The following is a 43814-nucleotide window of genomic DNA, read 5'->3' on the forward strand; positions in this document are numbered from 1 at the left end:
GGCGAGCGGACCAGCAGAGCCGTATCAGACGTCTGTCCGAAGCGTCTCCGGCCCGAACCGTGAGATCCGTGGACGGTCCGGCAGGATGACCGGACCTGGTCACTTCGGGGAGGGAATCCATGGACTCGACGGATGACGTCATCAATCTGATCCACCTGGCCGACAGGCCCGGCACCAGCGGACACAGTGTCTCCGTGCGCATCCTGGGCCGTTATCAACCGGGAATTCCGAGCGGTCACGACTTCCTCGAGTGCGAGATCGTCGTCACGACGGAATCCGTCGACGGCAACTTCTCGGTGACTCTTCTCCCGGAGGACCTGGAGGACTGGGAGGACGCCCTGGCGACCCTGGAGTCCGGCCGGTTCGCCATGTGGCTCACATCCGGGCGGACTCCTTCGATGAAGTTCAAGCCCGACGAGAGCGGCGGGCTCTGGGTGTCCGTGCACGACGGGCCGTCGTCAGGAGTCACGGTCACCGTCCCGTTGTTCGCGCCACCACCGAAGTGGGTCATCGAGCAGCGCGACCTGCTCGCCCGGGCCCGCGAGGCGTACCCCCGCGAGGTCGTCGAGACATCAACCGGCGCCTACGAGTGGCGGCGTGCTCGCGAAGTCTGACGGCCCGACCGGGCAACCGACGGCCCAGCCCCGCCGAAAAGCCCCCGTCCTGCCAGGAAACAGCAGGCCGGGGGCATGATCACAGAACCTACTTCTTCTTGCCCTGGTTCTTGACCGCCTCGATCGCCGCTGCCGCCGCCTCCGGGTCGAGGTAGCGGCCGCCCGGGGTGAGGGGCTTGAAGTCGGTGTCGAGGTCGTAGTGGAGGGGGATGCCCGTCGGGATGTTGAGGCCCGCGATGTCGGCGTCCGAGATGCCGTCGAGGTGCTTGACCAGCGCGCGCAGGCTGTTGCCGTGGGCGGCGACCAGGACCGTGCGGCCGGTCAGGAGGTCGGGGACGATGCCGTCGAACCAGTACGGGAGCATGCGGACGACGACGTCCTTCAGGCACTCCGTCTGCGGGCGCAGCTCCGGCGGCAGCGTCGCGTAGCGCGCGTCGTCGAACTGGGAGTACTCGGCGTCGCGGGCCAGCGGCGGCGGCGGGGTGTCGTACGAGCGGCGCCACAGCATGAACTGCTCCTCGCCGAACTCCGCGAGGGTCTGCGCCTTGTCCTTGCCCTGGAGGGCGCCGTAGTGGCGCTCGTTCAGGCGCCAGCTGCGGTGCACCGGGATCCAGTGGCGGTCGGCCGCCTCCAGGGCGAGCTGCGCGGTGCGGATGGCCCGCTTCTGGAGCGAGGTGTGGACCACGTCGGGGAGGAGGTCGGCGTCCTTCAGGAGTTCACCGCCGCGGACTGCCTCCTTCTCGCCCTTCTCGTTGAGGTTGACGTCCACCCAGCCGGTGAACAGGTTCTTCGCGTTCCACTCGCTCTCGCCGTGGCGGAGGAGGATCAGCTTGTACGGTGCGTCGGCCATGGGTCAGAGCGTAATCCACGTGTTCGGGGCGCAGAGCCGCCGCCCGGAGGCCGTCCCAGACCTCGGACAGTTGACTGCTTTTGTTAATTGAGTGGCTCAGCTGAGCGGGCCAAAAGTAAGGTCTGATCATCTCTTGCAGTACTTACGCCCTGTCGTACTCGCGCCTGCCCTGGGGGAGCCATGCCGTCCGTCGCCGTGCGACGCGCCGTCCGGGAGACCGTCGCCGGTCTGCCCCGTGAGTTCTGGTGGCTGTGGACCAGCACCCTCGTGAACCGGCTGGGCGCCTTCGTCGCCACGTTCATGGCCCTCTACCTGACCCTGGACCGGGGCTACAGCGCCTCGTACGCCGGGCTGGTCGCCTCCCTGCACGGGCTGGGCGGGGTCGTCTCCGCGCTGGCCGGCGGGGTGATGGCCGACCGGCTGGGGCGGCGGCCGACCCTGCTGGTCGCCCAGGGCTCCACCGCGGCGGCCGTCGCCCTGCTCGGGTTCGTGCGGGACCCGGTCGCCATCGCCGCCGTCGCCTTCCTCGTCGGCATGGCCTCCAACGCCTCCCGGCCGGCCGTGCAGGCGATGATGGCCGACATCGTGCGGCCCGAGGACCGGGTCCGGGCCTTCTCGTTGAACTACTGGGCCATCAACCTCGGTTTCGCCGTGTCGTCCATGGGCGCCGGGTTCATCGCCGAGGTCAGCTACCGTGCCGGGTTCCTGATCGAGGCGGGGATGACCGCCGTCTGCGCCGTCGTCGTCTTCGCCAAGCTGCCCGAGTCCCGGCCCGAGCGCGTCACGAAGGGTGACGGCGGCAAGGACGGCGCGGTCGGCCTCGGGACCGTGGTGCGGGACGGGCGGTACATGGCCGTCGTCGGGCTGTCCTTCCTCGTCGCCCTGGTCTTCCAGCAGGGGTCGGTCGGACTGCCGGTGGCCATGGGCGCGGCCGGGTTCTCGCCGGCCGACTACGGCATGGCCATCGCCGTCAACGGGGTGCTGATCGTCGTCCTCCAGATTCCCGTCACCCGGGTCATCGAGCACCGCGACCCGCGGTCGCTGCTGGTCGTGTCGTCACTGCTCGCGGGGTACGGGTTCGGACTGACCGCGTTCGCCGGGTCGGTCGGCGTCTTCGCGCTCACCGTGTGCGTGTGGACGCTCGCCGAGATCGTCAACGCGCCCACCCAGACGGGACTGGTGGTGCGGCTGTCGCCGGTCCACGGCCGGGGGCGCTACCAGGGGATGTACACGATGTCCTGGTCCGCGGCCGCGCTCGTCGCGCCGCTGCTGTCGGGTGTCGTCATCGACCGGTTCGGGGCGCGGTGGCTGTGGGGGGTGTGCGCGGTCGTGGGGACGGCGGCGGCCTTCGGGTACGGCGCCCTCATGCGGCGGCTGCCCGCCGAGCACACCCCGGCCGGGCACACCCCCGGCGAGCGGCACACCCCGGCCGCACGCACCCCCGGCGAGCGGCACACCCCGGTCGCGCGGGACGCCCGTACCGGGGCGGACACCGGCGCCGCGGACACCCACGCGGCAGGCACCCACGCAGCAGGCATCCACGCGGCGGACACCCACGCACCAGGCACCCACGCGGCAGGCACCAGCGAGGTCGGGGCCGAGGCGCGCGCCTGACCGGCACCGCCCGTCCTCGACCCGCCCGTCCTCGACCCGGCCGGAGGGACGCGGCCCGGCTCCGCCCTGCCCGGCCGGTCAGTTCGTGCAGCCGGTGACCACGACGGGGCTGCCCGTGCAGTTGGTCGGGATGTTGCGGGTGATGCTGGAGGAGACGACCGTGAACTGCTTGGTCGTGTAGACGCCGCCGGGCGCCACCGTGGAGGCGTTGTCGCGGACGTGGGTGTGGTCGAGGGTGACCGTTCCCGCGTCGTTGTAGATGCCGCCGGCCTTGGAGCCGCCGTCGCCGTTCGCGCTGTTGCGGAGGATCTCGCTGCCCTTCAGGACGAGTACGGCGGTGGTGGTGGCGTTGCTGATGCCGCCGCCGACACCCGCCCTGCCGCCGACGACGTTGCCGCTGACCTCGGTCTTCTCCAGCCTGAGGTCGGACAGGTTCTGGATGCCGCCGCCCGAGGTGCCGGAGGTCGTGTTGTTGGCGATCTTGCTGTCGCCGAACTCCAGCCTGCCGGGCCCGCCGTTGACGACACCGCCACCGGCGGTGTCCGACGTGTTGCGCCTGACGAGGCTCGCGTGCACGTAGGCGGTGCCGGCGACCCTGGCGAGGGCACCGCCGACGTTGCGGGCGTGGTTGCGGCTGAGCTCGGAGTCGTCCATGGTCAGCGTTCCCCCGCTGTACAGTCCCGCTCCGTTGAGCGCGTTGTTGAACGCGATCCAGCCGCGCCGTACGACGGCCGTGGCGCCCGCCGACACCGCCACACCGCCACCGCCGCCCAGCGCGGTGTTGTCGGTCACGTCCACGCCGACCAGCGTGAGCTTGCCACCCGGGTCGACCAGGATGCCCCCGCCGTCGCCGGTGGTGTTCCCGCCTCGGACGGCGAGGTTCTCCAGGCGGAGAATTCCGTCGTCCTTGACATGGAAGATCCGGAACGCGGCGGTCCCGCTCCCGTCGCGGACGATCGTCGCGCCGTTGCCGAGGATGGTGAGTTTCTCGTCGATCGGCGGCAGACCGTCACCGCTGCTGAAGGGGGAGGTCAGGTGGTAGGTGCAGGCGGACGAGAGGGAGAGCGTCTCCCCCGGTGACGCCGCGACGATGGCGGTGATCAGCGCCGTCGAACTGCAGGGCACCCGGGTCCCGTCGTCCTGGCCCGCGGCGGACGCCGGTCCGGCCGTCACACTCGCGACGACCGCCGCCACCGCCGCCATGCTGCTGAATCCGATGAGTCGCATGACATGTCAGATACGTCGTCCACAGAACAACAGGACAAGTGCGATGATCAGATCACTCGGTCACGCGCCGTATTTCCTCCGGTCGGCCCAATCGGAAGATCCGACCGGTCCTCACGGATGCATCCGCGCCCCCTTCAGCACCTTGTCCACCCCGTTCCGCGGCCCGTACACCGCGAGCCCCACCAGGTCCAGCTCCGCCGTCGGGACCGCCCGGACCGCCGCGCGGTTGTCGCGGTCGTTGCCGGTGGTGAAGAGGTCGGCGGTGAACACGGCCCGGGGCAGGGCCCGGCCCAGCGCTCGCTGGTGGGCCGCCCGCACCGTCTCCTTGGCGCCCTCGAAGACCAGCACCGGCTGCCGGAACATGGGCAGGTACGCCACCCCGTCACCGTCCTCGTACGGCTCCCCGACCACCTCGGGAACCGCCGCTCCCAGGCCGCTGACCAGGAACGCGGTGACATTCAGGCGCTGCCAGGGCTCCAGGTCGTCCCGCAGCAGCACGGCGATCTTGGTGTCGAAGCGGACGTCGGAAGGGGCGGGCGCGATGGGTTCAGTGCTCATGCCCTGAGACTGCCGATCGCGCTGCGGCCTCGTCTTGTACGTTGTTTGCATGGCCGCCCGGCAGCACCTCACGGAGGAAGTCACCGCCTGGCGTCCCCGTGTCCCGGGCGTCACCGAGGTCTTCCACGCGCACTTCACCGAGTACGCGTACCCGATGCACGTCCACGACGCCTGGACGCTGCTCATCGTCGACGACGGCGCCGTACGGTACGACCTGGAACGGCACGAGCACGGCACCCCGCACGACACGGTCTCGCTGCTCCCCCCGCACGTGCCGCACAACGGCTCCCCCGCCACCGCGGCCGGCTTCCGCAAGCGCGTGGTGTACCTGGACGACACCCTCCTCGGGGACGAGCTGATCGGCGCGGCCGTCGACGGACCCGACCTGCGCGACCCGCTGCTGCGCCGGCGCGTCGGCCGGCTGCACGCCGTCCTCGCCCGGCCCGGTGACGAACTGGAGGCCGAGAGCCGGCTCACCCTCATCGGCGACCGGCTGCGCGGCCTGCTCCGCCCCCGGCTCACGGCGCCGCCCCGGCCCCCCGATCCGGCGCTCGCCGGTGCGCTGCGCGAACTGCTCGACGAGCGGATCGGCGAGGGACTCGCCCTGGCGGAGGCCGCACGGCTGCTGCACGCCCACCCGGCCCACCTGGTGCGGGCGTTCAGCGGCGCGTACGGCATCGCCCCGCACCAGTACCTGATGTCCCGCCGGGTCGGCCGGGCGCGCCGCCTGCTGCTCGACGGCGTCCCGCCCGGCGACACGGCCGCCGCCACCGGCTTCTACGACCAGGCTCATCTCACCCGGCACTTCAGGAAACTGGTGGGGGTGACCCCGGGGCGCTACCGGGACAGCGCGCGCTGAGCCTCGTACAGGTTCCGCGGCCGTACCGCGTCCCAGGTGCCGTACAGCTCCAGGCGGGAGTGCAGGTCACCGGTGAAGTCCGGTACGTCGATCTGGTCGAAGTCGGTGACGGTGTTGAGGCCGACCGTCGCCGACCAGGGGGCGAGGCCGTCGAGGCGCATCAGGCCCGCACGGCCGTTGGTCACGCGCACGTTCCAGTGGGTGAAGCGGGCGCCGAAGAGCGGACCGGCGTTGGCGTCGCCGCCGTGGCGGCCGTCGTTGTCCACCGTGATGTCGGTGCGGACGTTGGCGAAGGGCAGGCCCCGGTGGGAGTCGAAGGTGCCCATCCGCATCTCGCCGCGCGACCACACGTTGTAGGAGGACAGGCCCTCGACGTTGATGCCGTGGAGCTGGGTGTCGGAGGGGGCCGGGACCGTGCGCTGTTCGACGGTGAAGTCCTCGATCAGGTTGTCGTGCGAGCCCTCTCGGCAGAAGTAGGGGTGGTGCTCGCCCCGGCCGCCGACGCGGGTGCGGCGCAGGGTGCAGGCGGAGGCGGCGACCAGACCGAAGCCGTTGTCGACGTTGCGGACCGTGACGTCGTCCACCCAGCAGTCGTAGGCGCACTGCAGGACCACCCCGTTGTAGCCCTTGTCGAGGAGGTGCGGGGACTGCGGGGTCTCCATCACGTCCAGGGTGAGCCCCTCGACGCCGGAGCCGGTCAACTCCCGTACGTGGGTGGTGAGCTGGGGGTTCCACTCCGGCCTGAGGTCCAGCGGGAGCGGGCGTTCCAGGGTCACCCGGTGCCCGCGTACGGCGGTGACGCGGACGGGCCATTCGTAGGGGACGTAGGAGAGCAGTTTGGTCTTGTCCTCCCAGTAGTACGCGGCCGGGCCGTCGCCGTCGCCCGCCATGTGCCGCAGGAGGGTGTGGTCGGTGTCGTCGGCGACGCGCAGCAGGACCAGGCGGCCGGGGCGCAGCCGCGACGGGTCGGCGACGGTGACCGTCCGGTCGCCCCGGCGGGCGGGGGCGACCGGGGTCAACTGCTCCCACTCGTCCCGCCTGTTGCCGGTCCACCCCTCGAACGGCCAGTCCTGGGCCCTGATCGCGGCGGTCAGGGAGTCCCAGCGGGCCTTGGGCGCGAGCCAGATCAGGCCGCCCGCCCAGGACCACGCCGACTTCGTGCCGCCGTAGCGGGAACCGTACGGGCCGATCAGTTCGGTGAGGTTCTTCGTCGCGTACAGCGTCGTACGACCGCTGCCGGCGCCGCGCAGCACCACGTCGTCGTAGCCGAGATGGATCAGGCCGTCGATGCGGAAGGTCCCGGGCGGGATGGTGACCGTGCCACCGCCGGCCCTGGCGGCAGCGGCGATGGCACGGTTGATCGCGGGGGCGCAGTCGGTGACGCCGTCGGCGACCGCGCCGTACGCGCGGACGTCGGCCACCACGGGAAGGCGGCGGATGCGTGCCGCTCCGGCCAGGCCGACGTAGGGGATCTGCGGGTGGGTGAAGGGGGTGCGGGTGAACTCCCGCCAGAGGGAGGGGACTTCGCGCCTCCGTGGGTCCGGGGTGCCCGGCGCCTCCGCCGCGTGGGCGGGGGTGCCCGTGACGGCGGTCGCGGCGACCGCCGTGGCGCCGGCGAGGAGGCTCCGTCTCGTCATGCCGTGGTGCGCGGTGCTCATTCCGTACGTCCTTCCCATGGCGGCTCTGCCCAGTGGCCCGTGACGGCTCTTCACGGGTTTTCATGGTTGTGAACGATGTTCATATGTGCGTCTGCCGCGAGCATGTCACGACACCCAGCCCTCTCGAAAGAGGCCTGCAGGGTCAAACAGGTCTGGACCTGAAGTCAGTCAGCGGGGCGTTCGATCAGGTGCGTGAACGCGTCGAGGTTCCGCGTCGACTCGCCCCGGGACACCCGCCACGCGTACTCCTTGCGGATCGCGGCGGCGAAGCCCAGCTCCAGAAGCGTGTTGAAGGCGCCGTCCGACGCCTCCAGGACCTGACCGAGCAGGCGGTCGATCTCATCGGGGGTGACGGAGGCGAGCGGCAGCCGGGCGGTGACGTAGACGTCGCCGAGGCGGTCGACCGCGTAACTCACGCCGTACAGCTTGAGGTTGCGTTCCAGGAGCCAGCGGTGGACGGCCGGTTCGTTCTCGTCGGGGTGCCGGATGACGAACGCGTTCAGGGAGAGGGAGTGGCGGCCCGCCAGCAGGGAGACGGTCGTCTTCAGCTTGCGCGTGCCGGGCAGCTGCACGACGTAGTTGCCGGGGCCGGGGCTCTCCCACTCCAGTTCGGCGTCCTTCAGAACGCCCTCGATGACCCGCGCGGCCTCTTCCACGTCACCCACATCACCCATGGGCCGAGCGTACGCGACGGCGGTGGGACTGGGTCGCGGCCATGTAGACGTCGGCCGTGGCGGCGGCCGCGCCGTCCCAGCCGAAGGACTGGGCATGCCGGGCGGCGGCGTCGCCGAAACGGTTCGCCAGGGACGCGTCGTCGGCGAAACGGGACAGCACGCGCGCGTAGTGGACGGGATCGTGGCCGCGCACCAGGAAGCCGGTCTCGCCGTCCCGCACGGCCACCGGCAGACCGCCGACCGCGGCACCCAGGACGGGGGTGCCGGCCGCCTGCGCCTCTATCGCCACCAGGCCGAACGACTCGCTGTAGGACGGCATGACGAGGACGGAGGCCGCCCGGAACCAGTCCGCGAGCTGCTCCTGCCCCACCGGCGGGCGGAACCGGACGACGTCCGCGATACCGAGCCGCGCGGCCAGCTTCTGCAGGCCCTCCGGCTTGGCGAGACCGCTGCCGCTGGGGCCGCCGACGATCGGTACGACCATCCGCGAGCGCAGCTCGGGCCGCTCGTCCAGGAGCACGGCCACGGCCCTCAGCAGCACGTCGGGGGCCTTCAGGGGCTGGATCCGGCCCGCGAAGAGCGGGATCAGCGCGTCCTGCGGGAGATCCAGGCGGGCCCGGGCGGCCGCGCGGCCGTCCGCGGGGCAGAACCGTTCGAGGTTCACGCCGGGGTGGACGACGGCGACCCTGGCGGGGTCGGCGTGGTAGTGCCGGACGAGTTCGTCGGCCTCTTCGGAGGTGTTGGCGATCAGGCGTTCGGCCGCGGACACGATCTGGGTCTCGCCGATCACCCGGGCCGCCGGCTCGGGGGTGTCGCCCTCGGCCAGGCAGGCGTTCTTGACCTTGGCCATGGTGTGCATCGCGTGCACCAGGGGAACGCCCCAGCGCTGGGCGGCGAGCCAGCCGACCTGGCCGGAGAGCCAGTAGTGCGAGTGGACGAGGTCGTAGTAGCCGGGGCGGTGGCCGGCCCAGGCCTGCATCACGCCGTGCGTGAAGGCGCACAGCTGGGCCGGGAGGTCCTCCTTGGCGAGCCCCTCGTAGGGACCGGCGTCGACGTGCCGGACGAGGACTCCGGGGGCGAGTTCCACGGTCGGCGGGAGGCCGCCGGAGGTGGCCCGGGTGAAGATCTCGACCTCGATGTTGATCGCGGCCAGGCGCTGCGCGAGCTCGACGATGTAGACGTTCATGCCGCCGGCGTCGCCGGTGCCCGGCTGGTGGAGCGGTGAGGTGTGCACGGAGAGCATGGCGACGCGGCGCGGGCGGCGGCTGCGGAGCAGCCGGCCGGCGGCCGACGGGGAGCGGCGCCCGAGCCTGCTGACGTACTGGCTCACGTGGCGGTCCTCCTTGTTGCGGGCATGCCGGTGGGAGGGTGTGGGGCTCCCTCACGGGGTCCAACACGGAGGCCTGGATTCCCATTCCTGGGAATGTGGTTTTTACCGGGGAATTACCTGTGATCGCTCAACCGTTCGAGGACGGCGTGCGTGGGCCCGCGGCCGGCCGGGTGCGGGGTACCGCGCGGGGGCCCGTCACGCAGCCCCGCACCCTCGCCGCGGCACCCCGCAACCTCGCCGCAGCGCCCCGCACTCCGCCGGGGCACCCCACCCTCCCGGCGGGGCGCTCTACCCTCGTACGCATGAATGCCCGCGCCACCTCCCTCCCCCGCTCCCGGCTCCGCCCGAGCGCGGGGAACGCCGTGGTGGGAACGGTCACGCGCGGGACCACGAACCCCAATCGCCTGCGCCGCATGGACCGGTGGATCGCCGTCACGCACGGCGCCGCGCTGCGTCGGGCCGCCGACCCCGTCGCCGTCGACCTCGGATACGGCGCCGCCCCCTGGACCGCCGTCGAACTGCTCGGCCGGCTGCGTACCGCCGCGCCGCGCACCCGGGTCGTCGGGATCGAGATCGACCCCGACCGGGTCGCCGCCGCGAAGCCGTACGAGCGGGACGGGCTGGTCTTCCGGCACGGCGGGTTCGAGATCCCGCTCCCCGGACGGCCGTTGCTGGTCCGGGCGGCCAACGTGCTGCGCCAGTACGACGAGCGCGAGGTCGCCGCCGTCTGGGCACGGCTGTGCGGGCGGCTCGCCCCGGACGGGCTGCTGGTCGAGGGGACCTGCGACGAGATCGGACGGCGCCACGTCTGGGTCGCGCTCGGACCGGAGGGGCCGCGGACGGTGACCTTCGCGACCCGGCTCGGCTCCCTGGAACGGCCCTCGGACCTCGCCGAGCGGCTGCCGAAGGCGCTGATCCACCGCAACGTGCCGGGCGAGCCCGTGCACGCGTTCCTGCGGGACTTCGACCGCGCCTGGGCGGCCGCCGCGCCCTACGCGTCGTACGGCGCCCGGCAGCGGTGGATGCGCGCGGTGCGGGATCTGGCGGGCGACTGGCCGGTGACGGACTCGGCGGCGCGCTGGCGGCAGGGGGAAGTGACGGTGGCGTGGGGGGCCTTGGCGCCCGCTCACTGACCCCCTGCGCCCCGGGAACGATCTCGGTGAGGTGTTCGTCACAAAGGCGGGGAGATCGTCATGCTCGGCCGGAATCCGGGGAGGAACCCACCGGTCGTGACCTCTGTCGGTTTGCGCCGTGACATGGCACGATCCTCCACGCATGCAGGCTACTGACGGATAATCAGTTTTGGAGGGTCGGTCATGGGACCGGACAGGCGCGGCCTCCGGGCGGGCGGGCGACACGGGATCCTGGCAGTGGCCGTGACCGTGGTCTGCGCGGTGACCGTACTGACGGCGCCCGGGGTGGCGTTCGCGACACCGGCCCCGCCCCCCTCGCCGAGCAGTTCCCCGAGCGTGCCGTCCAGCGCCTCCGTGACCCTCCCGGCCGACCGCGACCTGGAGGCCGTACGGGAGAAGCTCGACGACCTCTACCACGACGCGGCCGTCGCCACCGACGCCTACAACGCCGCCGAGGAGGCCGCCGACAAGCAGTCCGCCGAGATCGTCGACCTGGCCCGGAAGATCGTCAAGAGGCAGCACGAGCTCGACGGACTGAAGGCGCGGGCGGGTCGGGCGGCGGCGGCCCAGTACCGCACCGGCGGCATGCCCGACTCCGCCAAGCTGCTGCTCAGCGACAACCCCTCGCAGTTCCTGGACGGGGCCGGCCGGGTGCTCCAGGGCGAGCGGGCCGCCAAGGGCCTGATCGCGGAACTGTCCCGGACCCAGCAGGACTTGAAGCAGTACGCGGCGGACGCGGCCGACCGGTGGAACGAGCTGGAGGCGGGGCGCAAGGCGAAGGCCGCCGCGAAGAAGAAGATCCAGCAGCGCATCGCCGCCGCCGAGAAACTCCAGTCGAGCCTGGAGAAGAAGCAGAAGGAGCGGCTCGCCGAACTGGAGCGGGAGGCCGCCTACAAGGCGCAGACGGCCTGGCTGGACACCGGGATACTCGACGAGATCCACACCAAGGCGTCCGCGGCGGGCCGCAAGGCGGTCGCGTTCGCCACCGCCCAGATCGGCAAGCCGTACGTGTGGGGCGCCGAGGGCCCGGACTCGTACGACTGCTCGGGACTGACCTCGCAGGCCTGGGCGAGCGCCGGGCACCCGATCCCGCGCACCTCCCAGGAGCAGTGGAAGCAGCTCAAGCACGTCGACCTCAAGGACATGCGCCCCGGCGACCTGATCATCTACTTCGACGACGCCACCCACGTCGCGATGTACGTCGGCGACGGCGCGATCATCCAGGCACCGCGCCCGGGACGGAACATCTCGGTCGGCGGCGCCGGGACGATGCCGATCCTCGGAGTGGTACGCCCGGACGCCTGAGCCCCGCCGGGCACTTCAGGCGTGATGTCCCTTTCGTGAGCTGCGCCATGTGACCCAGTGCACGCCAACATCCTTTGAAACCCGGGCACCACGTGACCTTCGTCATCCCCGTCGCGCGGCCTTCTTGTCCAACTGCGTTACGGCACGCGGCATATGCCAAAGGCCTGAGACAGAGCGACGCGGCTCACACCATTCCGTTGCGGCGGCCAGTACCGCTATGGTCCCCGTCGGGTGGGTCGAGGTCCCTCGCCCCGCCATGCCCTCGGGGGGAGGGAAGGAACCCAACACGATGCCCGTACCCGTACCGCGGCAGAGAGCGATCCCGGCCGTGGAGAGTGGTCAGGCGCCGGTCGCCGTGCCCGCACAGGGCGGCGGCCCCCTCAAGGAAGAGGCCAACCGCACGGAAGCCACCGCGCCGAACAGCGGCGGCACCACTCTCACCCTGCTGCTGATCGAGGACGACCCGACCGGCTCGCCGGTCCTGCCCGAGTTGCGGGACGCGTCCGGCACCTCGATCAGGGTCCGTACCGCCCGCAACCTCACCGAGGCCGAGCGGCTGCTGACCGACGACGTCCACTGCATCCTGCTCGACCTGGCGCTGCCGGCGCCGGGCCGCGCGAGCGTCGCCGCCGGCGGCGGGGACGCCGACGAGCTCGCCGTGCTCCGGCACGTGCTCCAGCTCGCGCCCCGCCATGCCGTCCTCGCCCTCACCGCCTCCGGCGACGCCGAGCGCGGCACCGAGGCCGTGCGCGTCGGCGCGCAGGACTACCTCTTCCGGGACGAACTGGACGGCCGGCTGCTGAGCCGCGCCATCCGGTACGCCGTGGAGCGCAAGCGGTCCCTCGCCGTCGAGCGCAAGCTCGCGGAGGGACGGATGCGCGCGCAGGAGAACCGCCGCCTGGAGCGGGGCCTGCTGCCCACGCCGCTCCTGGACGGCTCCTCGCTGCGCTTCGCCGCCCGCTACCGCCCCGGCCGCTCACGCGCCCTGCTCGGCGGGGACTTCTACGACACCGTGCGCACCCCCGACGGGACCGTGCACGCGATGATCGGCGACGTCTGCGGACACGGACCGGACGAGGCCGCGCTCGGCGTCGAGCTGCGGATCGCCTGGCGGGCGCTGACCCTGGCCGGGCTGTGCGGCGACGAGCTGCTGGGCACGCTGCAGGAGGTGCTGGAGCACGAACGCTCCGACGAGGAGATCTTCGCGACCCTCTGCACGGTCGACATAGCGCCGGACGGGCGCCGGGCCGGGCTGTGCCTGGCCGGACACCCGGCACCGCTGGTCGCCCGGCCGGGCCGCCCCGCGGAACTGCTGCCCTACGACAACAACGGACCGGCGCTGGGGCTGCTCAAGGGCGCCCGGTGGCCGCGGATGCAGGTGGAGCTGGGCGCCGAGTGGAGCCTGATGCTCTACACCGACGGCCTGATCGAGGGCCGCGTCGGTACGGGCGGGGAGCGGCTCGGTCAGGAGGGGATGGTCGAGATGGTGCGCCGCCAGCTGGCCGAGGGGCTCAGCGGGGAGGCACTGCTGCGCGCGGCGGTCAACGAGGTCCGCCGGCTCAACGGCGGCGAACTGACGGACGACGTGGCCGTCGTACTGCTGGACCGCGAGGCGTAGGCCCGACCGGGCCGGTAGGCACCGGACCGGTCCGGGAGGCACCGGACCGGGGAGCGTGGGGCTCGGGGGACGGCCCCGGCCCGCGCGGCACCGTCGGTACCGTGCTTGCGGCAGCCGGTCGCGGTCGCGCGGTCCCCGCGCCCTCGCGGGGTGCCGTCAGCGGCCGCCGTTGTACGGGCCGTACGGGCCGTCGCTGCTGCTGCCGCCACCTCGGCGGCGGCCGAAGCCCCCGCCGGAGACCTGCCTGAGGGCCGGGCGGACGTCGACGAAGAAGACGATCGTGGCGACCAGCCCCGCCAGCTGGAGGAAGAGCATGGGCACCAGCAGGTTCACCGCGACCGCGATGCCGAGGATGATCAGCCAGAAGCCCTTGTTCTGCTTGTCCGCGGCCCGGTACGCGTCGTCCCGGAAGAGCGCGGCCATCACCAGCGCCACCACGGCGAGGACCAGCATGGCGAGGTAGAGCAGCCCCAGGAAACTCGAGAAGCCCTGCATCAGCACAACGTCCACCACCCGTTTCGGCTTGTTCCTACGCGGTCACCGTACCCGCTGGGCCGATCCCGCTACACCGACAACGGGCCGGACACCCGAGGAGTGCCCGGCCCGCGCGTCCTGTCGCGCCGCCGTTACTTGGCGGGCGGGGTGGGCTTCTTGGCCGGGGTGGCCTTGCGGGGCGCCGGGGCCTTCTTGGCGTTGGCGACCGGGGCCTTCTTCACCGCGACCGGCTTGGCCTCGGCGGCCTTCGGCTGCTCCGCCTTCTTCTCGTCGGCCTTGACCTCGACCGGCTCGGGCTTGCCCTCGACGGCGATGGCCAGGTCCTCGATCTCGTCGGCGGCCTCGCCGCGCCAGGTCTTCACGGCCTGCTCGCCGTGCTCGGCGACCTTCTCGTAGGTCTCGCGGGCCTTGACGGCGTACTCGGCGGCCACGCCGACCTGGCGCAGCGCGAAGTCCTGGGCGGACTCGCCGAGCTTCTTGAGGTCGCCGTCGAGGGAGACGATGAAGTCGTTGACCCTGGCCTGGAGGCTGGCCTGCGCCTCCTTGGCCTTGACACCGGCCTCCTTGGCACGGCTGGCGGCCTTCTCCTGCACGGCCTTCGGGTCGGTGTTGCGGACGGCCTCGATACGGGCCGGGGCCTCGGCGCGCAGCTGCTCGACCAGGCCCGGGACCTTCCTGGCCTGCTTCAGGGCGAGATCCGCGGTGCCGGCGGCGAAGTAGAACGGGGTCGGGTCGCTGAGGGTCTTGCGCAGATCGTCGGTGATGGCCATGGTGATGGTCCTCCCGGATTCAGGTTCGGCTGAGGGTTTTGTGATCCGTGGCGTGGCGGTCGGCGCGCTTGGCCGGCTCATCCGGCCGTCCGCCCCGGATCGGTCTCACTGCCGGCGTCGCTGCCGGTACCGCTTTCGGCGTCACTGTCGATGTCACCGCCGGGCCCGCCGCCGTCGGTCCGCACACCGCCGGCCTCGCTGCCGGCGGCACTCGCGTTCTCCTCGCCCGACCCGAAGCCGTTCTCCTTGCGGAACGACTCGTAGATCTGCAGCAGCACCTGCTTCTGCCGCTCGTCGAGGGTGGGGTCGGCGAGGATGACCGCGCGGGTCTCCACCTCGTTCAGATCCCGCTCGGCGTCGAGGATGCCAGCGCGGACGTACAGCGTCTCGGCGGAGATCCGCAGGGCCTTCGCGACCTGCTGGAGCACCTCCGCGCTCGGCTTGCGCAGCCCGCGCTCGATCTGGCTCAGGTACGGATTCGACACCCCGGCGGCGTCGGCGAGCTGCCTGAGCGACAGCTGCGCGTTGCGCCGCTGTTCGCGCAGATACTCACCGAGATTGCCGACGTTGAGCGATGCCATGCCTCCACCCTGCCTCATCCTCGCTAACAATTGCAAGCACCCGCTTGCAAAAGTGTGCCTGGCGTGTCGCGGCGACCACCGCGTCACGGCGGTTCCGGCTCCCACGGCGGACGGCTTCCCCGGTGCGATCGCGTCCAGCTCCCCTCGCGCCGTGAGCCGATGTCCCTCCCCCCTCCTGAGTAGGAGAGCTCATGTGGTGCCGGGGCCACCGCTGGCAGGCTCCTCGGCATGACAGGTGGCAGGGGGATTCCGACGGCACTTCATCTCTTCCTGGTGTGGGCGACGACGACCGCCACGGTGCCGGTGCTCGGGTTCGCGCTGGTGCTGACCGGCTGGGGCCACGGCATCGAGGCGGCCGTGCTGCTGCTCGCCCTGAGCGTGCCGCTGCTGGTGGGCCTGCTCGCCGTGGTGGGCGCCTCGGCCCGGGACCTGGTGCCGCTGTGCGGCTCGGCCGGCGGGCGGCTCGGCTGGGCCGCCGTGGTCTTCGTCCTCGGCACCCTGGGCGACGCGGCCGGCCTGGCCGCCTACAGCGGGCACGTGGACCTGGGCGGCGCCGGGACCCGGGTCGTGCTGACGGGCGTGCCGTACGCCGTCGCCGCCGCGATCCTCGTGCCGAGCCGGTGGGTGCGGCTGGGGGCGGTGGCCGCGCTGGCCGTCGGCGTCGGCTACGGAGCCTTCGTCGGCCCGGCGCAGGCGGACCACCACCGGCGGACGGCGGAGATCGCGCGCTACCGGGAGCATCCGGAACTGCTGTACCTGGGCGCGCCACCGCCCGGTATGCGGGTGGCCGGCGCCCAGGTCGGTCCCGCCTACTTCAGCGTGTCGTACCGCGCCGTCCGGGAGGGGTACGACGTGTCGTACGTGGGGCTCGGCGTGCGCCCGGCGTCCACCCCGGTCCCGCGGTGCCCCGAACCGGCGCAGCGGACGGTGACCTGCACGGTGGACGCGCACGGCGAGCGGCGCACGGTCGAGCGCATCCCGGGCGGGGTGCGCGCCGTCACCCTCGCCCGCCGTCACGGCACCACCGAGGTCGAGGTCAGCAGCCAGACCCTCGGCGAGGCCGGGCTGCGGCGCGTCCTGGACACCCTGCATCCGCTGTCGGACGCGGAACTGGAGGAGCTGATGCGGGACAGCGCCATCACCCAGGGCTACTGAGCCGAACCGGCCGCCGCCCCTCCCCCGAGCACGCTCCGGCAGGATTCCCAGGCCGGTGGGCTCAGCAGCGGGCGGAAGCGGGTGAACAGGGCGAGGAGACCGGCGCCCCACCGGTCGCGGAAGGACGGGTCCACGGCCGCGAGGTCGAGTTCGTTGGCGGCCGTCAGCTCGGCGAAGTCCCGGCGCGGCCCGGCGCCGGGGACGACGGCGCGGCCGGTGAACCGGTCGTGGAACGGGGCGTCGGTGTCCTGGAGCGCCGGATACGTGGCCTTCCGGTCACAGGACCCGTAGAGGTACGCCAGCGCCTCGGCCTCCGTGCCGATCACCGCGGCGAGTTCGGCACGGCGGCTCAGGGGCAGCAGGGCGGTGGGAAAGCCGTCCGTCCCGTAGAACGCGTGGCACAGGCCCGCGAGCCGGAGCGCCGGGCGGGCGCCCCACGCGGCCAGCCGCTGCTCGACGCGGCGGAGGTGCGCGAGGAGTGTCCCGCCGGGATGGTCGATCCCGGCGGCACCGAGGTCGCGCAGGAGCTGGAGGGCGGCCCGGGTCACGTCGGCGTCGGCGTACGCGTACGCGTCGGTGTCCGCGTCGGTAGTGGCGGGGCCGGGGGCGCCGGCGGTGGCATCGGTGGCGGTGGCATCGGCGGTGGCGGGGGTTTCGGTCACGGCCGGGATCCTTCCCGCGCACGAGGCCCTCAGCCGCGGGCTTCCAGCCACAGGACCCGCAGCAGGCCCTCAACCGCGGGCTTCCAGCCACAGGCCCTCCGCAGCGGGCCCTCAGCCGTTCGCCGTCAGCCAGGACTCCAGGGTGGTGAAGTCGGCCGTGGTCAGGCCGAACTCGTGGCTGACGCGGTGGAGCAGGGCCGGGCCGCGGTGGTGGGTGGCGACCCAGGCGCGGTCGGCCTCGGTGATCTCGTCGTCGATCCAGAGGAACGGCCGCTGGGCCGCCCACTCCACGAGCGGCCGCGTCTTCCAGTGCAGCAGGGCCGACGGCTCGTCCTCGTCCGGCCACTCCACGACCGGCAGCGGCGGCAGCCCGAGCCACGGTGCGACGCAGGTGTTCGCGTCGTCCATCCAGGTGGTGGCCCACACGAGCTGGCAGCCGAGCGCGGCCAGGCGCGGGCCGAGCGCCGGGTCGATCCGGGTGACCAGCGGGTTCGAGGGGACGAGGGCGGTCTCGTAGGTCGGGTAGCTGTGCCCCTGCGGGGCTCCGAAGGGGATGAGGGTGCCGTCGACGTCGAGGAAGAGAAGCATCGGGGACAGGATCCCTCAAAACGGCAACGGCCTCGCGTGCACCACGTCGAGCCTCGTGACCGCCCGGGTCAGCACCACGTACAGCCGGTGCAGGCCGCGTTCCTCGCCCTCCGCCACCGCCGCCGGTTCCACCGCCACCACGTGGTCGTACTCCAGGCCCTTGACCAGGCTCGCCGGGACCACCGCCACCCTGGCGCCGAGCTGGTCCGCGTCGGCCGCCTCGATGCCCGCGGCGGTGAGCGCGGCCCGTACCTCGGCCACCTGCGCGTCCGCCGCGAGGACGCCCACCGATCCCTCCCGGGCCAGGGCCTCCCGTACGGCGGCGACCGTGGCCGCCCGCACGTCCCCCGCCGGGCGGATGGTCAGCTCCCCGTCCGCGCGGTGGGAGCGGGCCGGGGGCACGTCCGTGCCCAGGCGTCCGAGCAGCCGGTTCGTCAGGTCCACGACCGCGGCGGGGACCCGGAAGCCGGTGGTGAGCGGGACGACCGTCGCGTCCGGCTTGCCGAGGTGACGCAGGACGACGTCCCAACTCCGCGCCGCCCAGGGCGTGGTGGCCTGGGCCAGGTCACCGAGGACGGTCAGCGAGCCGAAGGCGGCGCGGCGGGCGATCGCCCGGCACTCCATGGGGGACAGGTCCTGGGCCTCGTCGACGACGATGTGGCCGTACCCCTCGGGGTGTTCGGCCAGCCCGGCGAGTTCGTCGAGGAGGACCAGGTCGGCGGGTGACCAGCGGGCGGACTTGTACGAGCGGGGCGGACGCGGCCAGGTCAGGGTCCGCTGTTCGGCGGGGTCGAGGATCCCCTCGGCCGCCCGGGCCAGTACGGCGGCGTCCGTGAGGAGTTCGGCGAGCACCTGCTCCGGGCGCACCTTCGGCCAGACGGCGTCGAGGCAGGCGCCCATCACCCGCGACCGTTCCAGGCGGCGCGTCCAGGCGGCCGGCTGCGGTCCGGCCCGCAGTTCGGCCTGGAGCTGTACGGCCCGCATGGCCCGTCCGCGCACCCGCTCCCGCCCGACGGCGTACGGCGGTTCCTCACGCCGCACCTCCGCGACGATCCCGGTCAGCGTGGCGGCGGACACCCGCCAGGTGTAGGTGCCGTCGGAGAGTGACAGGGGCTGGACGGCCTCGGTGGACACGTGGGCGTACAGGGCGCGGCGCAGGACCTCGGCCATCCGGGGGTCGTGCTTGAGCGCGGCGGCGGGCGCGGAGTCGGTGCCGGTGGCCGGGTGGCGGGCGATCTCCTCGTGCAGCGTGGTCTGGCGTACGCCGGTCTCGCCGAGGGCCGGCAGCACCTCCGAGATGTAGGAGAGGAAGGTGCGGTTGGGGCCGAGGATCAGCAGGCCGGAGCGGCGGATGCGCTGGGGGTGGGTGTACAGGAGGTAGGCGGCGCGGTGCAGGCCGACGGCGGTCTTGCCGGTGCCCGGGGCGCCCTGGACGCAGACGGAGGCGGTGAGGTCGGCGCGGACCAGGTCGTCCTGGTCGGGCTGGATGGTGGCGGCGATGTCCCGCATGGGGCCGACGCGGGGCCGTTCGATCTCCCGGGCGAGGAGGGTGCCGGGGCCGGACTCGCCCGCGGTGAGCCGTTCGTCCTCCCAGCCGGTGAGGTCGGCGGAGTCGCCGCGGCTGCCCGGGGCCCAGCCGAACCGGCGTCGTACCGCGACTCCCTGCGGTTCGTCGGGGCCGGCTTGGTAGAAGGCCCGGGAGACGGGTGCCCGCCAGTCGACGACCAGGGGCGGCGCGGTCGGTTCCGCGCTGATCCGCAGCCGGCCGATGCGGTAGCTCTGTCCGGTGTGCTCGCCGGAGTCGAAGTCCAGCTTGCCGAAGAACAGCGGGCCGCGGGGCAGCTCGCGCATCTCCTTGGCCCGGCTGCGCAGCCGGTAGCCGAGGACCTCGGCGTCGGCGCCGGAGGCGGAGACGTCCTCGCCGGTGACGACGTGTTCGGCGGCGCCTTCGACCATGCGGGCGAGGGCGGCCCGGCAGGTGTCGTGGTAGGCGCGTTCGAGGTCGAGTTCCGGGTGGGCGCCTCGCCGCTGGGCACGTTCCTGCTGCATGGGGACAGCGTAGACGAGAAAACACAACCCGGTTAAATTTTTAACCCGGGGGTCCCGACTGGTCCGCCAGCGCCCGCTCCAGCCGGTCGAAGGCCCGCTCCGCCGCCCGCACGGCCTCCTCCCGCACCTCCTCGACCCGCTCCCCGGCCGCGATCCGCCGCCAGTTGTCCTGCGCGAGGATCCTCTGTACGGCGATGATCTGGCCGGCCGCCAGCCGGGCGTCGAGGGTCCCGCCGAGCGCCTCGGCGAGCGCGGCCTCGGACCGCTCCAGGTAAGTGTGCTGGCGGGCGACCAGGGTGGCGGTGCTGTTGAGGAGCGTGTGGAAGGCGAGGACCTGGGGGTGGTCGTTGAGCCCGGTGATCGGGTCGTTGCGCCGCAGGCCGTCGAGGAAGTGGGCCCGCAGCGCGCCGACCGGGGACTCCGCCCCGGCGACCAGCCGCGCGGCCTCCGTCTCGTGGTCGGCGATCCGGTGCAGGACCAGGTCCTCCTTGACCGGGAAGTACCGGAACAGCGTCGGCTTGGAGATGCCGGCCGCGGCCGCCACCTCGGCGACCGGCACCGCGTCGAACCCCTTCGCCAGGAACAGCCGCACGGCGATGTCCGACACGTCCTCGTACATCCGCCGCTTCTTGCGCTCACGCAGGCCCGTCTCACCCATGGGGCGAGCCTAGAGGCTGCCGCCGGGGACCGTGAGCGGACAGCCTGACCTGGCCTGATACCCGATCCGATCATGGGGCGAAGGCAGGGTGCGCCTCACTTGGCGAGCGTCTCCCACAGGGAGTCGAACCACACCTGGTGGCTGGCGACCATCACGGAGTCCGGGGAGCCCGGGTCCTCGTTCCTGACGACGTGCGTGATCGACGCCCCGACACCCTCGACGTCCACCAGCGCGACGACCTCCCCCTCCACGTCGACGTTCTGCTCGATCACCTTGTAGGGCGCCAGCATCAGCTGTGTCCCGTTGACCAGGTACACCTTGTGCGCCGGCGGAAGCGGCACATGACGGACCTCGACCTCCACGGACCGGACCCAGGCGTTGGCCTTCAGATCCCGCAGCTTCTGAGTGATCGCGCGCACGTGCGTACGGGTCTCGTTCACCCGCCGCCGGGTGATGGCGTCCCTGCGGTCCGCGTCGACGGCCCTCGGGTACGGCAGGTCGAGATCCTCGGAAGGCAGGAGCATGCGCAGCCTGATCCGCTGAACCTCCGAGCCCTTGTCACGCCGGATCCTGTCGTACTGCCTCGTGATCGGCGCGACCAGCGACTCCGACGTGAGACTGAAGACGTCGAGCAGCACCTCCGTCTGCTTGAAGACCTCGTCCATCAGGGAGTCGGGAGCCACGGCAGGACCCTGGGGGGAGGCGATACTCGGCCTCCTGAGCACCGTCGTGCCGCTGCCCTGCTGGCCTTCGACCCAGTGTTCCGCGGCGAGCATGTTCAGCGCCTGCTGGACCGTGGAGCGTGACACGCCGATCGCGTCGGCCAGGGCGCGTTGCGACGGCAGCTGATCACCCACCTCGTACCGGCCGGCGTAGAGGCGTTGCATCACCCAGTCACGCACCTTGCGCTGGGCCGGACCAAGGCCGTCAGTCTCCTGCTCACTCACACAGCGACCCTACCCCGTTTGGATTAGAACCGATCCTTCCGGACCAACAGACCAATCCTGTCGGCAAATTGGTTAGTCGATCAATCCAATCGGGCAACCATATGCCAGTGAGCCAATCCAATTGGCAGCAACGCCGAAGGTCCCGCGGCACGTTGAGGAGGGGGAACGATGTCCGCTTCCACGACCAGGCGCCCCTCAGCGCCCGAGCACCGTCAGCACCTCCGCCATGGAGGACACCAGGCATTCCGGGTCGGCACCGGCGGTGAGCAGGGCCTCCCTCTTGCGCGGGTTGCGGACGTAGCCGACGAACCGCACACCCGAGCTCGACGCCGCCTCGAGATCCGACGGGGCGTCGCCGATCATCAGCGCCTCGGACGGATCGGCGTCCAGTCCGGCCAACGCCCTTTCGAGGCAGTCGGGATGCGGCTTCAGCCTGCTCAAGTCGGAGGTCCGACCGTGGACATGAATGCCGAAGCAGGTCTCCAGTCCCCGGAGTCCCAGATACTTCCGGGTGGCCGCCGGGGAGTTGTTGGTCGTCACCGCGAGGCCGACGCCCTTCGCCGCCCAGGCGCGGACGACCCCGTCCGCGTACGGGGTGGGCTCCGCGGAACAGGCCGCCAACAGCTCCTCCTGGGTGAGCCGTTCCTCCAGTTCGACAACGAGTTCACCACTCGGATGCCGTCGGTCCACAGCCCGCAGCACGTCCCACGGATCCGTCGCCCGCTGCTCCGCGTCCGTCAGCAGGCCGTCCGCCCCCTGCTTCTCGAGCCAGCGGACGAGTTCACGGCTGACGTGGTCCGCCGCGTGTCCCGCGAACAGGCGGCAGATCGGGCCGTCGAAGTCGAGGAGCACGTACCGAGCACGCGTGATCAGCCCGACGAGATTGTTCGAGTGCGAAGTCATCACTCCAGTCTGCGCCAAGTGGAGTGCCCGTCGGTCATCTCAGACCAGTTGGCCCGGAAATGCAGGGCCGTTGACCGGGTGAAGAAGAAGGTACGCAAGGTGACACAAGGAGCGTCGCCGTGTCCATGAACCGCGTGACCGCACTGCTGGCAGCCGTGGCCCTCGCCTCGTTCGACCAGGTCACCGCTTGGAGGTACGGCGTCGTCGGCGTCCTCGCGCTGCTCCTGCTCGCGATCGGCATCAAGGCCGACAAGCCGACGTGCAGCGCCCTGGGTGCCCTGATCCTCGCTCTTCTCATCACCAGGCCCGCCTCGTGACGACCGGCTCCGATCAACGAACGCAACCTTCCAAGGGGGACGGACACATGCGTGAACTACCGCTCGCCGCCATCCTGCTCGCCGCTCTCGCCATCGGGTTCGAGCAGGTGGTCCAGTCGAGGTTCGGCGCGATGGGCATCATCGCCTTCGTCCTGCTCACCGTGGGCGTGAAGGCGAGGAGTGTCACGGTCGGCGGCCTGGGAGCCGTCGTACTCGTGATGCTGCTCGCCCCGTCGAACTGACCGGCCGCCGACCGGGCTCCCATCCGGAGGGGAGCCGGGAGCCCGGTCGGTCATCCCTCCGCGGGCCTTCCGGGCTCCGTCCGTGTGGCATCAGAAGTCACTAGGAGAGTGTCAGGTCCGTCGTGATGGTTTCCCAGAGGGCGTCGAACCACTTCTGCGACTGCTCCACGAACGCGGCGTCCCGGTGACCTGCGCGCTCCTCGAAGGAGAAGAGCAGCGACTCGGAGCCGATGGCGTCGTACATCTCCAGCGTTCCGCTGTCGGTGAGTTCCTCGCGGCGCGTGACCATGTAGTACCCGAACAGCGCCTCCGCGCCGTTGAGCAGATACAGCTTGGCGGGCGGGGTGAACGGCAGGGCCCGGAAGGTGACGTTCACGTCGATCTGGTGGGTGGAGCGCAGTGACTGCAGGTTGTACTGGAGGACCTGGCCCTGGGCGTTGCGCATGCCCAGCCAGCGGTTGTGCACCGCGACGTCGTCGCCATCGACTGGGACCGGGAACGCGAGGTTGATGTCACGGCCCGGCAGCAGGACGCGGACGGAGACGCTCTCGGGGCGGATCCGGCCCTCGTGGATCATGCGCAGGGGTTCGCCGAGTGCCGGGATCAGGCTCTGGGCGGTCAGGCACGCGGCGTCGATGCGGACGTGCGGGACGGCGAACGCGGCCGTCATCCGGGGCGCGAGGCCGACCATCGTCGGCTGTGGCTCGCCAGGCGACCGGACGGCCGGATCGGCGACGCGCGGCGGGCTGCCCTTGGTGACGCCGGTGAGCAGGCCGTCGTCCAGCAGGATCCGCATGGCCTGGCGTACGGCCCCGCGCTCCACACCGAACTCCTCGGCCAGCTCGGCCTGGGTGGGCAGCCGGTCGCCCGCCCTGAGGTCACCCCTGCGGATGCGTTCCCGCAGGGCGCCGGCGATTTCCTGCGGCGTGCTGCCGGCGTTCACTGGGATGTCCTCACTCGTCACACCGAACCTTTTCCCTACAGATCCATGTCGGAACTGATCGTTTCCCACAGGGCGTCGAACCACAGGCGGGACTGGTCCACGAACGCGGTGTCGCGCAGCCCGGAGCTCTGTTCGAAGGCGAAGAGCATCGACCGGGTCCCGTCGGTGTCGTACGTCTGCAGGTGTTCGTGGTCGATCTCCCGCTCGTGGCGTCCCAGGGTGTAATAGGCGAACAGCGCTTCCACCCCGTTGAGCAGGTACAGCTTGACCGGCGGCGTGAACGGCAGGGCCCGGAAGCTGACGTTCACGTCGATGCCGTGGGTGGCCCGCAGCGCCTGCAGGTTGTGGCGGAGCACCTGGCCCTGGGCGTTTCGCTGGGCCAGCCAGCGACTGTGCACCGCGTCCTCGGCCGAGGCGTCCAGCGCCGTCGGGAACGCGAGGTCGATCTTCCGGCTCGGCAGCAGCAGCCGTACGTCGATCTTGGCCGGTTCCAGCCGCCCCGCGTGGATGAGCCGCAGCGGCTCGCCGAGCGCGAGGTTGAGGGAGACCGAGGTGAGGCAGAGGGCGTCGATCTCCACGTGCGGCGCGACGAAGGCCGCCTGTATCCGCGACGTGAGCCCCACCATGGTCGGCTGCGGAGGCGCCTGCGGTCCCGCGGCCAGCGGTAGCGGCCCCGGATCCGCGGCCACCGTCGCGGGAGCACCCTTCGATACGTTGGTGAGCAGATGCTCCGACTGCAGAATGCGCAGCGCCTGCCGGACGGCCGCCCGCTCGACACCGAACTCGTCGGCCAGTTTGGCCTGGGTGGGCATGCGCTGCCCCGGCTGCAGCACTCCGGACCTGATCCGGGTGCGCAGCTCGTCGGCCACCTCGCGATGTGACACATGAGGCCGTTGTGCCCTCATCCGCTCATTGGCGGAGCCGTGTTCCGAGTCCACACCCAAACGGTACAACTTCACGCCATCTCGCGGCAGTTCATAGAAAGATGGTTATAAGCCGCTTCCAAGTCAGGTCAGCAATGGCTAAGTTGGTAGCCAACATCCTGAACGTGGATGAAGTTGCGCACGGCTGGACGAGCTCTCCTCCGGAGGGGAGCCGGGAGCCCGGCCAGTCAGGGCGACAACTCGGGCGCACCACCGGTACAGCCACAACTGAACATCGCCGAACGAACACCGCACAGTCACAACTGAAGAAATCAGCACTTGCTACGGATGCAACATCTTGCGAGCACGGTGTTCCACTCCACGGAGAGGAACCCAGAGGAACCGAGAGGAAGGGGACCCTCTCAGAAGAGGTCCGGGCACCAGGGCCGCCCGGGCGTACGCAGCAGGGCGTCGGCCTTCAGGACGGCGCCCACTCGCGTTTCCCGGATCCGGCCGAGGGCGTGCAGCCGTGCCGGCGTCTGGTCGCCGAGCCAGACGGTCGCCAGGTCGGCGATGTCGAGGGCCAGGTCGGGGGTGTCGGTGGTCGGGGTGCAGGACGCGCCTTCGGGGGAGGCGTCCAGCCGGTACCGGCCGCCGGCCAGCCCCTGCCGGTCCGCCACCTCGAGCACGAGTGACCCCGTCGTGCCGTAGGTCCGCGCCTCCAGGGCCCGTACGACGTCCAGGATGCGCACCCACAGCCAGTCCGCCTGCGAGACGATCCGGGCGGCGCGCGGGTCGGGGAGGTGGTGCGGCAGCAGGTCGTCCGGCGACCGCCAGCCGCTCTTGACCCTGGTGATCCAGTCGATCGAGCACAGGTAGTGCCACAGCGCGCGCTCGGCCGCCGGCGTGGCACCGAGCAGCCACTTCACCGTGGCCGTCTCGTCGGGCTGCTTGCCGTGCCAGGTGTCGTCCGCCGTGTACGCCACCATTCCCTGGACCTCGCCGTCCGGCGACCGGTAGGCCGCGTGGAAGGGTTCCGTCCAGTCCGGCTCGAAGCGGACCGCGCCGGTTCGCAGCTGCCACCACAGCTCGTTGCGGCTGACCGCGCCGGGGGTGCCGCGCCGCACCCGCTCGTGCAGCTCGGGCCCGAACTTGCGGACGTCCTCGAGGTCGATCAGGTCGATCCGGCCGCCGTCCTCGGGGGCCGACCAAAGCGGGTCCAGGCCGGTGCGGCCCACCTCGACCGTCCACTCCGTCAGCGTGGTCGCCGGGCCGAAGCCGTAGCGGCCGTAGATCCGGTACTCGGCGGCGATCAGGGTCGCGACCACGTCGCCGCGCTCCTTCGCCGCGGCGAGGTCTTGGCTCATCATGCGGGTGAGCAGGCCGCGGCGGCGATGGGTGGGCGAGACGGTGACGTTGGAGATGGCGTCGGCGGGGACGGCCGTGCCGCCCACGGTGGTGAGCTCCTGGTCGAAGGAGCGGAACGTCGCGACGCAGCGGGAGCCGTCGAAGGCACCGAGGAGCCGGCCCGGCACGAACTGCCGTCGGCGGGCTTCCATCTGGTCGTCCGTGAGCGAGGGCTGCTGGAGGAATCCGGTGTTCAGGGCCCGGTGCCAGTCGACCAGCTCGGCTTCGGTGACGGGGCGGACTTCGACGGCGTCAGTCATGACAGCACCGTAGGTGCTGGACAGGGGTGGTGCCGATCGAATTTCCGCCGCGGGCCGCCGGGGCGCTGGTGTCGTCCCCGGCGACCGGGCCCTACGTCAGCAGGTCGTCCACCTGGGCCTCGCCCTCCCGGTAGCGCCTGGCGATCTCCGCGCTCGAGTCGTCCGCGGTCCGCTGCAGGCGCTGCCGTCGCCTCGACACCTCCTGCTCGTAGCGGACCAGGCGGCCCATCGCGGAGGTCAGTTCCGGGTCCGTACGGGCCTGGAGGTCGGAGAGTTCCACCTCCGCCAGCATGTCGGCGGCCAGCCGGCCGTACTCCTCGTTGTGCGGGGTGCCCAGCGTGACGTGGCGGGCCGAGGAGCGGTGGCGGGCCGGGGCGTCGGTCAGGATCTCCGGGAGGCGGTCCACCACCGCCGCAGCGCCCGTGGGTGTACGGCGGGCCAGTTCGGCCCGCAGGATGTCGATACGGCCCTGGAGCAGCCGTCGTACGTAGCTGAGGTCGGCCTCGTCGCGTTGCGCGTCCCGTCGCAGGACGCGCAGCTCGGGCAGGCTCAGGCAGCTCAGGTCGTGCTCGGGCGGCTCCGCGGGCAACGTGATGCCGTCGCCGCGTTGTACGGGCGGGCGGGGCAGGCTCTGCGTGTCCTGCGTCTTCAGTCGCCCGGTGCTCGGTGTGCTCATACGCCTCTACCGTCCCCTCGACCGGTGTGTGGAAGCATGGTGCCACCCCAAGTGGCACCAATGTGACCGAGTGCCCCCGAACGGCCGTAGATGTGAGGTTAAGGATCCATAATGGACCCCTCTCGGGGAGCGGCCGGACACCGGGCATCATGGTCGGCATGCGAGCTGTGGTTCAGCGGGTGGACGGTGCCAGTGTCGTCGTGGACGGCGAGACGGTGGGCGCGATCGAGGGCGAGGGACTGTGCGTGCTCGTGGGCGTGACCCACGACGACACCAAGGAGAAGGCGGCCCAACTGGCCCGGAAACTCTGGTCGGTCCGGATGCTGGCCGAGGAACGCTCGTGCAGTGACATCGACGCACCGCTGCTGGTGATCAGCCAGTTCACGCTGTACGGCGACGCCCGCAAGGGACGCCGGCCGACCTGGAACGCGGCGGCGCCCGGCGAGGTGGCCGAACCGCTGGTCGAGGAGGTCGTCGCGCAGTTGCGGGCCCTGGGGGCGACCGTGGCCACCGGGCGGTTCGGTGCGCAGATGCGGGTGTCGCTGACGAACGACGGGCCGTTCACCGTGCTGCTGGAGATGTGAGCAGTTCCCGGCAGTCGCGGGCCAGGCCCGCCATGCCGAGTTCCTCGGCCGTGCCGAGCGCGGTCCTGGCCAGGTCGTGGGCGGTGGCCCGGGCCGCCGGGGAGCCGGTGCGGAGCCGGGCGCGGGCCTCGTCGAGGCGGAGCCGGGCCATCTGGGCCGGATAGCGCTGCGCGAGGCGGACGGCCCGTCCCAGGTGCGTGAGGGCCGTCTCCGGTTCACCGGCGACCAGGGCGAGCAGGCCGCTGAAGCGGGCGGCCGGGCCCAGCAGCACGGTGGGCCAGCCGGCCAGGACCACTTCGTCGCCGTGCGCGTCGAGGAGGGCGCGCAGCGGCGGTACGTACGCCGGCAGTTCGGCTCGGTGGCCGGTGCGCTCGGCCAGTCCGGCGCAGACCTGGGCGAGGACCGCCGCGGTGGGCAGGGCCCAGCCGCTCGGCGGGAAGCGGGTGAAGCCGTCGGTGTCGTCGGCGAACGCCCGTAACTGGTCCGCGGCCTGTTCGTGGCGTCCGGTCTCGCACAGGGCCAGGGCCAGTCCGGCGCGCCACACCGGGAAGTAGCCGCGCTGCTGGACGCCGGCCATGCGCGGGGAGGCGAACAGCTCGCCCAGTCGGCCCTGTTCGTACCGCAGCCAGAACTCCTGGCCGAGGACGGTCTGGCCGAGGGTGTCGGCGGGCATCGACAGCCCGTTCTCCATCGCGGCGGCCACCTCGCCGGCCTCCCCGAGGATCCACCGGGCGGCGGCCGTGAACTCGCCGCGCCACAGGCTCATCAGGGCGTCCAGGGTGCGCTGTTGCCAGTGGGCGAGCCGGCTGCGGTGCCGGGCGGCGTACTCGCGGTGGACGTTGACGGTCGCCTCGGCGGCGGGCACCCGGCCGGTGCGGAGCTGGTCGATGGCGAGGGCGACCAGGGCCTCGCCCTGGAAGTAGGCGGAGTGGGAGCGTACGGCGAGGTCGCGCAGTTCGCTGGAGAGGGCGAGCAGTTCGCGGGCCGGCGCGAAGTCGTACAGCGCCCAGCGGGTCTCGGTCAGGACCTCGCAGCGGGCCTCGTCGCCGATCCGGCCGGGGGTGCGGCGGCCGGTCTCGCGGAGCTCCGCGAGGGTCTGGCGGGCCAGCCTGGCGCCGGTGCGCGGTTCGGCGCCGGCCATCGCGGTGTCGTAGCCGATGGCCATGGCGAGTTTCTTGGCCCGGTGGGCGGTCAGCTGGAGGCGCAGGGCCACCGCGGGCGGGTCGTCGTGGCCGGCCAGGGCGGCCAGGCAGGCGTCGATGCGGAAGAGCAGGTCGCGGTCGACCTGGCCGGGGTCCGACCAGCGGCGGGCGCTGCGGACCACGGCGTGGGCGCGGGCCCGTTCGTCGCCGCCGGCGGCCTCGTAGGCGGCCTGGTAGTGCCGGCCCGCCTCGTACATCTCGCCGAGCAGGTGGCGGGTGTCGCCGCGCCGGATGTGCTGGTCGAACTCGGCTCCGTAGCCGCTGGGGCGCGGCCGGTCACCGCCGTCGGGGCCGTCGCGCCGGGCGCTGTCGCGGGGTGTGCCGTCCCGTGGGCCGTCGCCTCCTGGTTCGAGCGGCTCGGGTCCGGACGGCAGCAGGGCGAGCAGGGCGCCGTCGGCCCGCAGGGCGGCGTCGCAGCGTTCGGCGAGAAGCCGGCCGGGTGGCCGCAGGCCGTTCTCCACCCGGCTGAGGTAGCTCTTGCTGTAGTGCACGCGGCGGGCCAGCTCGGCGAGGGAGAGTTCGGCGGCCTCCCGGCGCACGCGCAGGGCCTCGGCGAACTCCTCCTGCGGTGTCAAGGCGCCTCCCCCCTGGGGGCACGCCGGCCATCGGGTCGAACACGTGCTCACCGTGTTCAACAAGTCGCTGCCCGTTGCCGATTATGGAGTGTCAACGGCATATCCCGCAGCGTGCTGACGGGAATCCCCCCGAACCGCTCACCGTTCGCCCCCGTTGCCGGGTCCTACGGTTCGACGATCACTTCCTGGGCCGCCGCCGTGTCGCCCGCGATCAGCCGGGCGTCCACCGGGACGTTGCGCTTGACCAGTGCGAGGGCCACCGGGCCCAGCTCGTGGTGGCGGGCCGAGGTGGTCAGGAAGCCGACCTTGCGGCCGTCCTCGCCGTCGTCCGCGAGCCGGATCTCGGTGCCGTGCGGCGGCAGGTGCACGTCGCTGCCGTCCAGGTGCAGGAAGACCAGGCGGCGCGGCGGCTTGCCGAGGTTCTGCACCCGGGCCACGGTCTCCTGGCCCCGGTAGCAGCCCTTCTGCAGGTGCACGGCGGTGCCGATCCAGCCCAGCTCGTGCGGGATGGTGCGGTGGTCGGTCTCGAAGCCGAGCCGGGGGCGGTGGTTCTCGACCCGGAGGGCCTCGTGGGCGAGCAGGCCGGCCGCGGGGCCCGCCTTCTCGGCGTACGACTCCAGGTCCGCGCGGGGCAGGAAGAGGTCACGGCCGTACGCCGTCTCGCGTACGACGGCGCCGGCCGGGGGCTCGGCGATCGAACCGGCCGGAAGGTGCACCACGGCGAACTCGCCGGTCCGGTCGGCGACTTCCACCCGGTAGAAGAACTTCATCGACTCCAGGTAGGCGATGAGCGTCTCGGCGGTGCCGGGCTCCACGTGGGCCCAGACCGTCGTGCCGTCGTCGACCAGGTACAGCGCGTGTTCGATGTGACCGTTCGCGGACAGCACCAGGGCCTCGGCGGCCTCGCCGACGGGCAGGTCGCTGACGTGCTGGGTGAGCAGGAGGTGCAGCCAGCTCAGCCGGTCCTCACCGGTGACGGCCACGACTCCCCGGTGGGAGAGGTCGACGAAACCGGCGCCGTCGGCGAGGGCGCGCTGCTCGCGGAACAGGTCGCCGTAGTGGGCGGCGACGCCCTCGTCCACGCCCTCGGCGGGCACGGCCCCGGGCAGGCTCAGCAGTGGGCTCTTCATAGGAGTAAGCCTACGACTCGGTAATTGAAGTCTGGACGGCTGCGGCCCCGGTTCTCCCGCGCGCGCAGTCCTGGCAGCGGCCGAAGATCGCGAAGTGCTTCATGTCGGTCTCGAAGCCGAACTCCCGACGCAGCTTGGCGGTGAACTCCGCGGCCACGGTCACATCGGCCTCGATCACGTTCTCGCAGTCGCGGCAGACCAGGTGGATGTGATGGTGCCGGTCGGCGAGGTGGTAGGTGGGCGCCCCGTGCCCGAGGTGGGCGTGGCTGACCAGCCCCAGCTCCTCCAGGAGCTCCAGGGTCCGGTAGACCGTGGAGATGTTCACCCCGGACGCGGTCTTCCGCACCTCGCCGAGGATGGCGTCGGGAGTCGCGTGCTCAAGGGTGTCCACGGCTTCGAGCACGAGTTGCCGCTGCGGCGTCAGCCGGTAGCCGCGCTGCCTTAGGTCGCTCTTCCAGTCGGTGCTCACCACAGACCCAAGTCTAGGGCGGGCGGGGTCGGATCACGGCTCGGTGGGCAGAACACCGCTCATCAGGGCGTCGGCGAGCACACCCCGGTAGTGGCGGGTCACCCTGGCGATCTCCGCGTGTGCCCGGATCTTGGCGTCCAGGGCGGCGAGGGTGGCGCCGATCATCTCCTGCTCGGCGGCGGGCGGGACGAGAACGGGCAGCTCGCCCAGGGTGCGGATGCTCAGCGACGGAATGACCGAACCGGCTGTCCGGGTTCTGATCCAGTCCTGCGCGGCCGTCGCGCTCAGGTACGCGACGAGATACGCGGCCGAGACCCGTCCCGCCTCAGGCAGCCGGAGGCGTACCAGGTTGGGGTGGAACAGCCACCCCACGTGCTCCCCGGTGACGAGGGCGCACCGGCCGACGGTGCCGGTCCGGGTCAGAAGGACGTCCCCTTGCACCAGTTCGTACCTCGCAAGCGTCCGCGCCCGGTCCCACGGGACCACAGGGACGGCCGCGGCGTCCTCGGTGACGATCCGCTGACCGCGCAGACCGCGCGGCAGCACGAGGGGAACCCCTCCCTCCGTCTGCGGACGCCCCCGGTCCTCGGCCCGTTGCCCCGCTCCGACCTGGATCGACGCACACAGCTCCCGAAGGAGGGCACGCGTCCAGCCGACAGGTGGGACGAACTCGTCGGTCGTCGTCACAGTTCGTATCTCCTGAGCCACTCGGCCGCTTCGGCGTCGGCCGCCTCCGCCCGCGCGTGCAGGATCCCGATCTCCGCGCCCAGCTGCGTGAGCCGCTCCCGGGTCCTGACGGGACCGGCCTCGCGGGCGGGCGAGACCGGGACCGGCGACCGAACGTAGAGCGCCGGGTCCAGGCTGTGACCTTGACCCGCGATGTCACGTACCGAGACGGCCCGGCTCAGGCCGGGACGCCCCGAGAAGGTGCGCCCGGCCGCCGCGGCCGTATGCCAGGAGACGTATTCCTCGACCAGTAGAGCGACCTCGTCGTCGGTCAGCGCACGCTGGGTCCGGGCGATCTGGTGACCCAGGTGCTCACCTGCCACGAACAGGACCTCCGGATCGGCGGCCGCGTCCGCCGCGGGAGCGCGCAGGAACCAGATCTGTGTCTTGACGGCCGTGAGCGCGAAGATGTCCGCGGGCAGCGCGATCACGCACTCCACGGCCCCGGCTCCGATCAGTCCGGCCCGCACGGTCTCGGCGGCCCCTGCGTTGAAGGATGCTCCGGCCGGCAGCAGTACGGCGGCCCGCCCCTCGGGCGCGAGCCGCGACACGATGTACTGCAGCCAGTCGAATTCGCTGCGGCGCGCCGGGCCGTAGACCCAGAACGGCGGCGGGGCCACGCTCTCCAGCCGGCGGCCGAAGGGCGGGTTGGTCAACAGCACGTCGAAGGCGGCGGGCGGGTCGATGGCGGGGTCCAGCGCCGGAGTGAACGGGCCCTCGTCGAGCCGCCCGGTACGTCCGTGGTGGACACGCAGGTTCCACTGTGCGACCTGCCGTTCCACACCGTCGGGCACCCGACCGCTGACGAACGACGGACCGTCGCCTCCCCGCTCCGCGACCGCGTCCAGGTAGGACACGAGCAGTTCCCCGGTCCGGCCGTACGGGTCATGGACGCTGACCGCCCCGGGTCGCACGGCGGCCAGCGCCCCGGCCATGACGCGGCTCACGGAGGGAGGGGTGAAGAACGCGCCGCCTTCGCGGGCATGAGCGGCGCGCCAGACCACCAGGACGTGGTCGAACGCCGCCTGGCACTCCTGCGCCGAGCCGGCGGCGGTACGGCCGAGCGTCTCGGCGAGATCCGCGAGCAGGCGGCGGGGGAAGGTGTCCTCGGGCAGATCGAACTCGCGCACCGCCTCACCGAAGGCGTCCACGATCCTGGCCAGGCCGTCGTCGGACTCCGCGATCCGGGTGCACACGAAGTACAGCAGCCACAGGAGATAGCGGTCCAGAGGCATGGAGCCGCGCAGTCGGTCCGCCTCCGGGCCCGCGAGCCGCTCGACCGCACGGAGCAGCCCGCCGGACATGCCCCCCGTCAGGCCCGCGCGGAACCGGTCGCCGTAGGTCGTGCCGGACGGTTCGTCCGGGCGCCTGGCGTTCGCCGGAATGACCCGCCCGGACAGCCAGCCGAGGACCTCCTCGGCACGGAATCGCTCGATGTCGGCGCCGGGATCCACCGGTGCGGGGTAGTCCGCGTGCCGCCGCTCCCAGTTGGAGACCGCGGGACGCTTCACCCCCGCGAGGCGCGCGATGTCGGGCCTGGAGACGAGTGCACCGGCGTTGGCACCGGGGCGCGTGGGGAATTCGGTCATGGTGCTCCCTCGTCAGAACCTGGGCGTTCTGACACCGCGCAACGTCTCCGCCCGGCCGGCGATCACAGCCGGGAACCGGTCCATGGCCTGTGCCTCCTTGACCAGTTCGGGGCTGAGGTAGCCGAGCACGCGGTAGATGGTGTCATGGTCGGCGGCGAGGTGCCGGTGGTGGACCGGCTCGTGGTGCATGACCCGATTGCGCAGCAGCACCAGCGAGGTCAGGTCCTTGTAGAGACGGTCGCGGCGTCCTCGGTAGTGCGGGAACGCCGAGTGCAGGACGGGCACCCAGAAGTGCCGGTCGTAGCCCTGGCTGAGCAGTGAGACCCAGAAACCGAGGGTCAGCTCTGCCACGACGTCGTCCGGGGTCGTACGCGACAGGCGGCGTGCACAGGAACGACGGGCGTCGTCCACGAGCTTCACACCGCGCTCGTTCAGGCACGCAACCGCCCACCAGTCCGGTCTGCCGTGGTGTCCGGCGAGCGCGTTGTGCAGCGCGTTGCGCAGGGTCAGCTCCAGACAGTGGAGGGATCCCAGCAAGGCCGCCGACACCTCGATGTTCCACCAGTACAGCCGCTCGGCGGTCGGGGCATCGCCGTGCGCCGCGCGCATGTACCGCCTCAGTCGAGGCAGGGACAGGTCTCGCACCATCCACTCGGGCAGTCGATTCGTCATGCTTCCCCCCTCACTCGGCGGCTACCTGTGCATGCGCGCACACTCTGTGCACTCATGCACGCACAGTGGTAACCTGCTAGGTGAATGTTCTGGGCCCGCCTCTGCATCGCAAGCCACCCAGAGCACAGCCTCCGGAGCCCCGGTCGCAGGCATGTTGCGACCGGGGCTCCGCGCATTCACCGGCCCCGAAACCCTGCCGCGCGACTGCCGAAGACGTCGCAACCGTAGCCGTGCAGCACTCCCACCCGCAAGCGCATTGCCATGCAGGGTGAACTGTTAACCCTCAGGGATGAAACAAGGACCCCGCCGGCACGGCGGGGTCCTGGAAAGCAGCTCGGGGCTACTTGAAGAAGGCGATGCCGTCGTCCGGCATGTCGCTGGGCAGGGCCTTCGCCCAGCGTTCGACCTCCTCCGGGGTGACGACCTTCTTCAGGTGCGCGGACATGTACGGGCGCAGCTCCACCTCGGGGGTCTGCTTCTCGCCCACCCACATCAGGTCGCTCTTGACGTAGCCGTACAGGCGCTTGCCGCCGCTGTACGGGGCCGCGGCGGCCGTGCGGGCCACGGCGTCGGTGACCAGGTCGATCTGGGGCTTCTTGTCGGCCATCTCGCCGTACCAGATCTCGATCACGCCGTCGTCGCGGGTCATGGTGACCTCGACCCTGCGGTCGGCGTCGATGCGCCAGTAGCCGTGCTCGGTCTCCAGCGGGCGGACCTTGTTCCCGTCGTTGTCCAGCACCCACGTCTGGGAGTGGTACTCCAGGAAGTCACGCCCGTCGTGACTGAAGGTGGCCTCCTGGCCGAAGTTGCACTTCTCCGAACCCGGGAAGTCGTGGACGCCCGCGCCCGCCCACTTGCCCAGCAGGAAGGCGAGCGGGACCAGGTCCTTGTGCAGGTCGGACGGAATCTCGATCATGACGGCGTTCCTAGACGGAGAGGATCAGCGCTGGCCCTGGTACAGCTTCTTCACGGTCAGTCCGGCGAAGGCGAGAACGCCGACGCAGACCAGGACGAGCAGGGTTTCGAAGAAGGTCTCCACGGGTGCTCCTTGAGCGAGGGTGGGCATACGTACAAGAGCCGGGCCCCAGCTTACGCGGCCGGGGCCCGGCGCTCTTGGCGAGGTGTGCCCGGCGGGGCTCAGGCCAGCAGTTCGCTCTGCAGGGTGACCGTCTGTTCGAAGGGCACGGAGAGCGCGCCGCCCTTGCGGGACTGGATGATCACGCCGACGGTGTCGCCGGTGGCCAGGTAGGCCTGCGCGACCTGCTGCGCGCCGTACGGCTTCAGCTCCGTGTACGGCACCATCACGACGTGGTCGGGCCTGGCCCGATCCGGGAACTCCTGGTCGAGCTGGTACTGGTCACCGTCGCGCAGTGCGTAGGCCGGCGACGAGTAGCTCATGAACTGGTGGTTGATCAGGTCCTCCGCGACGGCGGCCGTGTCGAACTGGAGGAGGTAGATCCGGGTGTGCGTGCCGTCGGCGGTGGTCCAGCCGCGCGCGGTGATGTGCCGCAGGCCCTTGTCGACGAGCTTCTGGCGCAGTGAGCCGCGGTCGGCCTTGGTGAACTCCGCGAGGAACGTCCCGGTCGGCAGCCAGCCGTCCGTGCCCTTGAGCGCCGTGTCGGCGGTGGCGCCGGCCGGTGCCGGGAGGACCAGTTTCCGCAGGTCGGCGAAGTGGCTGCCGGCCGGGTTACGGGCGTCGTCGTTCGGACCGGGCTTCCCGGGCGGCAGCGGCGGCCGCACCAGGGTGGGGTAGGTCCAGCGCCCGTCGGAGTGCGTGGCCAGGCCGGGCACGTCGGTCCGGTCGGCCCGGGTGATGCCGTAGGCCGTGCCGGCGCCGACGACCGCGAAGACGGCCACGGCGGAGACCCAGCGGAGTGCGGCCCGCAGTACTCGCCGGTCCTTCTTCGGCGGCGGGGGCGGGAACTCGCCGGGATCGCCGAAGCCGTCGGGATCGCGGAGGCCCTCCGGATCGCGGAGGCCCTCGGGATCGCCGAGGCCGTCGGCGACCTCCGGCTGGTTCGTGTCCGTGGTCATACCGACGCCCCCGGGTCCTTGATGCGGTCGAGCTGTGCGCGGAGCATGCCGGCCGCGCTCTCCTTGTCCAGCGGCTTGCCCGCGGTCGCCGTGGCGGTGACCAGGACGTCACCCACGTAGCCGGTGCAGACCATCGTGTCCATCTTCTCGTCCCGGTCCGTCGGCGGCAGGAAGCAGGAGGCCGAGTCCTTGTAGCCCTTGATCTCCGGCCCCTTCCGGAACACCTTCAGCTCGTCGAGGAGGCCCTTCTGGACGGTCGCCATGGAACGGACCGTCTGCCGGCTCCCCATCCGGGCCAGCACGATCTCCATCGTGTACTGGTAGCCGGGCGCCCCGGCCGTGTTCAGGTAGCTGCGCATCGCCATGCCCTTGACCGGGTTCCGGTCGAGCTGCCGCTCCAGCGCCTGCCGCTGCGAACGCGGCAGGTCCTTGATCGACTCCTTGCGCAGCCGGGTCGCCTGCGTGCCGGACAGCTCGACGTCCGACCCGAACTCCGAGGAGTCGGGACCCCGCTCGTACGTGCCGGTGTCGTACGGCAGCAGCATCCCGCCGAGTCCGTCGGCGTGCGCCTCCTTGCCGTCCTGGGCGGCGGCCTTCGGCAGGCTCCAGGAGGGAGCACCGGGGTCACGGTCGGCACCCTGGACGGTGACGACGGTGCAGGTGGCCCCGGCCAGCACCGCAGCGGCCAGGACCCCGAAGCCGACGATGCCGGCGACGCGACGCCGACGCCCCGACCGCGGCCGCGCACCAGCGGACTCCGCGTCGTCGGGCTCGGCCACGCCCTCACCCACGGCATCCGGCTCGACGGACGCAGGGGCAGGGGACGTCGACGCGGGCTCGGTGGACTCCGGCGCCACCGGTGCCGGGGTCGCCGCGGGGACGGGCTGCGGGTCGGGGTGTCCGGGTGATCCCGGGTTCTCGGTCACAGCCGCTCCATCTGCCGCTTCGCCAGATCCAGCACCTTCGTCTTCGGGATCGGCTTCGTGTCGTACATCCATATCTCCATGGCGATGTCACCGCGCCACGCGTGCGCCTCGGCGGAGTACAGGCCCACGCCGTAATAGGTTCGGGGCTTCTGGTGGACGTACACCTTGCCGTCGCCCGTGCCGGGGATCGGCCAGCTGTCGGTGTCGTAGTCATCGGCCGGCTCGGCGAAGTAGTACGCGTCGTCCGCGGCGTCGGCGGCCTCCGTGCCGGTCTGCTCCTGGCGGTACTGGACCAGCCGGATCTCGACCTCGAAGCCGCCGTCCTCCTGCCAGTCGGTGACGGCCGCCCGGCGGAACTCCCTCGTGGCGACCAGGTTGCGGAAGGCTTCGGCGGGGTTCTTGTACGTCTCCGCGAGCGCACCCGCCTCCATCCACCCGTCGCCGCTCTCCACGTCCTTCGGCTCGCGTGCGGCCTTCGGCCTGCTCACCAGCAGCTTGCGCAGGTCACCGTCGGCCTTGGCCTTCCGGTCCTGTGCGGCCGACAGCGGCTCGGGGCCCGCGCCCTTCGCCTGGGCGAGGAACGGCTGGGACAGGGGCGGCAGGGCCGTCGGCTCCCGGTCCGCCTGGACCAGGTAGCCGACGCAGGTGCCGGCCGCCACACCGAGTACGGCGGCGGAGGCGAGCAGTATGCCGGTACGGCGGCGCCTGCCCGGCCTTTCGGGTGGTGTCTCTGACGCGTCCAATGGTTCCCTCTGTGGATCCGGCAGCGCGGATTCCTTGATCCGCGCTCCACAGGAGACTCATGGTCGGCTCAATGAGTTGTACAACGATCAATCACGATCAGGACACCACCGCGAGCCAGACCGCGGCCGCCGCCACGAGCAGCAGCGTCGCGTTGAGGGCGACCTGACGGTCCCCCATCCGCAGGTGCACCCTGATCGCGCCGAGCTGCAGGACAGCGAGGCCGCTCGCGGCGGCCACGGCCGTCCAGGGGGCGACACCGGTCAGGCGCGGGAGCAGCAGACCGAACGCGCCGAGCAGTTCGACGGCCCCGAGCGCCCGTACGGCCGCCATCGGCATGCCGTCCACCCACGCCATCATCGGCCGCAGCCGGTCCCGGCTCCGGACGGTCTTCAGCCCGCCCGCGTAGAGGTAGAACAGGGCGAGGAGACCGGCGACGATCCAGTACGCGACGCTCATGAGGCGGGCTCGGTGGCGTAGCGGCTCATCACCTCGGCGTTCGCCCGCGGGGTCGCCTCTCCGGCCGCGAACAGGTCCCGCAGGTCCCGGAAGTACCGCACGTACAGGTCGGGCGTGAACGTGCTGAGCATGACCGCCGGTGCGTCGGTGACGTTGGCGAAGGAGTGCGGGGCGCCGGGCGGCACCATCACCAGGGTGCCCGCGGTGGCGTCGTACTCCTCCGCCCCGACCGTGAACCGCACGGATCCGGAGACGACGTAGAAGCCCTCGTCGTGCCGGGCGTGCCGGTGCTGCGGCGGTCCCGGGGTGTGCGGGGCGAGCACGGACTCGGCGATGCCGAGCCGGTGCCCGGTGGTGCGGCCGTCCTCCAGGACGCGCATCGTGGTGGTGCCGAGGACGAGTACCTCGCCGTCGTCCGGGCCGACGACGGACACGGCCGCCTCGGCCGCCTCGTTGTGGTGATCGTGGGCTGTCATACCCCGATTCGACGGCCGGGACGGTACGGCTGTCCAAGACCTGTTCCGGCACCCCGATACCCGATCGGTATCGTGGCTGCATGGAGCGGATGGAGCTGCGGACCCTGCGCTATTTCGTGACCGTCGCCGAGGAACTCCACTTCGGCCGGGCCGCCGCCCGGCTGCACATGAGCCAGCCCCCGCTGAGCCGGGCGGTCAAGGGGCTGGAGAGCGAGATCGGCGCGGCGCTCTTCGAGCGGTCCCCGGCCGGTGTCACCCTCACCCCCGTCGGCGCCGTGCTCCTCGACGAGGCCCGTGCGCTCCTGGACCGGGCCGACAGACTGCGGGTGCGGGTCGCCACGGCGGCGGGCGCCACCGTACTCACCGTCGGCCTCCTCGGCGACAGCACGGATCCCGGCGTTCGCCGGCTGGCCCGCGCCTACCGCGAACGCCACCCCGGCGTCGAGATCCGCATCCGCGAGACCGACCTCACCGACCCCACCTGCGGGCTGCGCGCCGGGCTCGTGGACGTCGCCCTGACCCGTGCCCCCTTCGACGAAACCGGCCTGGCGGTAAGGGAGTTGCGCGCCGACCCGGTGGGCGCGCTGCTCCGCGCGGACGATCCCCTGGCCGACCGCGAGAGCCTGGCCCTCGCCGACCTCGCCGACCGGCGGTGGTTCCGGTTCCCGGAAGGCACCGACGACCACTGGCAGTCGTACTGGAACGGCGGGACGGTACGGCGGGGGCCGGTGGTGCGGGCGGTCCAGGAATGCCGGCAGGCGGTGCTGTGGAACGGGACGGTGGGCATGACGACGACCGGCCACGAGCCGGGCGCCGGGCTCGTGACCGTACCGGTCGTGGACATGCCGCCGAGCCGGGTGGTGGTGGCGTGGGCCGAGGGAAACACCGACCCCCTGCTGCGGCCGTTCGTCCAGGTGGCGGTCGAGGCCTACCTCAGCGCCTGACTCCGGCCACGAAGGCCGTCCAGGCGGCGGCCTCGAAGAGGAGGGCCCCGCGCGAGGGGTCCTTGCTGTCACGCACGGGGACGAGGGAAGGATGACCGGGAGCCACCTCAAGGCACTGGCCGCCGTCGGAGTTGCTGTAGCTGCTCCTGCGCCACCTGAGATGGCTCAAGTCGATTGCTCGCACGGCACTTCCTCCAACATACGCAAGATGAACGTCCGCGACTTGACAGGCGTCAGAGCCAGGTCACGTACGGCATCATAAGTGCGGTGGAGGCGCTCAACCCTGCTTGTTTCCTCGACCAGTTCGCCTCGTACGTCGTTCTCCGCGTACGCGACCGCACGACCGTCGGGTAGCCGCAGGAACATGACATCGGTGCTGGCCAAGCCGTGCAGGCCGGTACCGAACGGCAGCACGTGGAGCGTGATGTGCGGGCGGTCTCCCGCTGCCACCAGGTACTCCAGTTGCCCTCGCCAGTCCCCCGGATCACTCAGCGAATTGCGCAGCACCGCCTCCGAGAGGATGACTCGAAACGGCGGAGCATCGTCCCCGTCCAGCACGGCCTGCCGTCCGATCCGCGCGGCGACCTGCTGCTCCAGTTCCTCGTCCTTCAGCCCGCCCGCAGCCAACGCCTCACGCACGTACGCCCGGGTCTGGAGCATGCCCGGTGGACGGCTCACGGCGTAGTGCCACAGACTCACCGCCTCCGCCTCCAGCACCATGTACCGCCGGTACTGCTCCTTGAACTGTGACGGGTCGCCGACCGCCAGTTCCCACAGGGCCAGCAGCAGCCCGGGCGTGCCGTAGTACTGGTCCAGCGCCTCGACGAGCTCCGGGCTGCCCAGGGTCCGCCCGCTCTCCATCTTGCCGAAGTTGGAGGCGTCCCAGCCCAGTTCCTCGGCCAGCTCTCGCAGGCTCACCCCCCGCTCGGCCCTCAGATGCCGTAACTCCTCCGCGAACCGTTGCCTGGGCTCCTGACTGCGCCCCGTCACCACCCGCCTCTGCGGCACCGCACGCCTCCCTGGTACGCCTTGGAATTTGTGGAATTAGCGCCGCCAGACGGGGAAGAACCGCCCGCCGTCGGCGTGCCTACGCCACCTCCGGGCCATGCTCGTAGCAGCCTCGATACCCAGAGTAGTCCAACTGACGCATTTCATAGAGATGTTGGACGAAAGGAGCGAATGCCATGGAACCCGGAACGCTGCTCTACGACACCGCCACCGACCAGGTCGGCGAGTACCGGGACCAGTCGGGGCCGTACGCGATGCTGCGTCCCGTCGGCGGGGGCAGGGAGTGGCAGGCCGACCCGGCGGTGCTGCGACCGGCCACCGACAGGGAGCGGCTCAGCGCGGGCGTGCGCGCGGCGAACGACCGCAGCGCGTGGGGCGTGCCGTCGGGTCCGGAGGATCTGAGCAGACCGCCACGCCCCGTCCCGGGCTGCGCCGAGTGCGCGGAGCTCGGCGGCCGCAGAGAGGCCGCGCTGGTCACGTTCGACCACAGCGCGGCCACCGACGCGAACGTGCTGATGCGCCAGCACCAGCGTGCGGAACACCAGCCGTAGGGCCCCCCGGTCGAGCCGTCCGAGCACGCCGCCCGATTACGCTGCAGGCATGGCGAAGAAGCTCGTGATCAAGGTGACGGCCGGGGCGGACGCCCCGGAGCGGTGCTCGCAGGCGTTCACGGTGGCGGCGGTGGCCGTCGCCAGCGGCGTCGAGGTGTCGATGTGGCTGACCGGGGAGTCCGCGTGGTTCGCGCTGCCCGGGCGGGCCGCCGAGTTCGAGCTGCCGCACTCCGCGCCGCTGCCGGACCTGGTCGACTCGATCCTGGCGGGCGGCACGCTCACCCTCTGCACCCAGTGCGCGGCCCGCCGGGACATCGCGGAGAAGGACGTCATCGAGGGCGTCCGGATCGCCGGCGCGCAGGTCTTCGTGCAGGAGGCGATGGCCGAGGGGACGCAGGCGCTCGTCTACTGAGGGCTGTCCCGTGATCCCCGGTGGGTCGGCGCACGGCGTCAGATGCGGTGCATCGCAAGGCGGAGGGTCGTCCTCATACCGGGCGCATTCGGGCGAACCCGACAACGCTGCGAGGTGCCGTAGCTGTCGTCGTGCGCCCGCCGGGGATTGCGGGACAGCCCTCAGGGACGGGGGGATCCCGCCTCGTCGTACCGCTGCCGGGCCGTCTCGACGTGGTCGAGATGGCCGGCGGCCCACTCGGCGAGGTGGGCGAAGAGCGGGGCGAGGCTGCCGCCGAGGTCGCTGATCTCGTACTCGACGCGCGGCGGCACCTCGGGGTGGTAGGTGCGCACGACCAGGCCGTCGCGCTCCAGTTGGCGCAGCCGCTGGGTGAGCACCTTGGGCGTGATGCCCTTGATACGGCGCTCCAGCTGGACGAACCGCTGGCGGCCGAAGGTGTGCAGCGACCAGAGGATCGGCGTGGTCCACCGGCTGAAGACGATGTCCACGACCGGGGAGACCGGGCAGGCAACCTCGGGGTCGGACAGGGCGTCGGGCGCCGGCCGTCGGGTCTCGGTCGTCATGAGCCACACCCCTGGAAGGTAGTCACTTTCCTCTGGGTACCTACTATACCGAGGCTGTTAGCGTCCCTGTCATCGCTGAAGACCACCGGAGATTACGGGAGTTGAGCATGATCGTGGTGACGGGTGCGACCGGGAACGTGGGCCGGTCGCTGGTGGCGGCCCTGGCGGAGGCCGGGGAACAGGTGACGGCGGTGTCCCGGGGTGTCGCCCCCGTCGACCTGCCGGGCGGAGTGACGCACGTGCGGGCCGACCTGGCCGAGCCGGAGACACTCCGGCCCGCGTTCGACGGAGCGAAGGCGCTGTTCCTGCACGACGGCGGCACGGGCGGGCACGGGCTCGACACCCGGGCCGTGCTGACGGTGGCCCGGGACGCCGGGGTGGCACGGGTGGTGCTGCTCTCCTCGCAGGCCGTGGTGACCAGGGCGGAGTCCCCCTCGCACGGCGGGGCGATGCGGGCGGTCGAGGACGCGGTGAGGGGGTCGGGCCTGGCCTGGACGATCCTGCGGGCCGGCGGATTCGCCTCCAACGCCTACGCCTGGGCGGAGTCGGTACGCGCCGAGCGCACCGTGGCCGCGCCGTTCGGTGACGTCGGGATCCCCGTGGTCGATCCCGCGGACCTCGCCGAGGTCGCGGCGGCGGCACTGCGCGCGGACGAACACGTCGGCCGGGTCTACGAGTTGAACGGACCGGCGGCCGTCACGCCCCGGCAGCAGGCCGAGGCCATCGGCGCGGCCCTCGGTGAGCCGGTGCGGTTCGTGGAGCTGACCCGTGCCGAGGCGGGGGCGCGGATGTCGGCGTTCATGCCGGAACCGGTGGTGGCGACGACGCTGGCCGTCCTCGGCGAGCCCAACGCGGCCGAGCTGCGGCTCAGCCCGGACGTCGAGGCGGTGCTCGGCCGTCCGCCCCGGACCTTCGCCGCGTGGGCCCTGCGCAACGTCGGCGCGTTCCGGTAGACCGAACCGGATACCGGGACCTGCCGGCCTCAGGGGCGGGGACGCTTCTTCCCGTCCAGCTCGTCCCACCACTCGTCGGACTTGGGGTCGCCGGAGGGGTCGTCCCACCAGCGGTCGTCGGGACCCCGGCGGTTGGCGACCATCGCGGCGACGGGCGGGATGACCATGGCCACCACGCACATCCCCACGGCGGCGGGGACCGACCAGATGCGCACGACCGTCCAGGCCAGGACGAAGAGACCGATGCAGATCCCCATCATGACGAAGTACAGGCGACGCCGCCGTGCCAGCATGAGTCAAGGGTAGGCCGGGCGGGCGGAGACGGCGAAGGGCCGCACCCCGGGGTTCCGGTCCGGGAGGTGCGGCCCTCGCGCGGGACTGCTCAGACCGCGATCGCGACCTCGGCCAGGCCGCCCTGCTGGGCGACGACCGTGCGGTCGGCGGTGGCGCCGGGGACGAGGGCACGGACGGTCCAGGTGCCCTCCGCCGCGTAGAAGCGGAACTGTCCGGTGGCGGAGGTCGGCACCTCCGCGGTGAACTCGCCGGTCGAGTCGAGCAGGCGGACGTAGCCGACCACGGGCTCGCCGTCCTTCGTCACCTGACCCTGGATCGTGGTCTCACCGGGCTTGATCGTCGAGGCGTCCGGGCCGCCGGCCTTCGCTCCGCACATGTCGTACTCCTGAGGATGAGGTCTTGAGAGGTCGGTCCGAGGGTGGTGCCGGGGGTGGTGCCCAGGGTGTTACTTGGCCGCGCCGAGCTCGATCGGGACGCCGACGAGGCTGCCGTACTCGGTCCAGGAGCCGTCGTAGTTCTTGACGTTCTCGACACCGAGCAGCTCGTGCAG

The 43814-nt window shown here is 71.7% G+C and carries 50 protein-coding genes and 1 pseudogene; 14 read left to right on the forward strand and 37 right to left on the reverse strand.

What is annotated here, in order from left to right; all coding sequences use genetic code 11:
• The first annotated feature begins 119 nt into the window (after window positions 1-119).
• On the forward strand, window positions 120-614 hold the full coding sequence (locus ACFY3I_RS32535) for a DUF5959 family protein (protein WP_390864637.1): 495 nt from the start codon (window positions 120-122) through the stop codon (window positions 612-614).
• Between the two features lie 88 nt (window positions 615-702).
• On the opposite strand, the gene ACFY3I_RS32540 is transcribed toward ACFY3I_RS32535, so the two are convergent.
• Complete coding sequence (locus ACFY3I_RS32540; protein WP_365289752.1) at window positions 703-1464, reverse strand: phosphoglyceromutase; 762 nt, start codon at window positions 1462-1464, stop codon at window positions 703-705.
• 180 nt (window positions 1465-1644) lie between these two features.
• Between ACFY3I_RS32540 and ACFY3I_RS32545 the strand changes: the two genes are divergently transcribed.
• Window positions 1645-3078: an MDR family MFS transporter gene (locus ACFY3I_RS32545; RefSeq protein WP_390864638.1), complete on the forward strand. Its 1434-nt coding sequence runs from the start codon at window positions 1645-1647 to the stop codon at window positions 3076-3078.
• A 78-nt stretch (window positions 3079-3156) separates the two neighbouring features.
• Here ACFY3I_RS32545 and ACFY3I_RS32550 read toward each other — a convergent pair whose 3' ends face one another.
• Window positions 3157-4305: a hypothetical protein gene (locus ACFY3I_RS32550; RefSeq protein WP_390864639.1), complete on the reverse strand. Its 1149-nt coding sequence runs from the start codon at window positions 4303-4305 to the stop codon at window positions 3157-3159.
• Between the two features lie 111 nt (window positions 4306-4416).
• A complete protein-coding gene (locus tag ACFY3I_RS32555; protein ID WP_390864640.1) occupies window positions 4417-4914 on the reverse strand; it encodes a DUF2000 family protein in 498 nt (165 codons plus the stop codon).
• On the opposite strand from ACFY3I_RS32555, the gene ACFY3I_RS32560 reads away from it, so the two are divergent.
• Window positions 4913-5722, forward strand: a complete 810-nt coding sequence (locus ACFY3I_RS32560) for an AraC family transcriptional regulator (protein ID WP_365289760.1) — start codon at window positions 4913-4915, stop codon at window positions 5720-5722. The genes ACFY3I_RS32555 and ACFY3I_RS32560 overlap by 2 nt on opposite strands.
• On the opposite strand, the gene ACFY3I_RS32565 is transcribed toward ACFY3I_RS32560, so the two are convergent.
• The 3 genes from ACFY3I_RS32565 to mshA form a co-directional block, all read right to left on the reverse strand.
• On the reverse strand, window positions 5701-7380 hold the full coding sequence (locus ACFY3I_RS32565) for a glycosyl hydrolase family 28-related protein (protein WP_390864641.1): 1680 nt from the start codon (window positions 7378-7380) through the stop codon (window positions 5701-5703). The two genes, ACFY3I_RS32560 and ACFY3I_RS32565, sit on opposite strands and share 22 nt — an antisense overlap.
• Window positions 7381-7544: 164 nt before the next feature.
• A complete protein-coding gene (locus ACFY3I_RS32570; RefSeq protein WP_390864642.1) occupies window positions 7545-8054 on the reverse strand; it encodes a YbjN domain-containing protein in 510 nt (169 codons plus the stop codon).
• Window positions 8047-9384 (reverse strand): D-inositol-3-phosphate glycosyltransferase, encoded by a 1338-nt coding sequence (gene mshA, locus ACFY3I_RS32575; RefSeq protein WP_365289763.1) that lies wholly within the window; start codon window positions 9382-9384, stop codon window positions 8047-8049. The genes ACFY3I_RS32570 and mshA overlap by 8 nt, the downstream gene beginning before the upstream one ends.
• 365 nt (window positions 9385-9749) lie before the next feature.
• On the opposite strand from mshA, the gene ACFY3I_RS32580 reads away from it, so the two are divergent.
• The 3 genes from ACFY3I_RS32580 (at window position 9750) to ACFY3I_RS32590 (ending at window position 13440) form a co-directional block, all read left to right on the forward strand.
• Window positions 9750-10517, forward strand: a complete 768-nt coding sequence (locus ACFY3I_RS32580) for a class I SAM-dependent methyltransferase (RefSeq protein ID WP_365289933.1) — start codon at window positions 9750-9752, stop codon at window positions 10515-10517.
• Between the two features lie 183 nt (window positions 10518-10700).
• Entirely contained in the window at window positions 10701-11822 is a 1122-nt protein-coding gene (locus ACFY3I_RS32585) for an NlpC/P60 family protein (protein WP_365289765.1), read from the forward strand.
• Between the two features lie 289 nt (window positions 11823-12111).
• Window positions 12112-13440 (forward strand): PP2C family protein-serine/threonine phosphatase, encoded by a 1329-nt coding sequence (locus ACFY3I_RS32590; RefSeq protein ID WP_390864643.1) that lies wholly within the window; start codon window positions 12112-12114, stop codon window positions 13438-13440.
• A 156-nt stretch (window positions 13441-13596) separates the two neighbouring features.
• On the opposite strand, the gene ACFY3I_RS32595 is transcribed toward ACFY3I_RS32590, so the two are convergent.
• The 3 genes from ACFY3I_RS32595 to ACFY3I_RS32605 all read right to left on the reverse strand — a co-directional run bounded on the left by ACFY3I_RS32595 (window position 13597) and on the right by ACFY3I_RS32605 (window position 15286).
• On the reverse strand, window positions 13597-13935 hold the full coding sequence (locus ACFY3I_RS32595; RefSeq protein WP_384987262.1) for a DUF2516 family protein: 339 nt from the start codon (window positions 13933-13935) through the stop codon (window positions 13597-13599).
• Between the two features lie 131 nt (window positions 13936-14066).
• Complete coding sequence (locus tag ACFY3I_RS32600; RefSeq protein ID WP_365289768.1) at window positions 14067-14705, reverse strand: hypothetical protein; 639 nt, start codon at window positions 14703-14705, stop codon at window positions 14067-14069.
• 77 nt (window positions 14706-14782) lie between these two features.
• Window positions 14783-15286 carry a helix-turn-helix domain-containing protein gene (locus ACFY3I_RS32605; RefSeq protein WP_390864644.1) on the reverse strand — a complete coding sequence of 168 codons (504 nt, stop codon included), beginning with the start codon at window positions 15284-15286 and terminating at the stop codon, window positions 14783-14785.
• A gap of 228 nt (window positions 15287-15514) precedes the next feature.
• Here ACFY3I_RS32605 and ACFY3I_RS32610 point away from each other — a divergent pair, with 228 nt between their 5' ends.
• Complete coding sequence (locus ACFY3I_RS32610; protein ID WP_390864645.1) at window positions 15515-16441, forward strand: hypothetical protein; 927 nt, start codon at window positions 15515-15517, stop codon at window positions 16439-16441.
• Here ACFY3I_RS32610 and ACFY3I_RS32615 read toward each other — a convergent pair.
• The 6 genes from ACFY3I_RS32615 to ACFY3I_RS32640 all read right to left on the reverse strand — a co-directional run bounded on the left by ACFY3I_RS32615 (window position 16435) and on the right by ACFY3I_RS32640 (window position 22248).
• Window positions 16435-16989: a DUF6817 domain-containing protein gene (locus ACFY3I_RS32615; protein ID WP_390864676.1), complete on the reverse strand. Its 555-nt coding sequence runs from the start codon at window positions 16987-16989 to the stop codon at window positions 16435-16437. The two genes, ACFY3I_RS32610 and ACFY3I_RS32615, sit on opposite strands and share 7 nt — an antisense overlap.
• Before the next feature lie 225 nt (window positions 16990-17214).
• Window positions 17215-17691: an HAD domain-containing protein gene (locus ACFY3I_RS32620; protein ID WP_365289772.1), complete on the reverse strand. Its 477-nt coding sequence runs from the start codon at window positions 17689-17691 to the stop codon at window positions 17215-17217.
• A gap of 15 nt (window positions 17692-17706) precedes the next feature.
• Window positions 17707-19740 carry a HelD family protein gene (locus ACFY3I_RS32625; RefSeq protein ID WP_390864646.1) on the reverse strand — a complete coding sequence of 678 codons (2034 nt, stop codon included), beginning with the start codon at window positions 19738-19740 and terminating at the stop codon, window positions 17707-17709.
• A gap of 40 nt (window positions 19741-19780) precedes the next feature.
• Window positions 19781-20398, reverse strand: coding sequence for a TetR/AcrR family transcriptional regulator (locus ACFY3I_RS32630; protein WP_390864647.1), 618 nt, complete (start codon window positions 20396-20398; stop codon window positions 19781-19783).
• A gap of 95 nt (window positions 20399-20493) precedes the next feature.
• A complete protein-coding gene (locus tag ACFY3I_RS32635) occupies window positions 20494-21345 on the reverse strand; it encodes a GntR family transcriptional regulator (protein WP_390864648.1) in 852 nt (283 codons plus the stop codon).
• 195 nt (window positions 21346-21540) lie between these two features.
• Entirely contained in the window at window positions 21541-22248 is a 708-nt protein-coding gene (locus tag ACFY3I_RS32640) for an HAD family hydrolase (RefSeq protein ID WP_390864649.1), read from the reverse strand.
• 125 nt (window positions 22249-22373) lie between these two features.
• Here ACFY3I_RS32640 and ACFY3I_RS32645 point away from each other — a divergent pair, with 125 nt between their 5' ends.
• The gene (locus ACFY3I_RS32645) at window positions 22374-22565 is read left to right on the forward strand and encodes a hypothetical protein (protein ID WP_390864677.1); all 192 of its coding nucleotides are present in this window, start codon (window positions 22374-22376) and stop codon (window positions 22563-22565) included.
• Between the two features lie 47 nt (window positions 22566-22612).
• Entirely contained in the window at window positions 22613-22807 is a 195-nt protein-coding gene (locus ACFY3I_RS32650) for a hypothetical protein (RefSeq protein WP_390864650.1), read from the forward strand.
• A 100-nt stretch (window positions 22808-22907) separates the two neighbouring features.
• On the opposite strand, the gene ACFY3I_RS32655 is transcribed toward ACFY3I_RS32650, so the two are convergent.
• From ACFY3I_RS32655 to ACFY3I_RS32670, 4 genes are all read right to left on the reverse strand, one after another.
• A complete protein-coding gene (locus ACFY3I_RS32655) occupies window positions 22908-23750 on the reverse strand; it encodes a winged helix-turn-helix domain-containing protein (RefSeq protein ID WP_390864651.1) in 843 nt (280 codons plus the stop codon).
• A gap of 35 nt (window positions 23751-23785) precedes the next feature.
• A complete protein-coding gene (locus ACFY3I_RS32660) occupies window positions 23786-24655 on the reverse strand; it encodes a GntR family transcriptional regulator (RefSeq protein ID WP_390864678.1) in 870 nt (289 codons plus the stop codon).
• 380 nt (window positions 24656-25035) lie between these two features.
• Window positions 25036-26280, reverse strand: a complete 1245-nt coding sequence (locus tag ACFY3I_RS32665; RefSeq protein WP_390864652.1) for a GNAT family N-acetyltransferase — start codon at window positions 26278-26280, stop codon at window positions 25036-25038.
• 91 nt (window positions 26281-26371) lie between these two features.
• The gene (locus tag ACFY3I_RS32670) at window positions 26372-26956 is read right to left on the reverse strand and encodes an aerial mycelium formation protein (RefSeq protein ID WP_365289794.1); all 585 of its coding nucleotides are present in this window, start codon (window positions 26954-26956) and stop codon (window positions 26372-26374) included.
• Window positions 26957-27114: 158 nt separating this feature from the next.
• Between ACFY3I_RS32670 and dtd the strand changes: the two genes are divergently transcribed.
• On the forward strand, window positions 27115-27540 hold the full coding sequence (gene dtd, locus ACFY3I_RS32675; RefSeq protein ID WP_390864653.1) for a D-aminoacyl-tRNA deacylase: 426 nt from the start codon (window positions 27115-27117) through the stop codon (window positions 27538-27540).
• Here dtd and ACFY3I_RS32680 read toward each other — a convergent pair.
• The 12 genes from ACFY3I_RS32680 to ACFY3I_RS32735 all read right to left on the reverse strand — a co-directional run bounded on the left by ACFY3I_RS32680 (window position 27518) and on the right by ACFY3I_RS32735 (window position 38539).
• Window positions 27518-29317 carry a helix-turn-helix domain-containing protein gene (locus ACFY3I_RS32680; RefSeq protein ID WP_390864654.1) on the reverse strand — a complete coding sequence of 600 codons (1800 nt, stop codon included), beginning with the start codon at window positions 29315-29317 and terminating at the stop codon, window positions 27518-27520. The two genes, dtd and ACFY3I_RS32680, sit on opposite strands and share 23 nt — an antisense overlap.
• Window positions 29318-29481: 164 nt before the next feature.
• Window positions 29482-30447 (reverse strand): folate-binding protein, encoded by a 966-nt coding sequence (locus ACFY3I_RS32685; protein ID WP_365289800.1) that lies wholly within the window; start codon window positions 30445-30447, stop codon window positions 29482-29484.
• A 10-nt stretch (window positions 30448-30457) separates the two neighbouring features.
• The gene (locus tag ACFY3I_RS32690; protein ID WP_365289802.1) at window positions 30458-30919 is read right to left on the reverse strand and encodes a transcriptional repressor; all 462 of its coding nucleotides are present in this window, start codon (window positions 30917-30919) and stop codon (window positions 30458-30460) included.
• A 30-nt stretch (window positions 30920-30949) separates the two neighbouring features.
• On the reverse strand, window positions 30950-31603 hold the full coding sequence (locus ACFY3I_RS32695) for a restriction endonuclease subunit S (protein ID WP_390864655.1): 654 nt from the start codon (window positions 31601-31603) through the stop codon (window positions 30950-30952).
• Window positions 31600-33231, reverse strand: coding sequence for an N-6 DNA methylase (locus tag ACFY3I_RS32700; RefSeq protein WP_390864656.1), 1632 nt, complete (start codon window positions 33229-33231; stop codon window positions 31600-31602). Before ACFY3I_RS32700 ends, ACFY3I_RS32695 begins: the two co-directional genes overlap by 4 nt.
• A 12-nt stretch (window positions 33232-33243) precedes the next feature.
• Entirely contained in the window at window positions 33244-33903 is a 660-nt protein-coding gene (locus ACFY3I_RS32705; RefSeq protein WP_390864657.1) for a hypothetical protein, read from the reverse strand.
• A 340-nt stretch (window positions 33904-34243) separates the two neighbouring features.
• Window positions 34244-34819, reverse strand: a complete 576-nt coding sequence (locus tag ACFY3I_RS32710) for an FABP family protein (RefSeq protein WP_365289809.1) — start codon at window positions 34817-34819, stop codon at window positions 34244-34246.
• Window positions 34820-35040: 221 nt separating this feature from the next.
• A complete protein-coding gene (locus tag ACFY3I_RS32715) occupies window positions 35041-35937 on the reverse strand; it encodes a hypothetical protein (protein WP_390864658.1) in 897 nt (298 codons plus the stop codon).
• Window positions 35934-36863: a hypothetical protein gene (locus tag ACFY3I_RS32720; RefSeq protein ID WP_390864659.1), complete on the reverse strand. Its 930-nt coding sequence runs from the start codon at window positions 36861-36863 to the stop codon at window positions 35934-35936. The genes ACFY3I_RS32715 and ACFY3I_RS32720 overlap by 4 nt, the downstream gene beginning before the upstream one ends.
• The gene (locus ACFY3I_RS32725) at window positions 36860-37606 is read right to left on the reverse strand and encodes a hypothetical protein (RefSeq protein WP_390864660.1); all 747 of its coding nucleotides are present in this window, start codon (window positions 37604-37606) and stop codon (window positions 36860-36862) included. Before ACFY3I_RS32725 ends, ACFY3I_RS32720 begins: the two co-directional genes overlap by 4 nt.
• A 97-nt stretch (window positions 37607-37703) precedes the next feature.
• Window positions 37704-38063, reverse strand: a complete 360-nt coding sequence (locus ACFY3I_RS32730; RefSeq protein WP_390864661.1) for a DoxX family protein — start codon at window positions 38061-38063, stop codon at window positions 37704-37706.
• The gene (locus ACFY3I_RS32735; RefSeq protein WP_390864662.1) at window positions 38060-38539 is read right to left on the reverse strand and encodes a cupin domain-containing protein; all 480 of its coding nucleotides are present in this window, start codon (window positions 38537-38539) and stop codon (window positions 38060-38062) included. The genes ACFY3I_RS32730 and ACFY3I_RS32735 overlap by 4 nt, the downstream gene beginning before the upstream one ends.
• 89 nt (window positions 38540-38628) lie before the next feature.
• On the opposite strand from ACFY3I_RS32735, the gene ACFY3I_RS32740 reads away from it, so the two are divergent.
• Window positions 38629-39483 carry a LysR substrate-binding domain-containing protein gene (locus ACFY3I_RS32740; RefSeq protein WP_390864679.1) on the forward strand — a complete coding sequence of 285 codons (855 nt, stop codon included), beginning with the start codon at window positions 38629-38631 and terminating at the stop codon, window positions 39481-39483.
• On the opposite strand, the gene ACFY3I_RS32745 is transcribed toward ACFY3I_RS32740, so the two are convergent.
• On the reverse strand, window positions 39473-39667 hold the full coding sequence (locus tag ACFY3I_RS32745; protein ID WP_390864663.1) for a DUF397 domain-containing protein: 195 nt from the start codon (window positions 39665-39667) through the stop codon (window positions 39473-39475). The two genes, ACFY3I_RS32740 and ACFY3I_RS32745, sit on opposite strands and share 11 nt — an antisense overlap.
• Window positions 39649-40491, reverse strand: a complete 843-nt coding sequence (locus ACFY3I_RS32750) for a helix-turn-helix domain-containing protein (protein ID WP_390864664.1) — start codon at window positions 40489-40491, stop codon at window positions 39649-39651. Before ACFY3I_RS32750 ends, ACFY3I_RS32745 begins: the two co-directional genes overlap by 19 nt.
• A 176-nt stretch (window positions 40492-40667) precedes the next feature.
• Between ACFY3I_RS32750 and ACFY3I_RS32755 the strand changes: the two genes are divergently transcribed.
• Window positions 40668-41042, forward strand: a complete 375-nt coding sequence (locus ACFY3I_RS32755; protein ID WP_390864665.1) for a hypothetical protein — start codon at window positions 40668-40670, stop codon at window positions 41040-41042.
• Window positions 41043-41091: 49 nt separating this feature from the next.
• The gene (locus tag ACFY3I_RS32760) at window positions 41092-41454 is read left to right on the forward strand and encodes a DsrE family protein (RefSeq protein WP_365289825.1); all 363 of its coding nucleotides are present in this window, start codon (window positions 41092-41094) and stop codon (window positions 41452-41454) included.
• Window positions 41455-41615: 161 nt separating this feature from the next.
• Here the strand turns inward: ACFY3I_RS32760 and ACFY3I_RS32765 are convergent, their stop codons facing one another.
• Window positions 41616-42017, reverse strand: a complete 402-nt coding sequence (locus ACFY3I_RS32765) for a winged helix-turn-helix transcriptional regulator (RefSeq protein ID WP_390864666.1) — start codon at window positions 42015-42017, stop codon at window positions 41616-41618.
• Between the two features lie 107 nt (window positions 42018-42124).
• Here ACFY3I_RS32765 and ACFY3I_RS32770 point away from each other — a divergent pair, with 107 nt between their 5' ends.
• Window positions 42125-42970, forward strand: a complete 846-nt coding sequence (locus ACFY3I_RS32770; protein WP_390864667.1) for an NAD(P)H-binding protein — start codon at window positions 42125-42127, stop codon at window positions 42968-42970.
• 29 nt (window positions 42971-42999) lie between these two features.
• Here ACFY3I_RS32770 and ACFY3I_RS32775 read toward each other — a convergent pair whose 3' ends face one another.
• From ACFY3I_RS32775 to ACFY3I_RS32785, 3 genes and pseudogenes are all read right to left on the reverse strand, one after another.
• The gene (locus ACFY3I_RS32775) at window positions 43000-43263 is read right to left on the reverse strand and encodes a DUF3099 domain-containing protein (RefSeq protein WP_365289831.1); all 264 of its coding nucleotides are present in this window, start codon (window positions 43261-43263) and stop codon (window positions 43000-43002) included.
• Between the two features lie 89 nt (window positions 43264-43352).
• A complete protein-coding gene (locus ACFY3I_RS32780) occupies window positions 43353-43640 on the reverse strand; it encodes a DUF1416 domain-containing protein (protein WP_003991226.1) in 288 nt (95 codons plus the stop codon).
• Between the two features lie 69 nt (window positions 43641-43709).
• Window positions 43710-43814 (reverse strand): annotated as a pseudogene (locus ACFY3I_RS32785) (sulfurtransferase); the annotation flags it as partial.

Source organism: Streptomyces sp. NPDC001068 (genome assembly GCF_042897315.1).
Classification (GTDB): Bacteria; Actinomycetota; Actinomycetes; order Streptomycetales; family Streptomycetaceae; genus Streptomyces.

Excerpts from the sequence above, each read along its gene's own strand:
- ACFY3I_RS32535 (WP_390864637.1), top strand. The coding sequence starts at position 120 with ATGGACTCGACGGATGACGTCATCAATCTGATCCACCTGGCCGACAGG.
- ACFY3I_RS32540 (WP_365289752.1), bottom strand. The coding sequence starts at position 1,464 with ATGGCCGACGCACCGTACAAGCTGATCCTCCTCCGCCACGGCGAGAGC.
- ACFY3I_RS32545 (WP_390864638.1), top strand. The coding sequence starts at position 1,645 with ATGCCGTCCGTCGCCGTGCGACGCGCCGTCCGGGAGACCGTCGCCGGT.
- ACFY3I_RS32550 (WP_390864639.1), bottom strand. The coding sequence starts at position 4,305 with ATGCGACTCATCGGATTCAGCAGCATGGCGGCGGTGGCGGCGGTCGTC.
- ACFY3I_RS32560 (WP_365289760.1), top strand. The coding sequence starts at position 4,913 with ATGGCCGCCCGGCAGCACCTCACGGAGGAAGTCACCGCCTGGCGTCCC.
- ACFY3I_RS32555 (WP_390864640.1), bottom strand. The coding sequence starts at position 4,914 with ATGCAAACAACGTACAAGACGAGGCCGCAGCGCGATCGGCAGTCTCAG.
- ACFY3I_RS32565 (WP_390864641.1), bottom strand. The coding sequence starts at position 7,380 with ATGAGCACCGCGCACCACGGCATGACGAGACGGAGCCTCCTCGCCGGC.
- ACFY3I_RS32570 (WP_390864642.1), bottom strand. The coding sequence starts at position 8,054 with ATGGGTGATGTGGGTGACGTGGAAGAGGCCGCGCGGGTCATCGAGGGC.
- ACFY3I_RS32585 (WP_365289765.1), top strand. The coding sequence starts at position 10,701 with ATGGGACCGGACAGGCGCGGCCTCCGGGCGGGCGGGCGACACGGGATC.
- ACFY3I_RS32590 (WP_390864643.1), top strand. The coding sequence starts at position 12,112 with ATGCCCGTACCCGTACCGCGGCAGAGAGCGATCCCGGCCGTGGAGAGT.
- ACFY3I_RS32595 (WP_384987262.1), bottom strand. The coding sequence starts at position 13,935 with ATGCAGGGCTTCTCGAGTTTCCTGGGGCTGCTCTACCTCGCCATGCTG.
- ACFY3I_RS32600 (WP_365289768.1), bottom strand. The coding sequence starts at position 14,705 with ATGGCCATCACCGACGATCTGCGCAAGACCCTCAGCGACCCGACCCCG.
- ACFY3I_RS32605 (WP_390864644.1), bottom strand. The coding sequence starts at position 15,286 with ATGGCATCGCTCAACGTCGGCAATCTCGGTGAGTATCTGCGCGAACAG.
- ACFY3I_RS32610 (WP_390864645.1), top strand. The coding sequence starts at position 15,515 with ATGACAGGTGGCAGGGGGATTCCGACGGCACTTCATCTCTTCCTGGTG.
- ACFY3I_RS32620 (WP_365289772.1), bottom strand. The coding sequence starts at position 17,691 with ATGCTTCTCTTCCTCGACGTCGACGGCACCCTCATCCCCTTCGGAGCC.
- ACFY3I_RS32625 (WP_390864646.1), bottom strand. The coding sequence starts at position 19,740 with ATGCAGCAGGAACGTGCCCAGCGGCGAGGCGCCCACCCGGAACTCGAC.
- ACFY3I_RS32630 (WP_390864647.1), bottom strand. The coding sequence starts at position 20,398 with ATGGGTGAGACGGGCCTGCGTGAGCGCAAGAAGCGGCGGATGTACGAG.
- ACFY3I_RS32640 (WP_390864649.1), bottom strand. The coding sequence starts at position 22,248 with ATGACTTCGCACTCGAACAATCTCGTCGGGCTGATCACGCGTGCTCGG.
- ACFY3I_RS32645 (WP_390864677.1), top strand. The coding sequence starts at position 22,374 with ATGAACCGCGTGACCGCACTGCTGGCAGCCGTGGCCCTCGCCTCGTTC.
- ACFY3I_RS32650 (WP_390864650.1), top strand. The coding sequence starts at position 22,613 with ATGCGTGAACTACCGCTCGCCGCCATCCTGCTCGCCGCTCTCGCCATC.
- ACFY3I_RS32660 (WP_390864678.1), bottom strand. The coding sequence starts at position 24,655 with ATGAGGGCACAACGGCCTCATGTGTCACATCGCGAGGTGGCCGACGAG.
- ACFY3I_RS32665 (WP_390864652.1), bottom strand. The coding sequence starts at position 26,280 with ATGACTGACGCCGTCGAAGTCCGCCCCGTCACCGAAGCCGAGCTGGTC.
- ACFY3I_RS32670 (WP_365289794.1), bottom strand. The coding sequence starts at position 26,956 with ATGAGCACACCGAGCACCGGGCGACTGAAGACGCAGGACACGCAGAGC.
- dtd (WP_390864653.1), top strand. The coding sequence starts at position 27,115 with ATGCGAGCTGTGGTTCAGCGGGTGGACGGTGCCAGTGTCGTCGTGGAC.
- ACFY3I_RS32685 (WP_365289800.1), bottom strand. The coding sequence starts at position 30,447 with ATGAAGAGCCCACTGCTGAGCCTGCCCGGGGCCGTGCCCGCCGAGGGC.
- ACFY3I_RS32700 (WP_390864656.1), bottom strand. The coding sequence starts at position 33,231 with ATGACCGAATTCCCCACGCGCCCCGGTGCCAACGCCGGTGCACTCGTC.
- ACFY3I_RS32705 (WP_390864657.1), bottom strand. The coding sequence starts at position 33,903 with ATGACGAATCGACTGCCCGAGTGGATGGTGCGAGACCTGTCCCTGCCT.
- ACFY3I_RS32710 (WP_365289809.1), bottom strand. The coding sequence starts at position 34,819 with ATGATCGAGATTCCGTCCGACCTGCACAAGGACCTGGTCCCGCTCGCC.
- ACFY3I_RS32715 (WP_390864658.1), bottom strand. The coding sequence starts at position 35,937 with ATGACCACGGACACGAACCAGCCGGAGGTCGCCGACGGCCTCGGCGAT.
- ACFY3I_RS32730 (WP_390864661.1), bottom strand. The coding sequence starts at position 38,063 with ATGAGCGTCGCGTACTGGATCGTCGCCGGTCTCCTCGCCCTGTTCTAC.
- ACFY3I_RS32735 (WP_390864662.1), bottom strand. The coding sequence starts at position 38,539 with ATGACAGCCCACGATCACCACAACGAGGCGGCCGAGGCGGCCGTGTCC.
- ACFY3I_RS32740 (WP_390864679.1), top strand. The coding sequence starts at position 38,629 with ATGGAGCTGCGGACCCTGCGCTATTTCGTGACCGTCGCCGAGGAACTC.
- ACFY3I_RS32755 (WP_390864665.1), top strand. The coding sequence starts at position 40,668 with ATGGAACCCGGAACGCTGCTCTACGACACCGCCACCGACCAGGTCGGC.
- ACFY3I_RS32760 (WP_365289825.1), top strand. The coding sequence starts at position 41,092 with ATGGCGAAGAAGCTCGTGATCAAGGTGACGGCCGGGGCGGACGCCCCG.
- ACFY3I_RS32765 (WP_390864666.1), bottom strand. The coding sequence starts at position 42,017 with ATGACGACCGAGACCCGACGGCCGGCGCCCGACGCCCTGTCCGACCCC.
- ACFY3I_RS32770 (WP_390864667.1), top strand. The coding sequence starts at position 42,125 with ATGATCGTGGTGACGGGTGCGACCGGGAACGTGGGCCGGTCGCTGGTG.
- ACFY3I_RS32775 (WP_365289831.1), bottom strand. The coding sequence starts at position 43,263 with ATGCTGGCACGGCGGCGTCGCCTGTACTTCGTCATGATGGGGATCTGC.
- ACFY3I_RS32780 (WP_003991226.1), bottom strand. The coding sequence starts at position 43,640 with ATGTGCGGAGCGAAGGCCGGCGGCCCGGACGCCTCGACGATCAAGCCC.